Here is a 45859-nt window from a genome sequence, read left to right on the forward strand (position 1 = left end):
CTCAAGCCGCACAAGCGCCCTTATCACACCATCATTCCCGCCTTCATGGAGAAAGGCGACGTCCACATCGGCTTCGGGATTATGGGCGGATTCAACCAGCCGCAAGCGCACGCGCAGTTTGTGTCGGACGTTGTGGACTACGGAATGAACATCCAGGCGGCGCTGGAAGCTCCGCGCTTTACCAAACTCGAATGGGGCGGTTGCAATTTCCTGATTGAAGACCGCTTCCCACCGTTTATGTATCAGGGCCTGACACAGAAGGGCCACGTGCTCATCATGCGCGGCGCCTACGCTTCTCCCATGGGCGGCGGCCAGGCCGTCCTGCACAATTCCGCCACGGGCATCAATTACGGCGCCTCGTCACCCCGCAAAGACGGCGCCGCCATTCCCGAACCAGCGCCGTATTTTGGGGCGGGGAAGCAGTGACGAGAGTTCTTGCAGGGTCGTCGTGGCTAATGCTAGGCACGCCGTTCGGACTGGCTTGCAGACAATATCGGTGCTGATTGGTTTTTCCCCGTTCACTTGGGGTCTAGTAGGAGTCGATGCTCATTTTTTTGGACGAGTCTGGCGATTGTGGGATGAAAGGCAGGGGAGGCAGTTCCGAGTACTTCGTCGTCACCGCTGTTCTGTTCGAGGACAATGACGCGGCTACTGCGTGCGATAATCTCATTGGTGAGGTAAGAGCCTCGATGCGCCTTCATAAGTATTATGAATTCCACTTTAACCGTTGCAGTGATCGCGTCAGAGAAAAGTTCCTTAGAACGGTTATAGGCGAAGACTTCTTTTATTCGGCTATTGTTTTGAACAAGGCGAAACTATGGGGCGAAGGATTCAAAGACAAGGACTCGTTTTACAAATACACAACGCGCCTGGTTTTTGAAAATATCAAGGAGCACTTACACCGCGCCACTGTAATCATAGATCGATGTGGGGAGAGGCGGTTTCGCGACAGCCTTGGGTCCTACCTCAGGAGAAAAATTAATGATGGGGGGACTCAGAGTTGATCAAAAGAATCAAGATGGAACCGTCGCATTCAAACAACCTGCTGCAGCTTGTAGGCATGATATCTGGGGCGGTTTTCAGGTCTTTCCGGCATGATAAGAAGAACCGCAGATTTTTCAGGGATATCGTCAGTGCAAGAGAGCTCAGGGTTCAGGTGTGGCCCAGATAACAGAAAACCCGCCAGCCTAGCCCTTTCGGGCACGCACACCATACGGTGACAGTTCGGCATAGCGGGCAATTCCAATATCATAATAGGACTGGTTACCAAACCTGTCAAGGCTTTATACGCGGTGTATAATGACGCCAAGGTGGATGACCGTGCCGTTCGCAGACATGGCAAGCGGCGCCATCCCGCAAGGCGGGGCGCCATCTCCCTTAAATGGACGCACCACTCGCGTGATTACGTTGCGGTCTTAGGCGGTTGCAGTTCACCGACGATAAACCAATAAGCCAGCAGGCCGGCGACGAGAATGATGGGCGCCAGCGCAAATCCGGGGACGTAGGAGCCGGTGCGGCTGATGAGAATTCCGGTGGCCAGCGGCGACAGAATGCCGCCGATGTTGCCGATAAAATTGCCGAAGCCCATCCACGTGCCGACTTCGTCCCGGGGGGCGCAGGCCTGGAAAACAACCAGAAGATTCGGGGAAGCGAGTCCGACGAGTGATCCGCCGGCCAGCAGAGCTATGGATGCAGTAAGGTTCCCGACCAGCGCGGCGGGGATCAGCATCAGCCCTGTGGCGAAGCCCAGGGTGATCATTCCTTTTCTCACGCGAGTCTCATTCCAGCCCAGGCGGACTGCGCGGTCCGACGCCCAGCCTCCCGCGAGTTCCGCAACGGCCCAGACGATGTACGGGATGGCGGCCAGGAATCCCGCCTTCAGAAGCGTGAGATGGCGCACCTCCACCAGGTAGTCGGGCAGCCAGGTAACCAGCAGGTAGTTGTAATAGCCAAAGCAGAAAAATCCGAGGCTGGCTCCCAGCAGGTTGCGGTTGAAGGTCAGCGGCTTGCGGACGGCGCGCGCGGGAACCTGCGGCTGCCGTACTTGTCCGTCCTGGTTCAGCCCCGAGGGAAAGGTAAAAATCCACGGCAGGATCCAAACCAGCGCCGTGAATCCCACCAGCATAAACATGTGCCGCCAGCCGTGGCGTGACACCAGCCAGGCGACGAGCGGGGCGCCGATGGCCAGGCCCGCGCGCACTCCGCTGTCAAAGATTGCCGTGGGCAGGCCGCGCTGTTCGGGAGAAAAAGCGACGCTGATAAATTTCACGCTGCCGGGAAGATAGATAGATTCTCCGATGCCGAGAACAACGCGCAGCGCGATAAGCACCGCCAGGCTCTCGGCAAGCCCGGTGAAGCCGCAAGCCAGCGACCACAGCGCAAACGAACCTGCATAAAGCCATCGCAGGCTGACGCGGTCCGCAAGCCAGCCGATGGGGACCTGCATCAGCGCGTACGACCAGAAGAAAGCGGAGAGCAGCAAGCCTTTAGAGGTGGGGCCGAGAAGCAGGTCGCCGGAAATCCGTGGCAGGGCCACTGAGAGGGTGGCGCGGTCAAGGTAATTGATGAGCGCGGCGACAAAGAGCAAAATCACCAGCAGCCAGCGGCGTGTGCTGGAAATCTTGGGCGCCTGCCAACGGCCTGGCGAGGGCGCGCGCGTTTTGTGCTCAAGGCCTTCCGGCATGGCATTGACTTGACGGGCCTCGGGCAAAATACCACAGGTTGCCGCGGTGGCCGGGATAATTCTGCCCGACATTTTCAGGGGCGCTGGGAAATCGGCTATACTCGTTGCTTCGTTTATGGGGACTCGAAGCAGACCACTTTACCGGCAATGGATGGGCATCAGTGCCGCGCTGGCCCTTGTGATGGCTGTGGCGCCGCTCGCGGCCCGCGCCCAAACGGACGAGATCCAGGTGTACGACGCTTCGATTATGGCTCCCGGAAAAGCCAATGTTATGGTGCACAGCAACTTCACTCCCATGGGCCGTAAGACCGCCGATTTTCCAGGTGGAATTATTCCCGACAACTCGGTTAACGGGGCGGTGGAATGGGCCTATGGCGTAAAGCCGTGGTTTGAGCAGGGCCTCTATTTCCCCGTCTACACGGCCTATTCAAAAGGCCGCGGGGGATCGCTCGATGGATTCAAGCTGCGCGAACTGTTCGTGCGGCCGAACGCCGCCAAGCATACTTTCTTCTATGGCATCAACTTCGAGTTCAGCTTCAACTACTCGTACTGGGAGTCGCACCGCATCACGTCAGAAGCGCGGCCGATCGTAGGATTGCACCTGCACAAGGTGGACCTTATTTACAATCCCATTGTCGATACCGATTATCGCGGCGGCTTCAACGGGCTGGAGTTTGTTCCCGCGGGGCGGATTGCCTACAACCTGAATCCCAACTGGGCCGTTGCCGCCGAGGAGTACGCCGATTTCGGCCCGCTCCGCGATTTTTATGCCACTCACGACCAGTTCCACGAAGTCTGGGCCGTGACGGACCACCACACCCGATTTGTGGACATCGAAACGGGTGTGGGTTTCGGCGTGACGGCCGGGGCGGACAAATTGACCTTTAAACTGATGGTGTCGCGCGACCTCAACTGAGCAGCAGCCCCTTCGGAAATCCAGTGGAGGCAGGCTGAGTTTGTGATCTTCCACCCATTATCACCGTGTCCTGCCTCACCAAGGACGCTACTTGACCACCCGAAGCCTGCAGAAGATGTTCCTGGCCGGAAAAATCCAGGCCAGGTGCTTCTCATAAAAATCGGGTGAGTGCTCGGCCCAAAGCCGACCGAAGTTATCTAGAAGGAAATTCCCGCCAAAGGTCAGATGTTTCTCGAGGATTTGAAACCCCCCAGCGCCATACGTAAAATTTTCAAAGGAGTCGAGTACAAAGTAGTCAAAGCTATGGAGGCCCAAGTGGAAAAAGTGTGTCGGGTCCGTGTACGAATCCGGCGAGCTGTAATGGGGCGTTACGATCACGACCTCACAACCGGGCTTGCCGATACGGTGTACCTCGCGCATCGCCCCCAAAATGTCCAACTGATGTTCGAGAAAATGCGACAGGTAAATCTTATCTGCCGAATCGGACTTGACGGGCCAGGGGAAATGGCCCAGTTCGCAGCGGATATCGGCAATTGAACCCCTCTGGCGGTCCAGCCCGACTGCAGTTGATTCCTGCTTGTTCTTCCCACACCCGATGTCGAGGATCAGCATAGTAGGAGTTACCCCGCATGGGGAGCCGCGACCACGCCAGTTCCGGCTTGAGGAACTTTCAACGTGCCGACGAGGCCAGCGAGGTGGGTTCGCTTGCGGCGACAGTAATCGCGAATGCCATCGGCGACGCGTAGCGCGGTTTCCGGCGCGTAGAAGTTGGCGGTGCCAATCTGGACGGCGCGGGCTCCGGCGATAATAAATTCCAGCGCGTCCTCGGCGGTGGCGATGCCTCCCATGCCGATGATGGGTATCTTAACGGCACGGAAAGTCTGGTAGACCATGCGAACGGCCAGCGGCTTGATGGCCGGGCCCGATAGCCCTGCGGTGATGTTTGAAACGCGGGGCGTGCGGGTTTCAACGTCGATGGCCATTCCGACAAAGGTGTTGACCAGCGAGAGCGCGTCAGCCCCGGCCCCTTCGGCGGCGCGGGCAAGCTCCGTGATGTCGGTGACGTTCGGTGAGAGCTTTACGATCAGCGGATAACGCGCTGCTTTCTTGCTGGCTGCAACCACTTCTGCGGTGAGGCGCGGATCATTTCCGTAAACCATTCCGCCGCAGCGCGTGTTGGGGCAGGAGATGTTCAGCTCGTAGCCGTGGATGCCGTCTCCTTCGTTCAGGATTTCGATGGCGCGGACATAATCTTCAGTCGAGTAGCCGAAGACGTTCACGATGCAGCGCGTGCGCAGTGTGCGGAGGAAGGGAAGCTTCTCCTTCAGGAACCTTTCGGCGCCCACGTTCTGCAGGCCGATGGCGTTCAGCATCCCGGCTTCGGTTTCGTAAATGCGCGGCGAAGGATTGCCCTCCATGGGACCGGCGGAGATGCCTTTCACGCAAATTCCGCCAAGCCGGTTGAGGTCAATCAGGTGAGCGAATTCCTGGCCGTAGCCGAAGGTTCCGCTGGCCGTCAGGACCGGGTTCTCAAAATGAATCCCGGCGATGTCAACGTCAATGCGGGGCGAGAGCTCGTCTTCACCCGTTACGGATTGCAAATCCTGGTTCCGTTGCTGGTTGGGTTGGTCGGACATTCGACTAGATTTTGGGAATCTCTTCTTTCTCCCAGATCACGCGTTCGGCGCAAAACACCGGACCTTCAGTGCAGACTCGCTCGTAGGCTGCATGACCCGTTCCTTCCACGCGAATCGAGCATCCCAGGCACACACCGAGGCCGCATCCCATGCGGTTTTCCATCGAGACCAGGCAGGCATGTCCATACCGTCGCGCCAGATCGACTGTAGCGCGCAGCATCGCCCAGGGACCACAGGCCATCAGCAGAAATCTCTCGTTCGGGTGGCCGGCAAGATATTTCTCGAGCGGCGCGGTCACAAATCCCTGGTGGCCCTTTGAGCCGTTTTCTGTTGCCAGGACTATTTCCTCGACGTAGTTCTCAAAATCCTCTGTGCCCACCAGGTCGTCGCGAGTGCGGCCTCCAAAAAAAAGTCTCTGGCGCAGGCCCGCTCTGGCGATCTGTCGCGCCGGAAGCAGCAGCGCAGCGATGCCGATGCCGCCGGCGACGTGGAGAATTTCATCCGATGCCTGGGCGACGGCCAGGTATTCCTCCTCAAAAAAGCCGTGGCCCAACGGGGCCAGCAGTTCCACCTGGTCGCCGGGCTTGAGCAGGGCCATCAGGCGCGTTCCGCGTCCGACAATTTTGTAGAGAAGCTGGATGATCTCCAGAGCAGCCCCGTTCCGAGCCGCTTTGCCATTTGCAGCAGAGGCCCTGACATCGAAGATGCTCATGGGGCGGCGCAGCAGCACGTCCGAGTGTTCCAGCATGCGGACCATCGCGAACTGCCCGGGCCGCGTGGCCTGGGCCTGGCGCGGAGCATACAGCTCCAGAACGAAATGGCCGCCGGTCAACGGCCGATTCGCAACAACATCTACAATGTCGTTTTGCATCTTCCCCATTCTAGCAGAACCCATGGCGCGACAGGTGCTATGCACCCATTGGCACGCCGCACATCGCGGCAATTTGAAGGGACTTTTTATCGCAGCCCGTTTTCGGGCTAGAATGCAGAGCAGGGAACCTGCCATGAGTTTTTTTTTACAATGGGCGCTGATTTTGGGCCTGATCGCGGTGAACGCATTTTTTGTGGCCACTGAATATGCGCTGCTGAGCGTCCGCCGCAGCCGTTTGCAGCAGCTTGTGCGGATGGGCAATGCGCGTGCCATGCTGGTCCAGAAAATCCTGGCCTATCCCAGCCGCCTGTTCTCCGCCCTGCAACTGGGCGTGACCGCCGCAAGTCTGCTGCTGGGCTGGCTGGGAGAGGGGATGCTGGCGGGAGATATTCGCGGTTTGCTGGACGAGCGGGTCCGCCATCTTGCCGGTCCCGTGTCGCACGGGCTTGCCACGCTGATTGCATTCCTGCTGATCACCGGCCTGCTGATGGTCCTGGGCGAGCTGGCGCCGAAGACCATCGGCTATGAGCGTGCCGAAAGGGTGGCGTTGATCTTTGCCCTGCCGCTTACCGTGTTCATGCGCGTAGTTCGCGTTCCCGTGGTGGCGATGGACCGCCTGGCGAGTGCCGTGACGCGGGCGGTTGGCGTTGCGGCGTCGACGGGGCATGGCGACCTGCACAGCCTGGAGGAAGTGGAACTGATCGTGACGGGAGTGCGCAAGCGCGGGCTGCTGGGCGAGGAACAGGAGGAGATGATCCACAGCATTTTCGATCTGCACCGCGCGCTGGTCCGCGAAATCATGGTGCCGAGGAATCAGATTACTTCGCTGCCTTTCAGCAAGGACCTCCGTTTTCTTCTGGACAGCATTGTCAAGGACCAGCACTCGCGCGTTCCCATCTACGAAGCTTCGCCGGACCACATCATTGGAGTGCTTTACGCCCGCGATCTGCTGGGAGTAACGCTCGACCGCCTCAGCCGTCATATTCCCCTCGATGAGCCGCTAGACCTGATGTCGCTGCTGCACCCGCCGATGATCGTCCCGGAAACGATGCCCCTCATCAAGGTGCTGGATGAGGCCCGCCGGCGCCGTGCGCACCTGGCCCTGGTGGTGGACGAGTTCGGCACTTTTGTGGGGCTGGTGACCATTGAAGACGTCCTGGAACAGATTGTGGGCGAAATCCAGGACGAATACGACCGGGAGGAAGCGGCTATCAAAAAAGTGGGCGACGACGTTCTGGTGGTCGATGCGGCACTCAGCTTGCGCGAGCTTGCCGACGATTATGAGATTGTGCTGCCACGCGGTGAGGGCTATGAGACGCTGGCCGGCTTTGTGCTGGATTGCCTGGGCAAAATCCCCAAGGGCGGGGAGAGCTTTGCCTACGAAGGCCGGGTTTACACCGTGGTGGATATGGATGGTCTCAGAGTGTCAAAGGTGAAGATTGAGAAACTTGGCAGCAAGGGCGACCGCCCCAGGGTAGCGCCCGGACGGCCCAAAGGAACCTCAGCGTAAGCTTCCGGGAAATTCTCAGGCAGTCTCGGCCGGTTCAGCGGTCAGCTTCACTTCCACCTCTGCTCCGCGGTTGACGTTCAACGCCCTGGCCGCCGAGCCGCGATTGGTACAAATTTCAATAAACCCCGAGCTGCCGACCACGGCAAAAAGTTCTGACGCTTCGCCTGCTGCAAAGGATTCATGGATGCGAGTGATTTCGCGCCCGTTGATCCTGATGCGGAAGGGCGGCGGATCCTGGCCAAAAATCTGCGGGACGTCGCTGGGTGCAATATTCGTAATGATGTTCCCGAATTTGTCAACCTTGATGGTGACACCTTTGATGGTGGAGGCATCTTGCGATTTGGGCCGGACCGAAGTGAATCTTGCAAAATCATCGATGACGCTGCCGAATTTTTCGAGTTCCATACCGCGGCTGAGCCAGGCGGCCACCGGCGCAAAAATATCCCGGCCGTGAAAAGTGTTGCTGACCGGCTTACGGAAGAAATGCTCGGCGGTCACCTGGCGGACTTCCACGCGCTCTTCGCGCTCGTAAACCATCGAGAGCACGCCATTGTCGGGCGCCACAAACCTGTAATCTTTCGACTGTACAAGGATGGGGCGCCGTTCGGAGCCTACGCCCGGGTCCACCACCACGAGGTGGATGGTGCCGGGTGGGAAGACGTGGTAGCTCTGCGATAAGCTGTAGGCGCCGTCGAAAATGTCGAAGGAATTCACCTGGTGATTGATGTCAACAATCGTGGCGTCGGGGTTGATGCTGAGGATAACGCCTTTCATGACGCCTACGAAATGGTCGTTCTCGCTAAAATCCGTAGTGATTGAAATGATCGGTTTTCCAGCCAACTTGCCCTCGCGCCAGTGAATTGCCGCCAAACCACGCCAGAGTGCAACGTAGCGAAAAGACCGCTCCCTGTCAAGCTGCACGCCCGATTTATAGAGACATCTCAGCCCATTGCGAAGGGGCTTGACATGCTCAACGGTTGCGGCTTATAGTCCTAAATATGTTAGGACATGACATGAACAAACGCGCTCAAATACTTCCCGGGACACTCGATCTCCTGATCCTCAAGGCGGTTTCGCTCGGCCCTTTGCACGGCTATGGCATTCTCCTCAGAATTGGGCAGATTTCGAAAGGAGCGTTCGAGATCGAGCAAGGGGCGCTCTATCCCGCCCTGTTTCGGCTGGTCGGCAAGGGCTTTTTGAAGGCGAAGTGGGGCATATCGGAAAATAGCCAGCGAGCGAAGTTTTACGAGCTCACGGCGGCGGGCCGAAAACGGCTGCGGGAAGAAATCGACGATTGGCAGCGCCTGGTGGCTGCGATTGGGACAGTCCTCAACACACGCCCGGACGAAATATAAAGAGGCAGTGATGAGTGATGGGTGACGGGCACGGGTCGCCGCAGTCAGCCGCCTTTTGGCTGGCAGCAAGTATTTTATAGCGCAGCAAAGAACTATGAGCTTACTGTCTTCGGTTCGCACGGCGCTTGATTTTTTGTTCCGGCGGCCGCAGGTCGAGCGGGAAATGGAAGAAGAGTTTCGCCTGCATCTGCGATGCCGGGCGAATGACCTGGAACGCCGGGGAGTATCCCGCGTGGAAGCGGAACGGCAAGCGCGGATGGAGTTTGGCGGATATCAAAGGTACAAGGAAGAGTGCCGCGAAGCGCTGGGAACACGGTTGCTCGGTGGGCTTGTCGCCGACGCGCGTTACGGCTTGCGGCAGTTGCGCCGAGATCGTGGCTTTACGGTGATTGCGGTCCTGATTCTGGGGCTGGGCATCGGCGCGAACGTTGCTGTCTTCAGCGTGGTGGACACCATTCTGCTGCGGCCGCTGCCGTTCAGAGAGCCCGCCCGCCTCGTGTGGATTGAAGGTCCGCCCGCGGAGGGAGGCCTTTCGAGCATGACCTATTCCGGATATGCATTCAAGGAATATCAAGAGCGCAACCGCTCGCTCGAAAGCGTGACAGCATACATGCCCTTTTATGGCCCTTCTGACTACAAGCTGACAGGCCGCGGCGAACCGCAACCCGTCTCGGGCGTGAGGGTGGCCTGCAATTTCTTTGAGACGCTTGGTGTTCGACCGATGCTCGGGCGGCTGTTCACGCCGGAAGAATGCCAGAAAAATGGCCGTCCGGCGGTCCTGCTCAGTTACTTTTTTTGGAAGCGCCAGCTTTCGGGCGACCCTGCGATTGCCGGCCAAGCCATCGAACTGAATAATAATCCGGTGACGGTCGCCGGAGTGCTCCCGCCAACTTTCGATTTCGGTTCGGTTTTCGCGCCGGGAACCAGAATGGACATCTTCGTCCCTGCGATCATGGGCGAAATTGCCGACTGGGGAAATACGCTCCTCTTCATCGGCCGCATGAAGCCGGGAACCACCGTAGCGGGGACGCAAGCTGAGGCCAACCTCCTATTTCCACATCTTGATTTCAACCCGAAGCACCGGGAGTGGGACTTCGACAGATACCGGGCCCGGGCGCAATCGCTAAAGGACCACGTCAGCGGCAAGTTACGCCGATCCCTTATCGTCCTGTGGTCTGCGGTAGGCCTGATTCTCCTCATCGTCTGCGTGAATTTATCGAATCTCGAGCTGGCGCGTGCGGCGGCACGAAGCAAGGAATTCGCCATGCGCACGGCGCTCGGCGCGGGACGGCGGCGGCTGGTCCGGCAATTGCTTACCGAAAGCCTGGTTCTTTCAATTGCGGGCGCGCTTCTCGGCCTGGGCTTTGCTTTCGCGATTACAGACTATCTGGCGCATCAGGGTTCCATCGCGCTGCCGCTGCTCAGCAGCCTGCGCGTGGACGGACAGGCGTTGGCATGGACACTCATGATTGCGGTGGTCAGTGCGGTTATCTTCGGTCTTGCGCCGGCCCTCAAGATGTCGGACAAAAACATCCAGGCGACGCTGAAAGAGTCCGGGCATGGAACAAGCGAGGGCAGGAAACACGAACGGGTGCGCGCAACCCTGGTGGTCTCGGAAGTCGCGCTGGCGTGCGTGTTGCTGATCGGAGCCGGGTTGCTGCTGCGCAGTTTTCTTCGGGTGCTCGATGTGGATCTGGGATTCGAGCCCGACCACGCAGCGGCGATCAAAGTGGATTACGACGATAGCGGAGCCAACGACACCCAGCGAGCAGATCGGAGGGGCGCAATTTGCGAGGAGATGCTCCGTCACATAAAGTCCATTCCCGGAATCGAGGCCGCTGGCATCTCGGACATGCTGCCGCTCGACCGCAACCGTAGCTGGGGGCTGGGGGCGAAAGGGGTCGAGTATAACCGGAAAGAATTCCCTGAGGCCTTCGTGTATGTCGTAACCCCCGGTTACCTGCCTGCGATGGGGATCGAACTGCGCGAGGGGCGCGACTTCAAATGGTCGGACACGGCTACGAGCGGTCGCGTGGTCATATTGAATGAGGCGGCGGCGAAAAGGCTCTGGCCCGGGCAAGATGCGCTGGGACGCATTGCCGAGATCCAGATGCGAGATACCCGAGTCATCGGCGTGGTTTCGGACGTTCGCGAAACGGCCGTTGAAGAATCATCCGGGCCTGAGATCTATGTGCCCATCACCCAGGCGGGACCGGTGGGGGCGGAACTGGTGGTGCGCACGGCGCTGCCTCCGAATGCGCTGGCCACGAGCGTGATGCGCGTGCTCCGTTCGCTGAATCCGGGGCAGCCGGCGGCGGAGTTTCGACCCATTCGCCAGATTGTGGATCATGCCATCTCGCCCCGCCGTTTCTTCGTGCTTCTCGTTTCGACGTTTGCGGCTCTGGGACTGATCCTCGCTTTGCTCGGAATCTACGGCGTGATTTCATACTCCGTTGCAAGGCGGACGCAGGAAATCGGCATTCGCATGGCGCTCGGCGCGACCCAGCGGCATGTGTTGCTGGGCGTCCTCGCGCGCACGCTGCGGCTCGCACTCGTAGGCATTGCCGTGGGGCTGACCGCATCGTTTGCGGCGGCGCAGTTGATTGCATCGATTCTCTTTGAGACGCAGCCGACTGATCCGGCAACGTTCGCAGCCATGGCAGTCCTGTTGCTTGCGGTTGCCTTTGCCGCCGGATATATCCCCGCGCGCCGGGCTTCCCGCATCGACCCGATGATTGCTCTCCGTGCTGAATAGCAGTTTGTCGCCGGATGCACTGGACACGGGATTCCGTCCCGAGCTTCCAGATCGCCTCTTCTTATTTGGCTCGCAGGGACTCGGCTGGGTTCATGACTCAGGACGCCGGAGGTCTTTGATTGAACCTGCAACGTCTGGTTCCTGCTATCACTTTTGAAATATCTTGCGATATTCGGCCAGTGAAAGCGGCGGCCGCGAAGCCGTGGCGATGTTTTCCTCGAGGTGCTCGCTCCTGCTCATGCCCACCAGCGCGCAGGTAATTCCTGGAGTGGATCGGACAAATTGGATGGCCCGCTGAGCGTCTGTGGCCAGGCCCGGGATCCACTGCTTAAGGCCGGCTGGTAAGCCCCCTGCGAGGTGGCCCTGCAACAGCGTGGCGCTCGAAAAGACCATCAGGCCGTGCTCGCGCGTAACGTGGAGCAGCGGCGCACGACCGCCGTTCGAAGCCTGGGTGTTCGCGGCCAGGGCCTCCGGCATGGCGATGTTAAAGGGAAGCTGTATGGCGCCGAAATGATGACTTTGCCCTCCCACTTCCCGCGCCACCCCGAGAATTTCCTCGAGCGAGATGGCCTCCTGCGAATCTGCCTGCACGCGAAAGCCGTTCCAGGTGGCAGCGCCGTACATGCGAATCTTGTCGTCTGCAACAGCCTGCTCGAGAACGGCGACGGCCATGCGCAATCGCCGCAGGAACTCTTCGTGTGCAACTTCACTGAGCTGGGTTTCGGGGTTGTGAAGGTAGTAGACGTCAATCGTTTCGATGCCAAGATTGCCGCGACTGACGTCAATCTGATGATCGAGGTATCGTGGCGAAAGCGTGTGGCAGCCGGCGACAATTTCTTCCGGCTTTACAAGGCCGGTGCGAACAAGCCGCGCCTGGAAGTAAGCGGATGGATCAGCAGGCTCTTCGCCATCATATGCTAGAAAGCCGCCCTTGGTCGCCAGCAGGAGTTCATCGCGCTGGGCAATGCCGGAGGAGATCAATCCCGAGACAGCCCGCCCGACGGCACGCTCGCTGCGCATGTGACGGTAATTGACCGCGGTGTCGAAGACGTTTATTCCCGCACGGACCCCCAGTACGACGGTTTGCGCATATCGGGTGTCGACTTCGTCAGTGGGGTCGCCCAGGTAAGTTCCAAGGCCGATGGAACTGAGGCAGAGTCCGCGCGCCTGCCGATAATGCCCGGGCAGGCGATCGGCATGCCGCTGGCGGTGGCGCTCGGTTCCGTCCGGAGTTGCGTAACCTTGAATCAACACGAGTGGCAATTCTGAAAGCGGATTTTGGTTCTACACCATCCGGATTCACCGGGGAAGTCCAGCCCGCCCTCCCATGCCAGGATCTGGTCAGCCTGTTTTTGCCCCTGGCTAAGCCGGGCCCTCGGAGACTACAACCTGAAGCCCTGCGCTTGTACCAGGCGCATCATTGACCGGGCGCAGCCTATTTGGCGCGAAGCAAGAGAACGGGGACGCTGATTCTATGCTGGACCCTCGGCGCCGTCGTGCCCAGGAGAAGATCTTTAACAAACCGATGCCCATGGGTGCTCATGGCCACGAGGTCGCAGCCTTCCTGCTGGACCCATTTCACGATCTCGCTCGCCGGATCACCATAGGCGAGCGCGGCCTCGGCCGGAATTCCCTCTGCGTCGAACTCAGCCCTGACCCGATCCAGGTACGCCTTGTCTTGCGCGACTTCTGGACTGATAGCGTCGGGTCCGTACATGCGCGCGGCCCAGCCGTCGGCAACGTGCAGAAGGGCGACGCGGCTGTGCATGACTTTGGCCAGGGCTTTGATGTGTCCAATAATGGCACGGTCCGTGGGGGTCGTGTCCAAGGTTACCAGGATCTTATGGTACATATCAGTTTGCCGCGAAACTGACGGGCTGCGGCTTTTGGGTCATTGGCCGGTAATCACCATCCAGGCGCTCTTTAACGCCTCGGGCAGCCCGTAGAGGTCCATTGCGGTAATGACTGCCGCGCTCGTCCAGCCGACCGCCATCAGAATCCAGCCATTTCGCCACTTGCCCATGCGTTTGCGGGAACTTGTGAAGTGTAACAGAGGAAACATGGCGAAAGGAAGCTGCAAAGCCAGCACCACCTGGCTGAGGACAAGCAGGTCAGTGACGCTGCCGCTGCCACGAACACCAATCACCAAAATTGCCGGGATAATGGCCAGCGAGCGGGTGACGAGGCGCCGGAGCCAGGGCTGGATTCGCCAGTGCATGAAGCCTTCCATAACCACTTGCCCAGCCAACGTGCCGGTAATGGTGCTGCTCTGTCCACTGGCCAGCAGCGCCACGGCGAACAGTGTGCTGGCGAGAGCGGTTCCGAGCAGGGGAGCAAGCGTGAGATAGGCAACGCGAATCCAGTCCGTGTCAGGCGTAAACGATACCAGTCCTTCACCTGGGACGATCACGCTGCTCTTGCCGTAAAAGACGAGTGCCGCCAGCACCAGGATAGCGGCGTTCAGGAAAAAGGCGATGGTCAGAGCAACCGATGCGTCAATGGTATTAAACAGTATTCCACTGCGGACCGAGCGGTCATCCTTCTGGAGTTTTCGGCTCTGCACCAGGGCCGAGTGGAGATACAGGTTGTGGGGCATCACGGTGGCCCCGACGATGCCAATGGCAAGTACAACCATGCCGCTTTGACCAAGCCCGGGCCGGAAAAGCGCGCTACCCATCTCGATGAAGCTTGGACGTGTCTGAGGCAGCACGAAAATCTCGATGAAGTAACAAATCCCCATGGTTGCAATCAGCAGCAGGATCACCGCCTCGATGGTCCGCATCCCGAACCGCTGCAGGCCGAGAAGAATCAGAACATCACATCCAGTAATGATCACCGCCCAGAGCAACGGAATACCGAAGAGGAGATTAATCGCGACAGCACTGCCCAGGACCTCTGCCAGGTCACACGCGGCGATGGCGAGTTCACAGAATAGCCAGTTGGGAATTCGGCTCCAGCGCGGGTACCAATCGCGGCAGCATTGCGCGAGGTCCATTCCGGTGACCACGCCCAGCCGTGCCGAAATCACCTGCATGAAGATCGCCATCAAGCTGGCCAGGGCAACTACCCACAGCAGGCCGTACTTGAAATCTGCCCCGGCTGCCAGGTCGGTACCCCAGTTTCCGGGATCCATGTAGCCGACGCTGACCAGAATTGCCGGCCCTACAAACGCCCACCAGCTCCGCCAGAAACCCGCCTCGTGTGAAGGCACCTCCACGGTGCCATGCAGGCCTTCGAGCGAAAGACTACGGCTGGGCTGTGACGCACGAGCTTCAACTCCTGCCCCGTCCGGGCGAACCGGATGTTGAACTGCTGCTTCCGTCTTATTTTTCGGCTGGTCCATTCCAGGACGGACTCACAGAAGGTATTTACTATAGATGCGTGATTGAAATAAACTATAGTTAATACCATGGTGCAGCAGGTGTCAACCGGAATTTAGGTCACGCGGGCGGAGAACAGGACTAAGATGAAGGGATGACCGGTCCTTCGTGAAGATAATCGGGACCGCTCGAAGTCTCTATAAACCCAGGTTAAGGCCGCTGATGAAACTGACCATATCCAAAGAGGACTACCTGAAAGCCATTGCGGAGGCCGAGGCGGAAGAGGGCGTCGCCATTGCAGCGACCATTGCGCGCTGGCTGGAAGTTACACCTCCTGCAGTGGCGCTGGCCTTGCGTCGCCTAAGGCGGGACAATCTTGCGCGCGTGGACCGCCAGGGCCGAATCGCGCTGACGGCAGAGGGTCGAAAGGTTTCTGATCGGCTGCGATTTCGTCATCACCTGGTGGAACGGTTTCTTCACGAAATCCTCGGGATGGAGTGGTACAAAATTCATGAGGAGGCGGAGCGTCTGGAGCATTCAGTTTCCGAGGACCTTGAACGGAAACTGATCGAGAAGCTCGGCAGGGACGGCGTCTGCCCGCACGGGAACCAGATTAACAAGAGCGCCCGCGAGAGGCGCAAGCTGGGTTTGCGGCAACTGTGGGAGGCGCATCCCGGATCATCGGTTCGCGTGGACAGCATGCACGAACGTGACCGCAAACTCCTTGAATATTTCGATCAACTGGGCATTCGTCCGGGCGTTCAGATCCAGATCTCAAGGCGAAATTACGATGGCACCTTGACGCTGCGCCTGAGCAGGAAGTCCATCAGCCTGGGCGAATTCGCGGCAAGGAAGCTTTGGGTATCTGCTGTCGATACAGGTGCGGCTTAATCGGGCGCGCGGCGTCGATGCGCAGGGCTTTCCGGCCGGGCAGAGTCTGCTTCAGGCTGGGGGTAAGGGTCTCCACCGGGCGTGGAGGGAACCAGTCAGCCTACGACAGGGTCCTCCGCAGTTCCGCCAGCCTGTTTTCCAGGACCAACCGAGGACCGAAATTTCGCAGCTTGAGACGCGTGATGTCTATGGCCTCAATTGCCCGGCGGGGTACGAGGCCGACGATCTCACTGCTTTTGATGGCAGCGCCTGCGTGCACGGCTTCCGCTGCGACCGCGTCAAACACCGTCATGATGGAGGTGGTCAAAAAGTCGGTCAGGTTGGTGGACACCTGGACCGCACCAAGAGCTTTTACCTCCACGCCGATGGCCTTGACTTCCGGGAGGCCTCCATCTGAACTGCGAATTTTCCTGGCAATAGCTCTGGCCAGATTAAGATCAGTGGACCTGAGATTAATGTTGTAAGCGATCAGAAAGCTTCGCGCGCCAACGGCCGTGGCCCCCGCCGTCGGATGAAGGTCAGCCCCGCCAAAATCTGGCCGGCGATCGGGATTGTCACGGACCTCCTGGCGCAACTGTTCAAACTGTCCGCGCCTTAGATACTCAAGATGCTTCCTGCGAGGGTCGCGGGCAGCCGCTTCGTAAAGATAGGTTGGAATTTGAAAACGTCGCCAGGCCTCCTGGGCAACCCACCGTGCGATCTCAACGCAATCGCTGAGATCGACACCCTGGATGGGCACGAAGGGCACAACGTCGGTAGCGCCGATACGGGGGTGCACGCCGCGGTGCTTATTCAGGTCAATCAGTTCGCCGGCGCGTCCGATGGCCCGCAACGCCGCTTCACCCACCGCTTCGCGGCTGCCAACAAACGTCACCACTGTGCGATTGTGATCGACGTCCATCTGGGTATCCAACACGTACGCATCCGAGCCGGCAATAAGGGCGTGGAGGATGGACTCGATTTTGGTTCTGTCCTCTCCCTCACTGAAATTAGGAATGCACTCCACAATGGTTTGCACACTGAGAATCTAGCACAGGACCCCACAGACTCACATTCGGCAATTGCCACATTTGAAGAGCATTACTGTCGGGCGAGGGCTGCCGGTGTTACGCCGCGGAACACTTTTGTTACGCCGGCCGGAAGGCATGGGATGCCGGGCATCGTCTTGTTATAATTTACGTAGAGGAACAGCCGGAGGTGAAAGTCGATGCCAGTCTATGAATTTATGTGCAAAGATTGCCACAAGCGGTTCACCCTGGTTCTCAGCATTATCGAATACGAGAAGCTCCTGCCTGCGTGCCCCAAATGCAAGAGCCGCAATATTGAGCAGTTGCCCGCTGCGTTCTTTGCCGTCACTGCCAAGAAGAGCTGAAATCTTCCTTGTAGTTAGAGGCTCACGGCCTGTCAGGCATAGGTTCTGAATCCGGTGCGGCCAGTTGCATCAGGCGGTTATCGGCGGCGCGGTGTGGCGAGGCGGATGAAATCGAGCGCATAGTCGTTTTTTAAAGCGCGCGCGAGGGAACCTGCGGTATTCGGCATCCCTTCGGCGACGAGCGCAATGGTTGCCTGGCTGTGGCTCGATCCAAATCGTAATGACGCCCAGCTTGTCCCTGATGCCGCATCCACAAGCGCTTCCATGGCTGGCCAGTCGCCGGGCGAATTCCACTTGGCTTCAACCCTGTCCGGCTGTGCTCGGGTTGAAATTTGATGATTGGTTATCGCCTGTTCAAAGGCGATGGCGAATGGCGCCTTGATGCCTCCATCTGCTATGAAGCTGTTCAGACGTACGGCCATCTGGACGCGCGTCTCCTGGCCCATCCAACAGACCCGCGCCGGCAGGCCCTGGAACCGAACGTGCTGTCGAGCCAATTGAATCCATCGCGCCAGCGAGAAATCATCGGGGAAAAGTTCGAGCGCCAGCTCATCGAACCGGCGGATATCTCCCGGTTCGCCGGACAGGGCCACCCATCGAATGGGAGCCAAGCCGGCTGAAAGCAGCGGTTGAAGATAGGTCTCAGCAAAGTCCGGAAACGCCGAAGCGGCGCCCGGCACTCCGCACTGTTCGGCTGCGCCGCCAAGATTATTTCCGAATTCGAAAACGATAGAACCGAGCTTCTGGAGCGCCAGCATCCCTTCAAAGTGCCGGATGATCGAATCGCGGGAGCGAGATATATAATCCTGCGGATTCTCGCGCCGCAGTGTGCCCGCATCATCAGGATTGAGGCCAGACGGGACATATCCGTTCTGGAGATCGTGGGCGCTGGTCTGGTCGGTTAAAATGTCCGGCAGAACACCCCTGCTGGCGAGTTCCGGGATAACGTCGGAGCAATTTCCCACCAGCCCAACGGAGACGCCCTGTTTCTGCCGCACGGCGTTCTTAAGGATTCGCAGTGCTTCATCCAGGGTATTGACGCAGTAATCGCAATATCCCGAGCGGATACGGCGGCGAATGCGTTCTCCATCCACCTCAATGCCGAGAAATGCGGCCCCGAGCATCACGGCAGCAAGCGGCAAGGCCCCTCCCGCCGCGCCCATTCCGCCTGAAACGATCAGCTTTCCTGCAAGTTCGTTGTCGAAGCGCTTCCGGGCGATGGCATCGAAAACTTGAAAGGCAATTGGCAGATTTTGCTGCGTCCCCACGTAGGTCCAACTTCCCGGATCTGCTGCTCCGAGGCCAGGAACGCCGCGCTGCTCGATCTGATCGGGTTTGTCGGGTGTGGGCCAGTGGCCCTCCATTGTGTTAGCGATGATGACGCGGGGCGCATCTTGCCGCGTCTCAACGACCCCAATCGGCCGCCCTGATTGAACCAGAAGCGTTTCATCATTCTCGAGGGTCTTCAGAGCTTCCACGGTTGCCTGATAGCTTTCCCAGTTGCGCAGAACTTTCCCAGTGGCTCTGTTGGCTATCAGTTCGCTGGGGTGCTCGGCGACATCTGGATCGAGCGAATTCATCAGCAGGCGCAGAGCGGCTTCCTGATGCCAGCCCCGGCAGTTGAGCCCCGTGCCGCGCGGCGAACGGACCCGTTGCATGCCCTTGCCTGGCGGGCCGTCCTGATTCCCAAGGCCGGATGTCGGGTGCCCCATTGTGACGAGTCTCCTGCTGAATCTTAGCTGATAACATCGCGGAGAGAAAGCAAGCCCCCGCAGGCTGGCCGATAACTTAGCGCTGCCAGCCAGCGTGTTTTCATGAACTGCCTTCATCGCTATTTGCTGCCGGAGCGGGAGGGCCGGAAGCTCTGTGCTAAAATTCTCTTGGCCTGCCGTCTTCCGCAAAATTACGGGCATGGGGGCACATGGAATCGAAATCGTTTAGAACGATCAACGAATTGTTTCTCCAGGCGATGGAGAAGCATCACAAGCCCGACGCCTTCCTGACCAAAACGGAAGGCTGCTACCGTGGGACCTCTTCGCGGGACGTGCAGTTGAAGGTTGCGGCGCTGGCGGTCGTGTTTGATGAAATGGGGGTCGGCGCCGGCGACCGCGTCGCTTTACTCTCTGAAAACCGCCTGGAATGGGCCCTCACCGATTACGCCGTGCTGGGGCTTGGGGCCGTAACCGTTCCGCTTTATTCCACGCTGCTGAAAGACGACGTGGAGTTTATCCTTCGTGACTCCGGCTCAAAATGTATTGTTGTTTCGACCCGCGAACAGCTCAAAAAGGTCCTGGCTGTGCGGGCCGCCGTGCCGGAATTGAAATTTGTGGTGGCCATGGATTGCGGACCGGGAGAATCCGCCGGCGTCCTCTGCTGGAAGGAACTGGTCGGACGGGGAAGCGAGGCCGGAGCAGAAGCAGTGAAATTTCTGAAGGAGCAGGCGCTTCGCGCGCAACCTGGGGACGTTGCAACTGTCGTATATACCTCGGGGACTACGGGAATGTTCAAAGGCGTCGTGCTCACGCACGCCAATATTGCCTCAAACATTCAGGCCTGTGACCGCTTGTTTGATTTCCACCCGGGCGACACCAGCATGGCTTTCCTTCCGCTGGCCCACATCTTTGAGCGGATGATTGACTTTTACTATATGGCGCAGGGTGTTTCGATTGCGTACGCAGAAAACATTGACTCTTTGCCGCAGAATCTGCGCGAAGTGCGGCCCACTCTGATGGCCGTTGTTCCGCGGCTCGTGGAGAAAATTCGCGAAAAGGTGATGGAAGAGGTTCGCCACCTTCCGCCTTCCAGGCAGAGATTGTTTGGGTGGGCCCTGCGCACGGGCCGGGAGTGGTTTCCATACCGTCTTGCCGGCCGTGCCGCGCCGCTGGGGCTGGGCTTGGAGCGCCGGCTCGCGGACAAAATCGTTTATTCCAAGATCCGCTCGCAGATGGGCGGGCGGTTGCGGCTGTTGATTTCTGGCGCCGCGCCGCTGAGCAAGGATCTGGCGGAGTTTTTCTTCTCCATCGGTATCCCGATTTATGAAGGCTACGGCCTGACGGAAACTTCCCCCGTGATCGCCGTTAATCATCCGGGGGCTGTGAAGCTGGGCACCGTGGGACGAGCGGTTCCCGGAGTGGAAGTCAGGCTGGGTGAGGAGACGGAAGATTCGGAGGGCCACAGCGGACGTGAAATTCTGGTTCGCGGGCCCAATGTGACGCCGGGATACTATCATCAGGTTGAGCCGAACGGTGAAGCCTTCGCCGGTGGATGGTTTCACACGGGGGACCTGGGCTTCTTGGACCCGGAAGGATTTCTTTCCATCACAGGGCGCAAAAAAAACCTGTTTAAAACTTCCGGCGGCAAGTATGTTTCACCGGAAAAGCTGGAGAACCTTTTTCAGGGGCACCGCTACGTGGCGCAACTGGTGGTGCTGGGCGACGCAAGGAAGTTTGTAGGATCGTTGATCGTCCCCAACTTTACCGCGCTCGAAGCCTACGCAAGAGAGCAGGGGATTGCTATTGCCGGACGCGAAGAGCTGGTGAGGAATAAACGGGTCCAAACCTTCTTGCAAGGGCAGGTGGATGAAGCCTGCAAACACCTGCCGCCTCACGAGCGCATTCGCCAGATTGCGCTGCTCCCGAATGAACTCACGATCGCCGCCGGCGAGCTTTCAGCCACGCTGAAGGTAAAGCGTCCGGTGGTTGAAGAGCGATACCGCGACCTGATCGAAGAAATGTTTTCACGCCGTCTGTCCGCGATGCAGGAAGTCCCGCCCAAGTAGGTGATAGCACTCTCTCAACAACTTAAGGCGGAGTGTCTGCCGATGGGCCGAAGATTCCCGGCGCCTTACCTCCCGTCAGCATCGTGCATCGCCGCGCTAAACGCTACCAGCTTGCACGGTCTGGTTGTCCCTGCCGAAGACTTCGCGATACGCGGCGTGCAGGTCATCGAGAGCGCCGGCGCAGTCGCCTGTGAAGCTCGACCCATGCATAATGGCGAGGGTTTTGGGTTGCAGGGCAGCCAGCTTTCTGAGGTTCTTCCCGGTAAGCGCGGTGTACGGAACGTAGTCCGCCAAAATGCCTGCCTGATAGGCTTTCATTGCTTCATATGAGCGGCCGACGACGTCATGGGATGTGATCGGCTCGACGTCGCCGGTCTGGTGGAAGAGGTCTGAGCAGAGCAGCATCTTCTCAGTCTCCTCGAAAAGTAAGCCCGCGTCCCAGCCGTGGGGCAAATGGGGTGTCTGGCAGTAGCGGAAGCGGAATTTGCCGGTGGTAAAGCTTTCGCCGTCGGCCAGCGCTCGCGCCTCTCTGCCGATGAAGTCGTTTACGCTGACGAGCGCGCCCACCTGACTGCAGATCACGTCGGCTTTGGGTGCATCCGCGAGCCATTCATTCAGAGACCCGCACTCGTCAGATTCGAAGTGGCTGAAGCCGATGTGGCGCAGGTCCGATACGGTGATGAGTTTGGAGACCGCCTCACGCATTTCCGCGTGCATACCGCGCAGACCGGTGTGAAACAGCATCGGTTCATCATCCTTCACCAGGAAGTGATTGAATTGCAGATCAGCCCATTGGGCGTAGATGGAGATTCGGTAGACGTTCGGAGTAATCTCCGCTATCTTGGCCATGGTTCCCTCCTCATGGGTTTGTCGCGGACCTTCCCAGTTCTGTACATTAGCCGCTATGATACCTTGAATTGTAACGAGCAGCTATATTCTCACACTTTAGAGATGTACGGATGCGATCCGGTAATATCGCACAGATCACGGGCTATTATCCGATTTTGAGATTTGTCTCCCGCTGCTTGTTCAGTGAGCATCAAGGCCACTTGAGAAGCTTGGGCCTCTAGGGCCAGACTGCCCCGCAGCAACCCGGGTGCGAGTCCCAGCCGCAACATCGGGCCGCATAACCTGCGACGCGGTGCCCGAAGTAGAAAATACTCCAGCCTGACTAAGATCATCTCTGCCTTTGAATCTGCCGATTCAGGGTTGGGAATTCCGATCGGCGTGCGCGCGGAAGGTTCGCGCATGGAGCATCTGTTGGTTGTAGTACCTGAGTGCTATGGCGCGTTTCAAGCAACGGTGGTGGAATGGACTCGAAGTATGATGTCAGGATTTTGAAAACGGTGCCGCATGTTTATGCTGACTCCCGGAATGCAACGGATTTATGAGCTTCTGGCGTTCCTCGTGGCCCTTTACTTTCCGGTTGCGTTGCTGACGTGGCTGGCGATCGACAAGTTTTTCGCGTCCGACGACGCCAACGGTCGGGTTCAGCGAAGACAGCCCGACCAGGCTCAACCGAACCGTGTTCTGGCGGAGCGTTCAGGTCCTGGCGCGTGAAACGGGCGTGACGGCGCCAGAAGCCGCCCGTGCTTGGTTGTTGGTTTTATTTTCACGCATTCCGTGCCACCTATCCAATTCGTTCCTCATGTAGCACTTCCTTTGAATAAATCCCGACAGCGGACAGTATCCGGCCTTTCCAGGCCTGAGCGTGCTCGTGGCCGGGCACATCGCCAGGGGAACCTTGGAATCTGGCGACAGGTTCGTTGTGCGATTCTGGAGAGTATGTTAAGAATAAGATTTCGGATTGGCGACCCTCATACATCCATGGAATCGCGAGCTCGCATCTATGTGGTTTTTCTCCGTGACTTTGGGAAGGGGGAAGTGGCAAATTACGGCAGCCTGTGCAAAATGCGGAGCAGCGTTATCGGCTGATGCGGTGTATTGCAGTTCGTGCGGATCACCCGTGAGGGCGACAGCGGAAGCCGCGGGCGCGGGGATCAGCGCAAATCAGACGGCGCCGTCCGGCTTTGACCTACCAGGAATTGACTTCAATGTAGCGGGCCTGCTCTGCTATATTTTATGGCCGGTTGCGCCGATCTTTTTCCTGCTGGTCGGTCCTTACAACAGAAACCGCTTTGTTCGCTTCCATGCTTTTCAGGCAGCTTTTCTCTGGCTTGCGGGGATTGCGGTGGCCATCGCGTTGCGGATTGTGACTTCGATTCTTGGACTGGTACCCGTGCTGGGGTGGGTGGCGAGTGGATTTATCTGGATTACATTTACAATATCGTTTTTTAGTTTGGTTATTACATTGACGTATAAGGCCTACAACGGCGAGTGGTACAGTGCGCCGATGATTGGAAACTTTGCAAGGCAGCAGGCAGAGAGTTGAAACAGCCCTCTCGGGCGTCGCGGCGAGCGTGTTCGCGGAAAGAGAGGCGGCGTCCATTTGCAGCTTTGCCGCGTCCGGTCTTATTTTCTCTTGACAATTAGCCTTCAGCAGAGCAATTTAGCAAATTCTACGGAATGACCTGCGGCTCTCTGGCTTGGGGTGCCGGAAGCGCAGACAAAAACAATGAAGGTCCGCGTTTGTTTTCACAATCGGTGTTTTGACGGCGCCTGTTCGGCAGCGGTGTTCTCGCGTTTTTATCGCGAACTCGTAAATCCCGGCGCGCAATTTCTCTATCAGGGACTTTTCCATCGCGCGGGCCAGCTTTTCGACGAGGAGATGTTTGACGGAGATGAAAACGTCATCGTCGATTTCAAATACTCCAGCTCGCCGCGCATGACCTGGTGGTTTGATCATCATCAGAGCGCGTTCCTTACTCCTGCGGACGCCAGGCACTTCGAGCAGGACCGTAGCGGAAAGAAGTTCTACGACCCGTCCTTCCGCTCCTGCACAAAGTTCATCGCTCACATCGGGGCGACCAAGTTCAATTTCTGCGCGCCGGACCTCGATGAGGTTGTTCACTGGGCCGATATCATTGACGGGGCGCAGTATCCTGACCCCAAGACGGCCGTCGAGATGCGTGATCCTGCCACGCAGATCACACTGGTGATCGAAGGGGCGCCCTCCGACGATTTTGTCGCCGGACTTATTCCCGAGCTGCTCTCAAAATCGCTTGGCGAGATTGCCGCCATGCCCCGCGTTCGGCAGGCGTTCGAGCGCCTTTACGATCAGCACCTCCGGACAATTGATGTCATCCGCGAGCGTGCCGTGCCCAGCGAAGGAGTTGCGTTCATCGACCTTTCCGACCAGAGCTTCGAAGGTTTTAACAAATTCATCCCTTATTACCTCTTTCCTGAATCGGTTTATAACGTGGCGCTAAGCCGCAGCAAGGAACGGATCAAGATTGCTGTGGGAAGCAATCCCTGGAATCCAACGCCGAAGACCGCAAACCTCGCCACCATCTGCGAGAGGTTCGGCGGGGGCGGCCACGCCAAGGTCGCCGCAATCTCCCTGCCTCCAGGCGATCTCGACCGGGGGCGCGCCATCGCCATGGAGATCGTTCAGGAACTTCGCTCCTCTCTCCAGTAAAATAGATCTGTTATCTTCGCGGCCGGCCCAGCCGGAATTTGCGTCCCGTGCCGCGGGTGGAGGGATGCCCCCGGAACAGGTGCCGTGATGCTGGACCGTGCGCTTTTTCAGTCTCGAATGGAATTGAAGAATGCTTCCCCGAAGCCAGGCGTCAGAGGCCACTGGCGGCCCATCGCGGCAATCATCGTCTTTTTACTGCTGGCTTCTGCTGCCCTTGCTGCGGGACAGGGCGCGCAACCCGGCGGCCAGGAAGCCACCGGAACGCTCGCCGCCGCCCCGGCGGGTCAGGTCAATACGGTCCCCGCAAAGACGGAGCTTTTCCTTCGGCTGAAGACCCCTATCAGCACCACTTCTTCCCATTTAAATGAAGCCGTGGAGGCGGAGGTTGAGCGGGCAGTGGAAATCAATGGAGAAATCGCCATTCCAGTGGGTTCTGTTGCAAAGGGACGAGTGGCGAGGCTGGTCCCGAGTTCCAGCCCCACCGACCGGGCTTCGATGCTTCTGGAATTTGATTCGTTGGTCCTGCCGGGGCAGTCCGCCATTCCAATCGCCTGCCACGTCAGCGATGTCGATAACGCAAGGGAAAAGGTGCTGCCTGACGGCACCATTCAGGGCCTTCTTGCCAGCGAATTGCCGGTCACGTTGCTCAACTCGGCACTGGAAAAAATGCAGAAAAAAACAGGCGGGGCGCAACCGGCCCAGCAGGGCGGGGGGACATGGTTCGGGAATCCCGACACCTCGATCAACTATGTTGCCGGAACCGAATTTGCTGTGGTCCTGGACAAGCCGCTGGAGGTTTCCGGCCATTTCAAGCCGGAATTTGCCCGTCAGATTCCTGCCAACCTGGAGGATTCTGTGATGCAACTGCTGGCGCAGGCGCCACGGCGCGTGAAAAGCAAAAAGGGCGACGAGGGCGGACCAACCAACCTGGTGCTGATTGGAAGCCTGCAGGAAGTCAAACAGGCATTTGCGAAGGCGGGCTGGACGGCGGCCCAGGACCAGGATGCAAATTCCCTGTGGAAGACTTTTGAGGCGGTCATCAAGGGGAAAGGTTACGATGCCGCTCCGATGTCGACGCTTTATATGTACGGGCGCGCGGAAGATATGGCCTTTGAAAAGATGCTGAACACTTTTACGCATCGCCACCATTTGCGCATCTGGAAAGCCCCTGCGCTGGCGCCGGACGGGCGGCAAATGTGGCTGGTGGTTGCGGACCATGACAACGGGTTTGATGTGCGGCCGGGCGTGATTTCGCATTCAGTTGATCCGAACGTCGATCTGGAACGGGCCAAGGTGGGCGCGGACCTTGGAATGACCGGGCTGGTCGCTGCTGAAGAACTCGTGAGCGTCTCTAATCCCGCCCGGGCGGGATTGACGGCGACCGGCGGCAAATGGGAGAGTGACGGAAGGCTCCTGATCGTCGAACTGAAGGCGTCATCCGGGGCCTCGGCGGTGTGATCTCCGGGCAGGCAAGGTCAAATCGCTGAACGGACGAGCTATTTGATCATGCTGGGTTGCACACCGGCAGCACTTCCCCGGACCGCTGAGAGCCGGACTCGACAGTGACGTCGCATGCGCGGGCTGTCATGCGCCTGGCTTGTTGCTTGACTCCGAACCGTCGTTCCGATAGTTTGACGTGCAGGTTCCAGGAATTGAGTGTTTCGTGAAGAAAAACCGACGACATTGGATCTGGCTGGGTATCAGCACCATCATTCTGGCCCTGATCTTCTACAATCTCCGCCACAACCCTGAATGGCGGCACTTTGACTGGAAACGCCTGTGGGCCTCCCTCGTCAGCGCCCGCCCGGATCTATTGTTGCTGTCCCTGGTTGGGGTTTACGCCACGTACCTGATCCGCGCGCTGCGATGGCAGTTCCTGATGCACCCCATCAAGAAGGGTTCGCTATGGGTGCTGTTTGTGGGGCAGATGCTGGGTTTCAGCTCCATTTATCTGGTGGGGCGTCCGGGAGAATTTGTGCGTCCTGCCTACATCGCCAAGAAGGAGTCACTGCCCATCACCTCGATGGTTGCGGTCTGGCTTATGGAGCGGATTTGCGACACGATATGCCTGGTGGTGCTGTTTGCGGTGGTCCTTTACCTGGTCCCGGCAGGGATGAGCACCGCCGGCAAGAATGTGCTCTCGGTGATGCACAAAGCCGGTGACGTCATGCTGGCGGTCACAGCGGCCATGGTGGCGGGACTGGTGGCTTATCGGCTGAAAACCCAGGCATGGATGGATTGGGTGATGCGAAGGACCCAGTTTCTGCCCCGTCCGATTCAAAGGCACGTTCAACACTTCCTCCGCTCGTTTGCTGAGGGTTTACTTGTAGTGAGGAGCCTGCCTGATTTTGCGGGCAGTGTGGTGCTTTCCGTTCTGCTGTGGGGCACCAATGCCACCGTTTTTTGGCTGACTCTCAGGAGCCTGGGCGGCACTCTCAGCGACTTTGCATGGCTGGCGGCGGCGCTGGTGCTCTTTTGCGCCTCGCTGGGGCTGGTGGTGCAGTTTCCGGGTATTGGCGGGGGGTATCAGGTAGGGATTGTCCTGGCCCTGACAGAAATTTTTGCCATGCCTGCCGATGTTTCCACTGGAGCCTCCATCCTGCTTTGGCTTATGATGTCGGTTCCCGTGCTGCTGGTCAGCCTGGGCTTGCTAGTCCACGAGGGCCTCAGTTTCAAGCACCTAGAAGCCATCACCCAGGAAGAAGAGATGGAGCAGGAGACTGCTGTTGAGGAAGCCCAGTAGCGGCCCGCATCAAAATCCTCAGCGTTCGGGAGGGGGACCGGGCAGGCCCAGTGAATCGGCGGGCCGTGCCCATCACAAATCGAATTATGCGATGCCCTTTCTGCGGTTACATTGAAGACAAGGTGGTTGATTCCCGGACGGGCAAAGTTGCGGACACCATTCGCCGCCGGCGCGAGTGCATGAAGTGCGGCCGCAGGTTCACCACGTACGAGCGAATTGACGAGATTCCGTACATGGTGGTTAAAAAAGACGGCAGCCGCGAAAAGTTCGACCGCCAGAAAATCCTGGGTGGCCTGCTGAAGGCGTGCGAGAAGCGCCCGGTCCCCATGAGCACGCTGGAAGAGATTGTCGATGAGGCGGAGTCCTATGTCGCCGAGTCTCCGGACCGCGAACGGCCGAGTTCCGAACTTGGCGGGATGGTGATGGACCGGTTACGGAAGCTGGACAAGGTGGCGTACGTCCGCTTCGCGTCGGTTTACCTGGACTTCAAGGACGTGCGGGAGTTCATGGACGAACTCCAGGAACTGCTGAAGGCGAAAACGAGTTGAAGCTCGGCGCTGATGTCAGGTGCGGTTCCAGACAAACGCCCCGAACTCCCTGAACGTGCGAAATCCCATCCGCTCATAAAGCCTTGCCGCGCCGCTGTTGAGCGCTGTAACCGTCAGCGAAACCTCTGAAAAACCGCCACGGGCCAATTTCTCGAAAGCAATGCGAAGCATGGTGCTGCCCAGGCCGATACCCTGATAGCCGGTGGCAACGGCAATCTGGGGAATGTGGGCCGTCCCGGGTCGCACGGCGGTCAGACCGAGTATGCCGGCCAGTTTTCCCGTCGAACGGTGGACGGCCGCAATCGAAGCCTGCGGCAGGTAATCACCGCAGCCACGGTTCCTGACGATACTCTCCACCAGATGGGTGGTCCCCGCAATGCTGCAATACTGGTCATTTACCGCTGCATCGATATGGTTCTGATAGACGCGGTGGAGCAGTTGCGACGCTTCGCGGTCATGCTTGCGCTCCCAGGGGTGGAAAACAAAATCGCCGGGAGCTTCGTTCTCTCGCCGAAGGCCATTCGGGAGATCAGATCTCTGGCGGCTCCCAGCAGTTATCCCTAAACGAAAAGCCATAAACTGGCGAAGATAACTCTGGAAAGCCCTGGAACGGAAGTAAGGGCCGATCTGGTCAAAACTGAAATGCGGCAGTTGGGCCTCAATGCGGCGGACATCATCAAACCCAACGAGCGCGTCGACGGCTTTGTCCAGCAGGTTTATCGCGGCGTCGGACGGGGAATTACCCGGTAACGCGAAAAGCGTGCCGATAAGCCCTTTCGAACCCTCACGGAAATAGAGGCAATAGGCTTGCGCCACATCCCCTTCGAGCAGGGCAAATCCCAACAATCGCTTTTCTTGCAGGTACGAGGCGACAAGTGCGGATGAGGACGAGTAGTCCCAGTGAAGGTCTTCCAGCCAGGCCCTGGACTCGACCTGTAGAAGCGGCTGGAACTGCGCTACTCGCAATTTCCGGACATCCACAATCCTGGAAACCAAGACTCCCGCGGCCCTCCTGTAAAGTGGTGCAAAGGCTAGTTCAGTATAGCCCAGATCGTGGCGCCTGCCGGGGCCGAGATGAATGCTGAAGGGTGCGGCGGAGTTCGCCTCCGCCCGCCCCTCCCTGGCCGGTCAGTGAATTTGAGATGGCGACGCAAGAAATCAAACCGACGGGTTCCCGCGCGCGCAAGCTGTCGAGGCTGTGCCGGAGATTCGCCACCAGCGTGTTGGTGGTGGCGGCCGGGATCCTGGTGGTGCTGGTTGGAGCCGGGGCATTCCTGACCTATCACATTACGACGGCGAACGACAGCGTTGAAAACGTGACGCCCGCTTCTTACCTGCTTTCAAGCTACCAGAATGTGAACTTCACCGACGCCGCCGGGAACGAGCACGAAGGCTGGCTGCTGATCGGTTTGAGAGGCGCTCCGGTCATCTTTCTCTGCCACGGTTATGGCTCCAATCGCTCAGCCCTGCTCTCACTGGGAACGGTCCTCCAAGCCAACCATTTCAATGTTTATCTGTTCAACTTTGACGGTTCCCGGGGGGCGGGCTACCTCTCAAATCTCGGCCCCCGCGAAGCTTCCGTTCTTCGAGCCGCCATCTCGAGAGTAGGGCGCCTACAGGGCATTGACCCTCGTCAGGTCGGGATTTTTGGCGTTTCGCTCGGCGCTTATGCCGCACTAGCCGCCGGTGAACGCGACCCCGCCGTTGCCGCACTGGCGATGGATGGAGTCTACAGCCGGCCCGTGCAGTTATTTGATGTTCGCCTGGACGGGCTGGTGGGCGGCGCCGGGTGGCTTTTCCGGCTGATTTCCGATGGGGAATTCCATTCATTAAATATTGGCGCTGCCGGTGCCGGCATCCAGTCCGGCCTCTCCCGGCTGGCCGGGAAACCGAAACTCTTTCTGGCCTCCGACGATGCTCCTATGCTTCAGACGGCAACCCGCCGGCTCTACGACGAAGCCCCGCAGCCGAAGCGTCTGGTGATTCTGCCTCACAGCCAGGCGGATGCTCCCTCCGCGCCTGAACGGAAGGAGTACGAGGACCAGGTCCTCAACTTCTTTCTGCAAAATCTCCCGCTACGATCTGAATAGACATAAAATAGCTCTTCGCGGAGCGCGTTCCGGCAGTAGGCCCATGGCGGCAGCGCGTTTGGCGCCTGGGCCGGCTCCCTGGAAAACTCCGGCCTTGAGGAGTTTGTTGAAGCGAGATCTCTCATCCCAAAAGCCATTGTTACGCCATCGCATTGAACATCTTGCTGCCCGCGCCATTCTGGGGCTGCTTGGACGGCTGCCGCTGCGGCCCGCGCGAGGCGTATGCGCAGTGCTGGCTGCCTTGAGCTATGCTTTCTGGCCTCGCCTTCGCCGCGTGGGTATGTTCAATCTGCGCATTGCTTTTCCGGACTGGACTGACAAGGGGCGGCGGAAGGTGCTTTACGCGGAATTCCTCAACCTTGGCCGCATGCTGGCGGACTTTGCGCACTTTCCGCGCTTGAACAGAGAGAACATCGAGCGGCTGGTGATCTACGACGGATTCGAAAATTACGATGAAGCCCGGAAAAAGGGCAGGGGAATCATCTTCCTGACTGCGCACTTCGGGAACTGGGAGCTCGGGTCCTTCGCGCACGGGATTTATGGTTATCCCTGCCATTTCGTGGTGCGGGAGATGGACAATCCACTGATGGACGAACTTATCAACCGCTACCGGTGCGCCAGCGGCGGGCACGCCATCGAAAAAAGGGAATTCGCGCGCCAGACGCTGCGCGCCTTTGAGCGGAACGAAGCGGTGGGCATCCTGATGGACCAGAACATGCTGCCAGTTGAAGGCAGCTTCGTGGACTTCTTCGGGCTGCCGGCTTCCACCACCACGGGGCCGGCGCGCTTGGCGCGACGGACTGGCGCGCCCGTCGTTCTGGGGCTGGTCATCTGGGATTCAAAACTGAAGAAGTACCGGCTGCGATTTGATCGCGTTGACTGGATCAAGTGCGAGGACCCTGAAAAGGAAATCGAGACGAATACGGCGAATTTTACGCGGCGCATCGAGGATTACATCCGCCGGTACCCGGAACAGTGGCTCTGGGTACACCGGAGATGGAAGACGCGGCCGTCCGGCGAGCCGCCACTCTACCCTTTCTGATCAAAGCTGCGGAACGAAAGGGGCAGGAGAGTTCCGGCGCCGCGGGGCTTAAATCCGGGAGGCGAAATGAAGGTCAGGGAAATTGCGCGCCTTGTGGGCGGGGAAGCGAAAGGCGACAAAGAAAAGGACATCACCGGCGTAGCCGCCCTGGATGCCGCGACGGAGCGCGATTTGGCCTTCGCCGACGGCGAGGCCGCATTGCGGCGCGCAGCGGATTCTCGCGCCGGGTGCATGCTTGTGCCCGAAGGAATTTCCGTTCCTGGCCGGATCATCATAACCGCGGCAAATCCTCGACTGGCCTTTATTCGCGCCGCCGAGTCGCTCCACCCTCCGCGCCTTCGAGAGGCTGGGATCCATCCGACCGCGGTGATTGCAGCCGATGCGCACCTGGCGCCTGGAGTCTATGTCGGGCCTTATTGCGTAATCGAATCAGGCGCTAAAGTGGGTGGCGGAACGAATCTCAGCTCGGGAGTTTATCTGGGCGAAGGAGCGTCGCTGGGTGCGCGATGCGTGCTCCATCCAAGGGTGAGCATCTATCCGGGGGTGCAAGTGGGCGACCGCGTCGTTCTCCATGCAGGGGTCGTCCTCGGATCGGACGGGTTCGGTTACCTGTTCGCCGAGGGCCGTCAGCACAAGTTTCCGCAGCTTGGCGGATTGGTGGTCGAGAACGATGTCGAGATCGGCTCCAACACGACGATAGACCGCGGGTCGCTGGGAACGACGCGGATCGGCGAGGGCACCAAAATCGACAACCTCGTGCAGATTGCGCACAACGTCAGAATCGGCCGCCACTCGGTAATTGCCGCGCAGACTGGAATTTCCGGAAGCGCGGAGATTGGCGATTTCGTGACTCTGGCGGGACAAGTTGGCGTGGCGGACCATGTCCGAATTGAAGATGGCGCGGTGATTGGAGCGCAGGCCGGCATCCCGACCGGCAAGGCGGTGCGAAAAGGCAGCGTGATGTGGGGCACGCCCGCACGCCCCCTGAGCGAGTTCAAAAAGATGTACGCGCACCTCAGCCGCCTGCCCGCGCTGGCGCAGAAGGTCAAGGAGCTTTCGGCCGGGCTCCCTCGAAAAAAGAAGTGAACTCTTGTAATCTCAGGCTCTGAAGAAGGTCTGCCCGCCCAGGGCCTTCCTAACTGTTCCATTTAATCAGCTTGGGGCGGATTTTTTCACATAAGGCTTGACATATGGTTCTCGTGTTGTATTGTGGGGGTTTGTTCTCGGGTTGGCACGCTGATGACTCGAGACCGTGCAGGACGCTGTGTGCCGGTGGATTTTGAAGCGCTGGTTTTCGGCCTTTCTGCAACCAGAGGGCTGAGATCAGCATCCATGTAACTTCTGCCATCTGACCTCGAAGCCCGCGGACCTGGCTCGCGGTCGGGTAAGAGGTCTCATGTCCCGAAGCGAATCCGCGCGAGTCGCAACACCCGATAAGGTCCGCACCGAACGTTGTGCATAGGATATTGAAAAACCGACGGTGGCGCAGGGCAACGATCTGGCTGCTGGCCGTGATGCAACTCCACCTGCTGATGGTGCTCGTACTGCACCATCATGTGCTGCGCGAAATTGCGCTGGAATTTTCCCAGGCGAGAACAACCCTGGGCCAGACGGAGAAGCCATCCCTGCCGGCCGGCGCCGAGCACGGCTTCTGCACAGCCTGCCAGATCCTCCGCCACAGTGCGGTTCGTCCTTCGCTTGGCAGCCCCGCTCCCCATCGTTCTTCGCTTGCGCCTTTCCTTGCGCCGCGATTTGCCGCGGTTGTGCTTTCCACCCAGACGCCTCCCTGGCATGGGCGCGCCCCTCCTCTCGCCTGATCCAATTTCCCCAGGTCTGGCTTTCCTACGGGTTCGAGAAGCCCTTGTTCACTACGAAACCCGAATTTCGTGTATTTCTGCGAATGGACATTAAAGATGACTCACTTACGTTTTCGTTCCCAGCGTGGAATACATCATATTTGGATCGTGCATTTGACGGCTTGCCTGTTTTTCGCTGGCGGGTGCGCCGTCGTCGCAAGCGGCCAGCAGCCGCCAACCGCAAAGGTTGATCTTCAGCAGGCCATCCAACTGGCGCTTGCGCACAACCACGCGCTGCAGGCAGCCAGGACGCAGGTAACGCAAAGCAAGGCCAATGAATTGACGGCTTCCCTGAAGCCAAACCCTGTGCTCACCTGGAACGACTTCTTCCTGCCTCTATTCACTCCCAGCCAGATGAACGGAGACTACATCAACAATGCCAGCGAATTTGACCTTTTGTTCTCTTACACATTTGAGAGAGGGCGCAAACGCAAGTGGCGCATGCAGAACGCCCACGACAACACGGCCGTTGTGCAATCGCAGGTGCAGGACAACGAGCGCGCCCTCGCCTTCAATGTAGCGCAACAGTTCATCAACGTCCTGCTTGCTGAATCCTCGCTTTCGTTTGCGCAGCAGAACCTGGCGAGCTTTCAACAGACGCTGGGCGTGAGCCAGGAACGGTACCAGAAGGGGGCCATCAGCGAGGGCGACCTGCTCAAGATCAGGCTCCAGAGGCTGCAGTTTCAAGAGGATGTTTCCTCGGCGAAACTGGAGCGTCAGCAGGCGCTGGATTCTCTGCGCGATCTACTGGGGTATGAGTCGGTCCCTCATGATTATGATGTCGCCGGAGACCTGGACTACACGCCCATCCAGGGCAGCGTCGAAGATTTCCAGGCGAAAGCCCTCGACCTGCGCCCGGACCTGCGGGCAGCCAATCAGGCGGTGGTTGCTGCGAAGAGCAGCTACATGCTGGCCAGGGCCAACGGAAAGCGCGACCTGACTCTTACCTCGGGCTACAGCCACGTTGCGGCTGCCAATGACGCGAGTTTCTCTGTCGGCATGGAGATCCCGCTTTTCGACCGCAACCAGGGCGAAATTGCACGCACGCACGCGGCCATTACACAGTCCGAAGAGACCAAGAACGCCACCCAGCAAGCCGTGATGACCGATGTCGCCACTGCCTATGACGCGGTGAAAACCGGTGAAGGCATCATTCAACTTTATCAATCGGGTTACTTGAAAGATTCCAAGGAGTCTCTGGATATCAGCCGGTATGCCTATCAGCGGGGCGCCGCCAGCCTGCTGGATTTTCTCGACGCGGAGCGCAGCTATCGTTCGACTGAGCTGACTTACCGCGGGACCGTGGCGGCACACATGCTGGCCGTCGAGCAATTGCACGAAGCGGTCGGCGAGAGGCCACAGCCATGAACTCGAAAATGAACAACCGGGCCACCCGGAGATTGCGGCGGGCGCTCCTGGCCGCCGTGATCGCGTCTTTTCTCATCCTTCCGGCCTGCGGGCATAAGGACTCCGGGCCGACGGCTGCCCAGACCACCGCCTACGGTTCTTCCGGGGCCGCCAAGGCGGAACTGTTCAGCGTGCCCGATGAGCAGATGAAGCACGTGCAGGTCGTCACCGCCGTGCTGCGGAGCTTTCCGGTGGTCCTCCGGCTGCCCGGTTCCGTCGCTTATAACGCTTTCAAGACGACGCCGGTGATTACCCAAGTCAGCGGACCGGTTACCCAGGTCCTTGTATTTCCCGGCCAGACGGTCCGGGCCGGACAGCCTATGCTATACGTCAGCAGCCCCGATTTCGCCCAGTTGCGATCAACCTACCTCAAGGCCCATGACGCCTACCTGCTTGCCCAGAGCAATCTGGAGCGCGACCAGGACCTTTACGCTCACCACGCTGTCGCACAGGCTGACTTGCTCCAGGCGCAATCCGCCCGCAATCAGGCCATGGCTGATCTGCAGGCCTCCGAGCAGGCTTTGCAGGTGCTGGGCATCCGCGATCCCAGCCAGCTTGGCGGGGCTCCGGCAACCTCCAGAGTTCAGGTGCTGGCGCCCATCGCCGGCGACGTGGTCGAGAGGATGGTGCAGCCAGGGCAGGTGCTCCAGGCCGGCGCCACGCAGGTGTTCACCATTTCGGATATGAGGACGGTATGGGTGCTGGCGAGCGTCTACCAGAATGACCTCTCTTACATCCACATCGGTGATCGTGTGACGATCGAGACCAATGCCTTCCCGACAACGTTCCATGGAAAGATTTCCTACGTCGCTCCGGCCCTTGATCCGGACACGCGTACCCTCAAGGTGCGCATTGTGACGAACAATCCGCACGGAATGCTCAAGAAGGACATGTATGTGACGGCCATCGTGCAGTCTGGCAACACAAAGGCGCTGACCGTTCCAGACGATGCCGTGCTCAGGAACGACGTGAACGAACCGTTTGTGTATGTTCTCTCGGGGAGCAATCAGTTTTCGCAGCGCCTGGTCACCATCGGCCGCAGTGAGGGCGGCGAGACCCAGATCCTCAGCGGACTCAAGGAAGGTGACAAAGTGGCCGGAAACGGCAGCCTGTTTCTGCAATTTGCCAGATCGCTCACGGGATGAAGGAGGGCGCGCCGCCGCATAGCCGGGCTGCCTGACCCCGGGACTGAAAATATTATGATCCATCGCATCGTTCATTTCGCTCTGCATCAGCGGTTCTTCATTATTGTTCTTGTAGGCTTTCTGATTGTTGGGGGCGTTCTGTCGTTCGAGCGGATGCCCATTGACGCGTACCCTGACCTTTCGCCTCCCCTTGTCGATATCATCACTCAATGGCCCGGACATGCCGCCGAGGAAGTGGAGCGCCAGATCACCGTTCCCGTCGAAATTGAGATGAACGGCATGCCCAATCTCGACGCCATGCGTTCCACCTCGCTTTACGGACTATCCGACGTCGTCCTGTCATTCCGGTTCGGCACTGATGACTATTTTTGCCGGCAGCTCGTCTATGAGCGTCTGGCAGGGGCGGAATTGCCCAGCGGAGTGACGCCCACGCTGGCTCCGCTTTCGAGCCCCAGCGACCTGATTTACCGGTACGTCGTTCAGAGCCCTGACCGCACCCCCCAGGAGCTGAAGACGATCCAGGACTGGATTCTCAATCACGCCTATCGCTCGATCCCCGGCGTAGCCGATGATTCCGGCTTCGGTGGAACAACCATGCAGTACCAGGTGCTGCTGGATCCGTCGCAGCTTTACAGCTATCACATCACGGTCCCGCAGGTAATGCAGGCCCTTTCTGCCAACAACGCCAACAGCGGCGGGGGCTTCTATTCGCAGGGCGGGCAGTTCTTTTACGTCAGGGGCCTCGGACTGGTTCGCGACACGAAGGACATTCAAAACATCGTCGTAGCCAGCCACCAGGGCGCGCCTGTTTATATCGGCGACGTGGGCAAGGTGGCAGTTGGCCACGCGCCTCGCCTGGGTGAATTTGGTTTTATGGACAACGACGATGCCGTGGAAGGCGTCATCATGATGCGCACCGGCGAGCAGACGCAATACGTGCTCCAGCGCATCGAGCAGGAAACGAAATACCTGAACAGCCAGGTCCTGCCCAAAGACGTCAAGATCCACACATTTTACGACCGCAGCGGCCTGGTTGACCTGACGACCTCAACGGTGGAAAACAACCTGCTGCGCGGCATGGTCCTGGTCCTCATTGTCCTGATCTTTTTCCTGGTGAGCGTCCGCGCTGCGGTGATTACCGCCTTGACCATTCCGCTCTGCCTGTTGTTCTCCTTTATCTTTCTTCATCTGGAAGGCGTGTCCGCCAATTTGCTCTCCATCGGGGCAATCGATTTCGGCATCCTCATTGACGGAACTGTCGTCATGATGGAGAACATTTATCGTGAGCTGGGCTTGCGCGAGGGCCAGGAATATGACCTGAAGGAAGCGATTCTTTACGCGGCGCGCGATGTGGACCGTCCGGTTTTTTACTCGGTCGCCGTGATTATTGCGGGTTATCTTCCCATCTACGCGCTAGGCGGAGCTGCCGGCCGGCTCTTTCACCCCATGGCCGACACCATGTCATATGCCCTCGTAGGCGCGCTCCTGCTTTCTCTCACCCTGGTGCCGGTCCTGATTTCATACTGGTTTAAGTCGGGTGTCAGGGAAAAGGTGAACCGGCCTTACGAATGGGTCAAGCGCGTCTATGGCCGTCAACTGGACTGGGCGCTCGACCATCGCGCCCTGACCATGGCCATTGCCCTCGCGATCTTCTGCGCCGTAATGCTGCTGGCGCCGCTGATTGGCGGTGAATTTATGCCGCACCTCGATGAAGGCGCCTTGTGGGTCCGGGCAACTATGCCATACACCATCTCCTGGCAGGAGGCCGCCGAGGTTGCGCCCAGGGTCCGCAAAATCCTCATGTCCTATCCTCAGGTAACCGAGGTCGGCTCTGAGCTGGGCCGCCCCGATGACGGCACTGATGCGACAGGGTTCTTTAACTGCGAGTTTTATGTTGGCCTGAGGCCTTACAACGACAGCGCCTGGAAAACGGGACAGATCCGGGACAAGGAGGACCTCATCAAGTCCATCGACGGCAAGCTCACGACTTTTCCGGGCATCATCTTCAACTACACGCAGCCTGCCGAAGATGCTGTGGACGAAGCCCTGACGGGGCTCAAGAGCGCTCTTGCCGTCAAGATTTATGGCCCCGACCTCCAGGTTTTGCAGGCTACGGCGCTGAAAATCAAAACCACGCTCGAAAAGGTTCCGGGCTTTGCGGACCTGGTCGTGGTGCGCGAGTTGGGCCAGCCAAGCCTTCTGATTCATATTGACCGGCAGAAGATTGCCCGCTACGGCGTCAACGTGTCCGACGTTGAGGCGGTGATTGGGGCGGCGGTTGGCGGCCAGCCCACCACGCAAGTAATCCAGGGCGAAAAGCTGTTTGATTTGGTCGTTCGCATGGAACCGCAGTTTCGCTCTGGTCCCGGCTCCATCGGCAACTTGCTGGTTGGCACGCCGGACGGCCAGCAGGTGCCGCTGAAAGACCTGGCGGACATCAGCGTCGGCAATGGCGCATCCTTCATCTATCGGGAGAATAATTTTCGTTACGTCGGTATCCAGTACAGCGTCGAGGGGCGGGACCTGGCCGGCGCGGTCGCCGCAGGCCAGCGTGCCATTGCGCCGATTGTGGACACATTGCCCCAGGGGTATCGCGTTGCCTGGGGTGGTGAGTACAGCGAGTATCTAGCCGCCAAAAAGCAGTTGGACGTGATCGTTCCGCTGACCGTCCTGCTGATTTTCCTGATCCTCTTTGCCCTTTACGGGAACTTCAAGTTTCCCGTAGCCATTGCGATCGGCGTGGTGGTTACGGAACCTGTCGGGGCCCTGCTGGCGCTGAAGTTGACCAACACCCCCTTCAGTGTTTCATCGGTCCTGGGGTTGCTGGTCCTTATGGGAGTGTCGACGGAGATGGCGGTGGTCCTCTATTCCTACATCAACAAGCTCCGCTTGGAAGGGAAGGATATCCGCGAGGCCACCCGACAGGCTGCCTTGCTTCGGCTGCGCCCGATCATGATGACGGCCCTGGTAGCCTGCTTGGGGCTGCTGCCGGCCGCGCTTTCCCACGGAATTGGTTCTGACACGCAACGGCCGTTTGCTATCGTTATCGTGGGCGGGTTGATCTCTCCGCTGCTGCTGGGCTTTTTCGTTAATCCCATCCTCTATAGCCTGGTGGCGAAAGACGGGGACGTCCTGCAGGTCTAGATTGTGAATCTCGGTCTCAAAAGTTCGTCGGTTTTTCGTGGGTGCCGTTCTGCGCGACTCATGGTCGCCTGGATGGCTGTCCTGGTGCAGTTGAATGTATTTTTCCACCTGGACTTGCACCAGCGCTTGCTAAGTCCGCACATTTTGAAAGACGCGGCGAATGTAAGTGCCGCTTGGACCAGGCCCCACCCGCCCGAGGCTCCCCAGCCCTTCTGCCCGGTTTGCCGAATCGTGCGGCAGGGAGCCGTTCAACCTGCCGTCGAAAACCTTGGAGTTTTGTCGCTGCATGCGGTGGCTGCTGTGCTGCCCGTCAGCCCTTCCGGCATTCCGGTAGTTTTCATTCTTCATCCCTCCGGTCGAGATCCTCCTCGCGGCTGATCCGTGACACAAGTCTCAGCCGAAAAAATCAATCGAGGAGGAATGTATGCGCACGAATCTTCGCCGCGGTGCATCCGCGAATGTTGGTTTCAGGGGTACTTTCTTTTCAGGATTGCTGTTGCTGGCTGCTGCGTTGATCGCTTGCGGTTTGATTTTACCGGCAAGGACCGCGCTGGCCCAGGCTCTGGGCACTTCCGGAAGCATCCAGGGGACTGTGGTTGACCCGGCCGGCGAGGTTGTGGCGGGCGCCATAGTCGAGATTCAAAATCCTGTTTCAGGGTATGTGCAGTCAACGGCCACCAATAGTTCCGGGGAATTCACATTTTCGAACGTTCCGTTTAATCCCTACCACCTGACGGTCACGCAAAAAGGGTTTCAACCAACGGTGCAGGATGTGGACGTTCACTCAGGCATCCCTGTCAAATTGAAAATCGCCATGCAGATTGCAACTGTGGCAACCAGCGTAACTGTCACGACCGAGGCGGGCGACCTGATCGAGAAGACTCCCGTCGCACACACAGACGTTGATCAGAGCCTCATTTCAAACCTGCCCATCCAGAGCCCTTCGATTGGTCTGAGCCAGGTGATTACGAATGCCACGCCTGGAGTGGTCGCGGACGCCAACGGCTTTTTCCATCCTTTGGGCGAGCACGCCGACACCACCATCTCCATCGATGGCCAACCGGTCAGCGATCAGCAGAGCAAGATCTTCGCAAACCAGGTTCCGCTCAATGCCGTGCAATCGATGGAAGTCATTTCAGGCACGCCGCCGGCGCAATACGGTGACATGACCAGCCTGATCATCAATACCACCATGAAGTCGGGCCTTGGCCAGAAGACGCATGGCAACTTTACCAGCCAGTACGGGTCCTTCGGGTCGTGGTCGGAAAGTTTCGCTCTAGGGACAGGCGGCAGCAAATGGGGGAACTTCTTCTCGATCAATGGCGACGCTTCCAGCCGATTTCTCGACTCGCCGGAGTTCACTGCTTTCCACGACAAGGGTAATGATGAGAGTTTCTTCGATCGATTGGATTGGCAGCCGAACGCCAATAATACAGCTCATGTTGATTTTTCGGTGGGACGCTCCTGGTTCCAGATTCCGAATACCTATGATCAGCTCGCGGCGGGACAGGACCAGCGCGAGCAGATCAAATCCCTGAATCTCTCGCCTGAGTGGACGCACCTGTTCAGCGCGAACACATTATTTGCCTTCCAGCCGTTTCTGCGGATTACTCACGTTGAGTATTTCCCCAGCCGTGATCCGTTTTCAGATTTGCCGGCCACGGTGAATCAGGATCGGTGGCTTGAACACGCAGGATTTACTGCTGACCTTACCTATACTCGCGGGATACACACGCTCAAAGCAGGGATGCAATTCATTTCATCGCCGGTTACTGAAAACTTTGGCCTCGGAATCACCGACCCGACGTTCAATGCGGTATGTCTCATGCCGGATGGCAGCCCGGTGCTTGACCCAACGCTCACCAATCCCGACAACTGCGCAGGCGGTGGATATGTGGCGAATCCCTCGCTGGCGCCGGGACTGGTTCCTTATGACCTGACGCGCACGGGCAATCTTTTTGACTTCCACGACCATGCGAACATCAAGGAAGTAAGCCTTTACGCGCAGGACAGCGTGACCTTGGGCCAGTGGAGAGTGGACGGTGGACTGCGCGAAGATGTCTACCGGGGCCTGAGTGATGCCAGCGCCCTTGAACCCCGCGTTGCCATTTCTTACAGCGTCCAACCTACGAATACGGTGATTCGCGTGGGCTACGCCCGATTGTTTGACACCCCTTACTACGAAAACCTGCTGCTATCCAGCGCCACCGGAACCGGCGGCCTGGCGAGCAATGGCGTTGGCGGTTTTGGGGAATCGCCCCTTATGCCCGGACGACGTAACCAGTTTAATGCCGGAATTGAGCAGGCGATTGGCCGGCACCTGGTCGTCAGCGCCGGGTACTTCTGGAAATATACTCAGGATGACTTTGACTTTGACACCCTTTTCAGTTCGCCCATTGCCTTTCCCATCCAGTGGCGGAAGTCGAAAATCGACGGCGCTTCCGTGCGGGTGAACATGACAAATTGGCGCGGCTTCTCGGCATACTCGGTTTTGGGCCATGCACGCTCGCGCTTTTTCGGGCCGGAGGTGGGCGGCTTGATCTTTAACTCTCCGCTCAATGTAGCGGTGTTTCGTATTGATCATGATCAGGCATTTCAGCAAACAACGCACATCCAGTATCAGTTCCAGCAATTTGCTGAACGGCGCCCGTGGGTAGGTCTCACGTGGCAGTACCAAAGCGGACTGGTCAACGGCTCCGTACCGGACCTGGCCTCTGCCCTGGCTCTCGATGGAGATCAACAGGCCGCAATTGGTTTCTTCTGCGGAAGCGAAATGGCTACTCTGAACAATCCCATTACGTCGTGCAGCCTGCCCTATCCGCACTGGGGCGCGACGCGAGTCGTCATACCTGCGCCCGGCACGGAAAATGACGATACGAATCCACCCAGAATCGCTCCTCGCAATCTTTTTGACCTGGGAATTGGCTTTGACGATCTCTTTCACACCGAGCATCCGAGAGTCACCCTGAAACTAACAGCGATCAACTTGACCAACAAAGTTGCGTTGTACAACTTCCTTTCAACCTTCAGCGGAACCCATTTTGTTACCCCACGCACCTGGCAGGCGGAACTGGGGTTTAACTTTTGAAGGCGCTCCCGGCCGGGGAGGAAGCAACTGCGTCGCTCGCGTTGTCGCACCGTCAGTGGCTGCGTTTGAGTGGCCCGCGCGATTTTGCTTGACAAATCTGGCCTAGTGTGGTAGCCTTGCTTCTAGGGCTGGGGTGAGGCGCGCCGGGCGGACCGCTCAACCGTCAGACGGCGCATCAAAAAGGCTAGTCTTCTGGCTTTATGGGACAAATGGGACAGCAAAAAGATGTTATTTTGAAAAACGAACCTGAGAAGTTATTGAAAACAAATGATCGGTACCCAAAAACAAACCGGAACAAACCGGAAAACAAAGCGGAGAAGTCGTTGAAAACACGTTCCTGTGGAAAAAACAAACCGGAACGAACCGGAAAACGAACCGGGCCATATTGCTGAAACTAAATGCCAGACCAAAAATCCAGCATCGGCTACAGAGCCGGGCCTTCTGCCTGTCCTGAAGGGCTAGCATTCTGTGGTTCCGTACGCTCCGTCAGGTGCCGTGCCGAAGTGTCCGACTCCACACGGCCCTGTTTCTTCACGGGCGAAATGCCCGTATCAAAAATCAAAGTGAATCGCTCCGATGTCCCGTTCAAATTGATTTTTCGCTGTTGTCGCGGTTAGAATCAGACAATCGAGCGAAGCGTTTTTCACTGATGAAAGGAGTCCGGGAGCTTGGTTAAAAGGCATTCGAAAGCGGCAATGGCTGGGGTGGGTTTGATTCTTGTTCTATCTCTTGCACTGATTTTTCTGTGGACGGTCAGGCCCGCCGCTGCGGCAACAAACCCGGCTACAAACCAGAAGATCATTCAATATGTCCGGGAGAAGTTCGGGATACCCGACGCTGTCAAGCTGAGCGTATCGCCCTTCCAGGACTCCGAGTACACCGATTTTTACAAGACCGTCATTTCGGTCGACGACGGAAAGAGCAAAAAGGCCCAGCCCGCCCTGATTACCAAAGACGAGCGTTACCTGGTGATCGGGAATGTGATGGTGGCGTCGCCCACGGTGCAGCGCAATCTTTCCGCGAACGCCTCCGCAACCAACCAGAAAATTGTTAATTATGTGCGGACCACATTTAAGGTCCCTGCCGAGGTCAAGCTGAGCGTTGCGCCCTTCCATGACTCCGATTTCGCGGATTTTTACGAGACCACAATTTACGGCCAGAATGGCGAAAAGAAATCCGCCACGCCAGCTTTTATGACGAAGGACGGGCGTTACGCTGTAATCGGAAGCGTGTTTAACCTGAGTTCCGATCCGCGAACGGAAGTCGAGAATACTATCAGCCTGCGAAACCAGCCCACGGTGGGACCCGCCGAGGCCCCGGTGACGATTGTGGAGTTTGCGGACCTGGAATGCCCCACCTGCGCGGAGATGCACAAGTTCATTGAGACCCAGTTGATCCCGAAATACGGTGACAAAATCAGGATCGTGTTCAAGGAGTTTCCGCTGGTCACCATCCATGATTGGGCGTTGCAGGCTGCCATTGCCAATGAGTGTGGATATCAATTGGACCCTGGGAACTACTTCCGTTATCGCTCCATCATTTTTGAGAGCCAGGGGATGATCAACGCCGCCAACGTCCGCCAATTGCTGCTGGATTTCGGCCAGCGGGCCGGCCTCAACCAGCTTAAGCTGTCGGTCTGCATGGATTCCAAGGCATCGCTGCCCCGCGTCGAGGCTGACATGCAGGAAGGGCGCAAACTGGGAATCATGAGTACACCCACGCTGTTTATCAACGGCACACCGGTGGTGGGACTTTCCGCCGACCGCATCTACGCGCTGATCGACAAGGACCTCAGCGCCTCCAGATAGCTGGCAGTTGAACGTGGACGTAACAGCCACGGTCCTCCATCTCTCAGTCCGAGTGAAGTTCGAGAACCACAACTTCCCTGGCCCAGGCGGTTGAGCGATGTTTGCAGAATCAGGAAGGATGCCTGGCAGATGGCCACCACCAAAATCCGAAGTAAACCGAAGCCGAACGAATCCAATTCTTGACTTTGCCTGTAGCAGGAACTAAGCTGAATAGTTGCACACCTGCAGCAAAACGAGGTCATCTTGATATGGCATTTCAAATAGGCGAAAAAGTAGTCTATCCCAATCAGGGAGTAGGGATTATCGAACAGATATCAACGCGAAACCTGACCGGCCAGCCCGAAATGTTCTACCTCTTAAAGTTAAACTCCAGCAGCCTTCGAGTCATGGTGCCGATCAGCAACGTGGGCAACGTGGGCTTGAGGAAGGTTGTGCGTGGGAAGGATGTCAACTCCATCCTCGAGTTCCTTCGCAAGGGCCAGTGCAAAACCCAGCAGGACTGGAAGGGGCGCTTCAAGGAAAATTCCGAGAAGATGCGGAGCGGTTCATTGCAGCAGGTGGCGGAAGTCTTCAAAAGCCTGCTTGTTTTGAGCCAGGGTAAATCCCTTTCATTCCGAGAGAAGAAAATGTTTGACCGAGCCTGGCAACTGCTGGTGGATGAAATTGCAGTTGCCCGGAGTACAGCACGAGATACGATTGAAGCAGAACTGGTCCAGGCTTTCACCCGGTCGAACTTGAAGCTCCAGCTTCCAAGTTGAATTAGCTTTGCCGCCTTCAATTCTTAATCTACCTACACCGAAAAGGGGCCTCTCCATGAGGTGGACGGAAGACCCTCGCTCCCAAATGGATGCGGGTGGAAGGTTTCCTTGCCTACGGAATCCGCCGGGCGTATCATAAAAAGTGAGGAATGTTTACGTGAAAGAGCAAGTTTTTTCAGAGCCATAGGGACTTTACCCGGCAGGGCGGTTGCACAAGATATTGTAGTCGAACGTTAAAAATCCCCTACCTTTTGTAGTTTTTCCTTGACACAGCCCCTGCCTGAGCGTTAGATTCCGCAAAGCGTCCTTTTAAGGTGGTCAAACGCGGTGTTGCTAATGGCAGAAATCAGAGTTTGTGACGACAGGACTTCAGTGATCCGTAACGTCCGGTTCTCCTCACCCTTGCTAAGGCTTGGGTTGGCACCCGCCGGCTGGCCTGGACTAAATAATTGACATTTATCGAATAGATCGTAGGGGGGTCAAGCATGCCAGATCGTGATACTACTTCGATGGAAGCTCAACGTTCGACAACCTCAAAAGTGCCCAGCCAGACTGGAATCAGGGTGAAGCGGCTTTTTGCCAAGGAAGGTATTCACCCGTTTGACGAAATCGACTGGGAAATTCGGACGGCATCCATCCAGAACGAGAAGGGTGAGACGATTTTCGAGCAGCGGAACGTCGAAGTTCCCAGCGACTGGTCGATGACCGCCACGAACATCGTGGCTTCGAAATACTTTCATGGCAAGCCGGGAACGCCAGACCGGGAAACGAGCGTTCGCCAGTTGGTAAGCCGCGTAGCGGACACCATTGCGCAGTGGGGCGCCGAGGGAGGTTATTTCCTGACCGAAGCCGACGCCGAGGCGTTCCACGACGAATTGACCCATATTTTGGTCCGCCAGAAGGCGGCGTTCAACTCGCCGGTGTGGTTCAACTGCGGGCTGTGGCACAAATATCACCGCAGTTCCAGGGGCAATAGCTGGTACTGGGACGAAGCCACCGGCGGCGTGAGAAAAGAATCCGAGGCCTACCGTCATCCCCAGGTGTCTGCCTGCTTCATAAACTCCGTCCAGGACAACCTCGACAGCATCCTGACACTTGCCAAGACCGAAGGGATGCTCTTCAAATGGGGTTCGGGAACGGGAACGAACCTCTCGCCACTCCGGTCCTCAGTTGAGACGCTATCGGGCGGCGGCGTGGCCTCGGGACCTCTCTCTTTTATGAAAGGGTACGACGCTTTCGCGGGAGTCATCAAGTCCGGTGGCAAGACGCGCCGGGCGGCCAAGATGGTGATCCTGAATGTTGATCACCCTGACATCGTGGACTTCATCGAATGCAAAGCCAAAGAGGAACGGAAGGCCTGGACGCTGGTGGATGCGGGCTATGATCCGGCGATTGACGGCGAGGCCTACAGTTCCATCTTTTTCCAGAACGCCAACAACAGTGTCCGCGTTACGGATGATTTTATGGATGCGGTGGTCGAAGACAAGGATTGGGTGACCCGCCGCGTTACCACTCGCGAACCCATCGCTTCCTATCGGGCGCGCGATCTGATGCGCAAGCTTGCGGAATCCGCCTGGCAGTGTGGCGACCCGGGCATGCAGTTT

38 protein-coding genes (1 of these 38 running past the window's edge) are annotated in these 45859 nt (G+C 58.2%); 25 read left to right on the forward strand and 13 right to left on the reverse strand.

Going from position 1 to position 45859, the window contains the following annotated elements; all coding sequences use genetic code 11:
* A protein-coding gene (gene ggt, locus VFQ24_01805) for a gamma-glutamyltransferase (protein ID HET9177072.1) crosses the window boundary here: on the forward strand, positions 1–426 show its 3' end. It extends 1299 nt beyond the left edge of the window; only the last 426 of its 1725 coding nucleotides appear in the window; its start codon lies beyond the left edge, outside the window; its stop codon occupies positions 424–426.
* 976 nt (positions 427–1402) lie between these two features.
* Here ggt and VFQ24_01810 read toward each other — a convergent pair.
* Entirely contained in the window at positions 1403–2683 is a 1281-nt protein-coding gene (locus VFQ24_01810) for an MFS transporter (protein HET9177073.1), read from the reverse strand.
* Between the two features lie 46 nt (positions 2684–2729).
* Between VFQ24_01810 and VFQ24_01815 the strand changes: the two genes are divergently transcribed.
* Positions 2730–3599: a hypothetical protein gene (locus VFQ24_01815; protein ID HET9177074.1), complete on the forward strand. Its 870-nt coding sequence runs from the start codon at positions 2730–2732 to the stop codon at positions 3597–3599.
* Between the two features lie 87 nt (positions 3600–3686).
* Here the strand turns inward: VFQ24_01815 and VFQ24_01820 are convergent, their stop codons facing one another.
* Genes VFQ24_01820 through VFQ24_01830 form a run of 3 tightly spaced genes read right to left on the reverse strand, consistent with a single transcriptional unit; the run spans position 3687 to position 6107 of the window.
* A complete protein-coding gene (locus tag VFQ24_01820) occupies positions 3687–4211 on the reverse strand; it encodes a methyltransferase domain-containing protein (protein HET9177075.1) in 525 nt (174 codons plus the stop codon).
* A gap of 8 nt (positions 4212–4219) precedes the next feature.
* A complete protein-coding gene (locus VFQ24_01825) occupies positions 4220–5236 on the reverse strand; it encodes a dihydroorotate dehydrogenase (protein HET9177076.1) in 1017 nt (338 codons plus the stop codon).
* A gap of 4 nt (positions 5237–5240) precedes the next feature.
* The gene (locus VFQ24_01830; protein ID HET9177077.1) at positions 5241–6107 is read right to left on the reverse strand and encodes a dihydroorotate dehydrogenase electron transfer subunit; all 867 of its coding nucleotides are present in this window, start codon (positions 6105–6107) and stop codon (positions 5241–5243) included.
* A 133-nt stretch (positions 6108–6240) separates the two neighbouring features.
* Here VFQ24_01830 and VFQ24_01835 point away from each other — a divergent pair, with 133 nt between their 5' ends.
* Positions 6241–7617, forward strand: coding sequence for a hemolysin family protein (locus VFQ24_01835; GenBank protein HET9177078.1), 1377 nt, complete (start codon positions 6241–6243; stop codon positions 7615–7617).
* 15 nt (positions 7618–7632) lie between these two features.
* Here VFQ24_01835 and VFQ24_01840 read toward each other — a convergent pair whose 3' ends face one another.
* On the reverse strand, positions 7633–8457 hold the full coding sequence (locus VFQ24_01840; protein HET9177079.1) for an SAM-dependent chlorinase/fluorinase: 825 nt from the start codon (positions 8455–8457) through the stop codon (positions 7633–7635).
* Positions 8458–8630: 173 nt separating this feature from the next.
* On the opposite strand from VFQ24_01840, the gene VFQ24_01845 reads away from it, so the two are divergent.
* Together VFQ24_01845 and VFQ24_01850 are read left to right on the forward strand one after the other, a co-directional pair.
* Positions 8631–8972, forward strand: coding sequence for a PadR family transcriptional regulator (locus VFQ24_01845; protein HET9177080.1), 342 nt, complete (start codon positions 8631–8633; stop codon positions 8970–8972).
* A gap of 94 nt (positions 8973–9066) precedes the next feature.
* Positions 9067–11727, forward strand: a complete 2661-nt coding sequence (locus VFQ24_01850) for an ABC transporter permease (protein HET9177081.1) — start codon at positions 9067–9069, stop codon at positions 11725–11727.
* 147 nt (positions 11728–11874) lie between these two features.
* Here the strand turns inward: VFQ24_01850 and VFQ24_01855 are convergent, their stop codons facing one another.
* The 3 genes from VFQ24_01855 to VFQ24_01865 all read right to left on the reverse strand — a co-directional run bounded on the left by VFQ24_01855 (position 11875) and on the right by VFQ24_01865 (position 15070).
* Positions 11875–12981 (reverse strand): aldo/keto reductase, encoded by a 1107-nt coding sequence (locus VFQ24_01855; GenBank protein HET9177082.1) that lies wholly within the window; start codon positions 12979–12981, stop codon positions 11875–11877.
* A 181-nt stretch (positions 12982–13162) separates the two neighbouring features.
* Positions 13163–13579, reverse strand: a complete 417-nt coding sequence (locus tag VFQ24_01860; GenBank protein ID HET9177083.1) for a universal stress protein — start codon at positions 13577–13579, stop codon at positions 13163–13165.
* 39 nt (positions 13580–13618) lie between these two features.
* Positions 13619–15070 carry an Nramp family divalent metal transporter gene (locus tag VFQ24_01865; GenBank protein ID HET9177084.1) on the reverse strand — a complete coding sequence of 484 codons (1452 nt, stop codon included), beginning with the start codon at positions 15068–15070 and terminating at the stop codon, positions 13619–13621.
* A gap of 199 nt (positions 15071–15269) precedes the next feature.
* On the opposite strand from VFQ24_01865, the gene VFQ24_01870 reads away from it, so the two are divergent.
* Positions 15270–15938, forward strand: a complete 669-nt coding sequence (locus VFQ24_01870; GenBank protein HET9177085.1) for a metal-dependent transcriptional regulator — start codon at positions 15270–15272, stop codon at positions 15936–15938.
* 100 nt (positions 15939–16038) lie between these two features.
* Here the strand turns inward: VFQ24_01870 and ftcD are convergent, their stop codons facing one another.
* Positions 16039–16956, reverse strand: a complete 918-nt coding sequence (gene ftcD / locus VFQ24_01875) for a glutamate formimidoyltransferase (protein HET9177086.1) — start codon at positions 16954–16956, stop codon at positions 16039–16041.
* A 189-nt stretch (positions 16957–17145) separates the two neighbouring features.
* Here ftcD and VFQ24_01880 point away from each other — a divergent pair, with 189 nt between their 5' ends.
* On the forward strand, positions 17146–17310 hold the full coding sequence (locus VFQ24_01880) for an FmdB family zinc ribbon protein (GenBank protein HET9177087.1): 165 nt from the start codon (positions 17146–17148) through the stop codon (positions 17308–17310).
* 77 nt (positions 17311–17387) lie between these two features.
* On the opposite strand, the gene hutU is transcribed toward VFQ24_01880, so the two are convergent.
* Complete coding sequence (gene hutU / locus VFQ24_01885; protein HET9177088.1) at positions 17388–19022, reverse strand: urocanate hydratase; 1635 nt, start codon at positions 19020–19022, stop codon at positions 17388–17390.
* Between the two features lie 209 nt (positions 19023–19231).
* Between hutU and VFQ24_01890 the strand changes: the two genes are divergently transcribed.
* Complete coding sequence (locus VFQ24_01890) at positions 19232–21088, forward strand: long-chain fatty acid--CoA ligase (protein ID HET9177089.1); 1857 nt, start codon at positions 19232–19234, stop codon at positions 21086–21088.
* A 96-nt stretch (positions 21089–21184) separates the two neighbouring features.
* On the opposite strand, the gene VFQ24_01895 is transcribed toward VFQ24_01890, so the two are convergent.
* Positions 21185–21937, reverse strand: coding sequence for an MBL fold metallo-hydrolase (locus tag VFQ24_01895; GenBank protein ID HET9177090.1), 753 nt, complete (start codon positions 21935–21937; stop codon positions 21185–21187).
* Positions 21938–22441: 504 nt separating this feature from the next.
* On the opposite strand from VFQ24_01895, the gene VFQ24_01900 reads away from it, so the two are divergent.
* The 6 genes from VFQ24_01900 to nrdR all read left to right on the forward strand — a co-directional run bounded on the left by VFQ24_01900 (position 22442) and on the right by nrdR (position 27917).
* Positions 22442–22648: a hypothetical protein gene (locus VFQ24_01900; GenBank protein HET9177091.1), complete on the forward strand. Its 207-nt coding sequence runs from the start codon at positions 22442–22444 to the stop codon at positions 22646–22648.
* 406 nt (positions 22649–23054) lie between these two features.
* Positions 23055–23480, forward strand: a complete 426-nt coding sequence (locus VFQ24_01905) for a hypothetical protein (protein HET9177092.1) — start codon at positions 23055–23057, stop codon at positions 23478–23480.
* 183 nt (positions 23481–23663) lie between these two features.
* On the forward strand, positions 23664–24626 hold the full coding sequence (locus tag VFQ24_01910) for a phosphoesterase (GenBank protein ID HET9177093.1): 963 nt from the start codon (positions 23664–23666) through the stop codon (positions 24624–24626).
* Positions 24627–24743: 117 nt separating this feature from the next.
* On the forward strand, positions 24744–26084 hold the full coding sequence (locus tag VFQ24_01915; protein ID HET9177094.1) for an LssY C-terminal domain-containing protein: 1341 nt from the start codon (positions 24744–24746) through the stop codon (positions 26082–26084).
* 205 nt (positions 26085–26289) lie between these two features.
* Positions 26290–27369, forward strand: coding sequence for a lysylphosphatidylglycerol synthase transmembrane domain-containing protein (locus VFQ24_01920; GenBank protein HET9177095.1), 1080 nt, complete (start codon positions 26290–26292; stop codon positions 27367–27369).
* Positions 27370–27455: 86 nt separating this feature from the next.
* Positions 27456–27917, forward strand: coding sequence for a transcriptional regulator NrdR (gene nrdR, locus VFQ24_01925; protein HET9177096.1), 462 nt, complete (start codon positions 27456–27458; stop codon positions 27915–27917).
* Positions 27918–27932: 15 nt separating this feature from the next.
* Here nrdR and VFQ24_01930 read toward each other — a convergent pair whose 3' ends face one another.
* Positions 27933–28913 (reverse strand): GNAT family N-acetyltransferase, encoded by a 981-nt coding sequence (locus tag VFQ24_01930; GenBank protein ID HET9177097.1) that lies wholly within the window; start codon positions 28911–28913, stop codon positions 27933–27935.
* A 146-nt stretch (positions 28914–29059) separates the two neighbouring features.
* Here VFQ24_01930 and VFQ24_01935 point away from each other — a divergent pair, with 146 nt between their 5' ends.
* The 7 genes from VFQ24_01935 to VFQ24_01965 all read left to right on the forward strand — a co-directional run bounded on the left by VFQ24_01935 (position 29060) and on the right by VFQ24_01965 (position 38601).
* Entirely contained in the window at positions 29060–30007 is a 948-nt protein-coding gene (locus VFQ24_01935; GenBank protein HET9177098.1) for an alpha/beta fold hydrolase, read from the forward strand.
* Between the two features lie 106 nt (positions 30008–30113).
* Complete coding sequence (locus VFQ24_01940) at positions 30114–31049, forward strand: lysophospholipid acyltransferase family protein (protein HET9177099.1); 936 nt, start codon at positions 30114–30116, stop codon at positions 31047–31049.
* Positions 31050–31115: 66 nt separating this feature from the next.
* Positions 31116–32135, forward strand: a complete 1020-nt coding sequence (gene lpxD / locus VFQ24_01945) for a UDP-3-O-(3-hydroxymyristoyl)glucosamine N-acyltransferase (GenBank protein HET9177100.1) — start codon at positions 31116–31118, stop codon at positions 32133–32135.
* A gap of 380 nt (positions 32136–32515) precedes the next feature.
* Positions 32516–32866 (forward strand): hypothetical protein, encoded by a 351-nt coding sequence (locus tag VFQ24_01950; protein HET9177101.1) that lies wholly within the window; start codon positions 32516–32518, stop codon positions 32864–32866.
* A 147-nt stretch (positions 32867–33013) separates the two neighbouring features.
* Positions 33014–34273: a TolC family protein gene (locus VFQ24_01955; GenBank protein ID HET9177102.1), complete on the forward strand. Its 1260-nt coding sequence runs from the start codon at positions 33014–33016 to the stop codon at positions 34271–34273.
* On the forward strand, positions 34270–35457 hold the full coding sequence (locus tag VFQ24_01960; GenBank protein HET9177103.1) for an efflux RND transporter periplasmic adaptor subunit: 1188 nt from the start codon (positions 34270–34272) through the stop codon (positions 35455–35457). The genes VFQ24_01955 and VFQ24_01960 overlap by 4 nt, the downstream gene beginning before the upstream one ends.
* A gap of 54 nt (positions 35458–35511) precedes the next feature.
* On the forward strand, positions 35512–38601 hold the full coding sequence (locus tag VFQ24_01965; GenBank protein HET9177104.1) for a CusA/CzcA family heavy metal efflux RND transporter: 3090 nt from the start codon (positions 35512–35514) through the stop codon (positions 38599–38601).
* 129 nt (positions 38602–38730) lie between these two features.
* Here the strand turns inward: VFQ24_01965 and VFQ24_01970 are convergent, their stop codons facing one another.
* Positions 38731–38949, reverse strand: a complete 219-nt coding sequence (locus VFQ24_01970) for a hypothetical protein (protein ID HET9177105.1) — start codon at positions 38947–38949, stop codon at positions 38731–38733.
* Between the two features lie 76 nt (positions 38950–39025).
* Between VFQ24_01970 and VFQ24_01975 the strand changes: the two genes are divergently transcribed.
* The 4 genes from VFQ24_01975 to VFQ24_01990 form a co-directional block, all read left to right on the forward strand.
* Positions 39026–41689, forward strand: a complete 2664-nt coding sequence (locus VFQ24_01975; GenBank protein HET9177106.1) for a carboxypeptidase regulatory-like domain-containing protein — start codon at positions 39026–39028, stop codon at positions 41687–41689.
* A gap of 668 nt (positions 41690–42357) precedes the next feature.
* Positions 42358–43497, forward strand: a complete 1140-nt coding sequence (locus VFQ24_01980) for a thioredoxin domain-containing protein (protein HET9177107.1) — start codon at positions 42358–42360, stop codon at positions 43495–43497.
* Positions 43498–43745: 248 nt separating this feature from the next.
* The gene (locus VFQ24_01985; protein ID HET9177108.1) at positions 43746–44255 is read left to right on the forward strand and encodes a CarD family transcriptional regulator; all 510 of its coding nucleotides are present in this window, start codon (positions 43746–43748) and stop codon (positions 44253–44255) included.
* A gap of 485 nt (positions 44256–44740) precedes the next feature.
* A partial coding sequence (locus VFQ24_01990; GenBank protein HET9177109.1) for a vitamin B12-dependent ribonucleotide reductase occupies positions 44741–45859 on the forward strand: 1119 nt, incomplete at its 3' end.

It is taken from the genome of Terriglobia bacterium (assembly GCA_035712365.1).
In the GTDB taxonomy this organism is placed as follows: domain Bacteria; phylum Acidobacteriota; class Terriglobia; order UBA7540; family UBA7540; genus SCRD01.

Coding starts and splice junctions, on each gene's coding strand:
- VFQ24_01910 (HET9177093.1), top strand. CDS start 23,664: ATGAAGGTCCGCGTTTGTTTTCACAATCGGTGTTTTGACGGCGCCTGT.
- lpxD (HET9177100.1), top strand. CDS start 31,116: ATGAAGGTCAGGGAAATTGCGCGCCTTGTGGGCGGGGAAGCGAAAGGC.
- VFQ24_01810 (HET9177073.1), bottom strand. CDS start 2,683: ATGCCGGAAGGCCTTGAGCACAAAACGCGCGCGCCCTCGCCAGGCCGT.
- VFQ24_01860 (HET9177083.1), bottom strand. CDS start 13,579: ATGTACCATAAGATCCTGGTAACCTTGGACACGACCCCCACGGACCGT.
- nrdR (HET9177096.1), top strand. CDS start 27,456: ATGCGATGCCCTTTCTGCGGTTACATTGAAGACAAGGTGGTTGATTCC.
- VFQ24_01890 (HET9177089.1), top strand. CDS start 19,232: ATGGAATCGAAATCGTTTAGAACGATCAACGAATTGTTTCTCCAGGCG.
- VFQ24_01830 (HET9177077.1), bottom strand. CDS start 6,107: ATGCAAAACGACATTGTAGATGTTGTTGCGAATCGGCCGTTGACCGGC.
- VFQ24_01895 (HET9177090.1), bottom strand. CDS start 21,937: ATGGCCAAGATAGCGGAGATTACTCCGAACGTCTACCGAATCTCCATC.
- VFQ24_01820 (HET9177075.1), bottom strand. CDS start 4,211: ATGCTGATCCTCGACATCGGGTGTGGGAAGAACAAGCAGGAATCAACT.
- VFQ24_01985 (HET9177108.1), top strand. CDS start 43,746: ATGGCATTTCAAATAGGCGAAAAAGTAGTCTATCCCAATCAGGGAGTA.
- VFQ24_01960 (HET9177103.1), top strand. CDS start 34,270: ATGAACTCGAAAATGAACAACCGGGCCACCCGGAGATTGCGGCGGGCG.
- VFQ24_01850 (HET9177081.1), top strand. CDS start 9,067: ATGAGCTTACTGTCTTCGGTTCGCACGGCGCTTGATTTTTTGTTCCGG.
- VFQ24_01870 (HET9177085.1), top strand. CDS start 15,270: ATGAAACTGACCATATCCAAAGAGGACTACCTGAAAGCCATTGCGGAG.
- hutU (HET9177088.1), bottom strand. CDS start 19,022: ATGGGGCACCCGACATCCGGCCTTGGGAATCAGGACGGCCCGCCAGGC.
- VFQ24_01835 (HET9177078.1), top strand. CDS start 6,241: ATGAGTTTTTTTTTACAATGGGCGCTGATTTTGGGCCTGATCGCGGTG.
- VFQ24_01975 (HET9177106.1), top strand. CDS start 39,026: ATGCGCACGAATCTTCGCCGCGGTGCATCCGCGAATGTTGGTTTCAGG.
- VFQ24_01915 (HET9177094.1), top strand. CDS start 24,744: ATGGAATTGAAGAATGCTTCCCCGAAGCCAGGCGTCAGAGGCCACTGG.
- VFQ24_01845 (HET9177080.1), top strand. CDS start 8,631: ATGAACAAACGCGCTCAAATACTTCCCGGGACACTCGATCTCCTGATC.
- VFQ24_01935 (HET9177098.1), top strand. CDS start 29,060: ATGGCGACGCAAGAAATCAAACCGACGGGTTCCCGCGCGCGCAAGCTG.
- VFQ24_01965 (HET9177104.1), top strand. CDS start 35,512: ATGATCCATCGCATCGTTCATTTCGCTCTGCATCAGCGGTTCTTCATT.
- VFQ24_01880 (HET9177087.1), top strand. CDS start 17,146: ATGCCAGTCTATGAATTTATGTGCAAAGATTGCCACAAGCGGTTCACC.
- VFQ24_01865 (HET9177084.1), bottom strand. CDS start 15,070: ATGGACCAGCCGAAAAATAAGACGGAAGCAGCAGTTCAACATCCGGTT.
- VFQ24_01970 (HET9177105.1), bottom strand. CDS start 38,949: ATGAAGAATGAAAACTACCGGAATGCCGGAAGGGCTGACGGGCAGCAC.
- VFQ24_01900 (HET9177091.1), top strand. CDS start 22,442: ATGTTTATGCTGACTCCCGGAATGCAACGGATTTATGAGCTTCTGGCG.
- VFQ24_01825 (HET9177076.1), bottom strand. CDS start 5,236: ATGTCCGACCAACCCAACCAGCAACGGAACCAGGATTTGCAATCCGTA.